The sequence below is a fragment of the Halomonas sp. genome (assembly GCF_052095695.1).
Lineage (GTDB): Bacteria > Pseudomonadota > Gammaproteobacteria > Pseudomonadales > Halomonadaceae > Vreelandella.
This window is the reverse complement of record NZ_JBQDLQ010000019.1, coordinates 1-49,130: the sequence shown is the minus strand read 5'-3', so window position 1 is coordinate 49,130 and position 49,130 is coordinate 1. Positions and strand designations below refer to the sequence as shown.

Annotated in this window: 44 protein-coding genes, 1 tRNA gene and 2 pseudogenes; 22 read left to right on the top strand and 25 right to left on the bottom strand. The window is 54.6% G+C overall.

Annotated features, from left to right (window positions below; genetic code table 11):
- Positions 1-76: 76 nt before the first annotated feature.
- On the bottom strand, positions 77-1,060 hold the full coding sequence (bamC, locus tag ACTH5D_RS05915; protein ID WP_096278219.1) for an outer membrane protein assembly factor BamC: 984 nt from the start codon (positions 1,058-1,060) through the stop codon (positions 77-79).
- 74 nt (positions 1,061-1,134) lie between these two features.
- Entirely contained in the window at positions 1,135-2,019 is an 885-nt protein-coding gene (gene dapA / locus ACTH5D_RS05910; protein ID WP_096278217.1) for a 4-hydroxy-tetrahydrodipicolinate synthase, read from the bottom strand.
- A gap of 292 nt (positions 2,020-2,311) precedes the next feature.
- Here dapA and ACTH5D_RS05905 point away from each other — a divergent pair, with 292 nt between their 5' ends.
- Entirely contained in the window at positions 2,312-2,788 is a 477-nt protein-coding gene (locus ACTH5D_RS05905) for a peroxiredoxin (protein ID WP_096278215.1), read from the top strand.
- A 75-nt stretch (positions 2,789-2,863) separates the two neighbouring features.
- Here the strand turns inward: ACTH5D_RS05905 and ACTH5D_RS05900 are convergent, their stop codons facing one another.
- Both ACTH5D_RS05900 and ACTH5D_RS05895 read right to left on the bottom strand, forming a co-directional pair.
- The gene (locus ACTH5D_RS05900; protein WP_096278213.1) at positions 2,864-3,991 is read right to left on the bottom strand and encodes an AI-2E family transporter; all 1,128 of its coding nucleotides are present in this window, start codon (positions 3,989-3,991) and stop codon (positions 2,864-2,866) included.
- A complete protein-coding gene (locus tag ACTH5D_RS05895) occupies positions 3,988-4,266 on the bottom strand; it encodes a sulfurtransferase TusA family protein (RefSeq protein WP_096278211.1) in 279 nt (92 codons plus the stop codon). Before ACTH5D_RS05895 ends, ACTH5D_RS05900 begins: the two co-directional genes overlap by 4 nt.
- A 187-nt stretch (positions 4,267-4,453) precedes the next feature.
- Here ACTH5D_RS05895 and ACTH5D_RS05890 point away from each other — a divergent pair, with 187 nt between their 5' ends.
- Positions 4,454-5,917, top strand: coding sequence for a M48 family metalloprotease (locus ACTH5D_RS05890; RefSeq protein WP_096278209.1), 1,464 nt, complete (start codon positions 4,454-4,456; stop codon positions 5,915-5,917).
- Between the two features lie 83 nt (positions 5,918-6,000).
- On the opposite strand, the gene nadA is transcribed toward ACTH5D_RS05890, so the two are convergent.
- From nadA to ACTH5D_RS05860, 6 genes are all read right to left on the bottom strand, one after another.
- Entirely contained in the window at positions 6,001-7,029 is a 1,029-nt protein-coding gene (nadA, locus tag ACTH5D_RS05885; RefSeq protein ID WP_096278207.1) for a quinolinate synthase NadA, read from the bottom strand.
- 175 nt (positions 7,030-7,204) lie between these two features.
- Positions 7,205-7,280 (bottom strand) — tRNA-Lys (locus tag ACTH5D_RS05880).
- Between the two features lie 178 nt (positions 7,281-7,458).
- Entirely contained in the window at positions 7,459-8,328 is an 870-nt protein-coding gene (gene rluB, locus ACTH5D_RS05875; protein WP_096282289.1) for a 23S rRNA pseudouridine(2605) synthase RluB, read from the bottom strand.
- Positions 8,315-9,130 (bottom strand): SMC-Scp complex subunit ScpB, encoded by an 816-nt coding sequence (gene scpB, locus ACTH5D_RS05870; RefSeq protein ID WP_096278205.1) that lies wholly within the window; start codon positions 9,128-9,130, stop codon positions 8,315-8,317. The genes rluB and scpB overlap by 14 nt, the downstream gene beginning before the upstream one ends.
- Positions 9,127-10,083, bottom strand: coding sequence for a segregation and condensation protein A (locus tag ACTH5D_RS05865; RefSeq protein WP_096278203.1), 957 nt, complete (start codon positions 10,081-10,083; stop codon positions 9,127-9,129). Before ACTH5D_RS05865 ends, scpB begins: the two co-directional genes overlap by 4 nt.
- 99 nt (positions 10,084-10,182) lie before the next feature.
- On the bottom strand, positions 10,183-11,928 hold the full coding sequence (locus ACTH5D_RS05860) for a DEAD/DEAH box helicase (RefSeq protein WP_226938622.1): 1,746 nt from the start codon (positions 11,926-11,928) through the stop codon (positions 10,183-10,185).
- Positions 11,929-12,080: 152 nt separating this feature from the next.
- Between ACTH5D_RS05860 and ACTH5D_RS05855 the strand changes: the two genes are divergently transcribed.
- Positions 12,081-12,320 carry a hypothetical protein gene (locus ACTH5D_RS05855; RefSeq protein ID WP_096278198.1) on the top strand — a complete coding sequence of 80 codons (240 nt, stop codon included), beginning with the start codon at positions 12,081-12,083 and terminating at the stop codon, positions 12,318-12,320.
- Positions 12,321-12,477: 157 nt separating this feature from the next.
- Here the strand turns inward: ACTH5D_RS05855 and purL are convergent, their stop codons facing one another.
- The gene (gene purL / locus ACTH5D_RS05850; RefSeq protein ID WP_096278196.1) at positions 12,478-16,428 is read right to left on the bottom strand and encodes a phosphoribosylformylglycinamidine synthase; all 3,951 of its coding nucleotides are present in this window, start codon (positions 16,426-16,428) and stop codon (positions 12,478-12,480) included.
- A 251-nt stretch (positions 16,429-16,679) separates the two neighbouring features.
- On the opposite strand from purL, the gene mltF reads away from it, so the two are divergent.
- Entirely contained in the window at positions 16,680-18,143 is a 1,464-nt protein-coding gene (gene mltF / locus ACTH5D_RS05845; RefSeq protein ID WP_096278194.1) for a membrane-bound lytic murein transglycosylase MltF, read from the top strand.
- A gap of 25 nt (positions 18,144-18,168) precedes the next feature.
- Here mltF and tadA read toward each other — a convergent pair whose 3' ends face one another.
- A complete protein-coding gene (gene tadA / locus ACTH5D_RS05840; RefSeq protein WP_096282288.1) occupies positions 18,169-18,636 on the bottom strand; it encodes a tRNA adenosine(34) deaminase TadA in 468 nt (155 codons plus the stop codon).
- 129 nt (positions 18,637-18,765) lie between these two features.
- Here tadA and ACTH5D_RS05835 point away from each other — a divergent pair, with 129 nt between their 5' ends.
- Positions 18,766-19,584, top strand: a complete 819-nt coding sequence (locus ACTH5D_RS05835; protein WP_096278192.1) for an acyl-CoA thioesterase — start codon at positions 18,766-18,768, stop codon at positions 19,582-19,584.
- A gap of 76 nt (positions 19,585-19,660) precedes the next feature.
- On the opposite strand, the gene ACTH5D_RS05830 is transcribed toward ACTH5D_RS05835, so the two are convergent.
- Positions 19,661-20,932, bottom strand: a complete 1,272-nt coding sequence (locus ACTH5D_RS05830) for a malic enzyme-like NAD(P)-binding protein (protein ID WP_096282287.1) — start codon at positions 20,930-20,932, stop codon at positions 19,661-19,663.
- Positions 20,933-21,242: 310 nt separating this feature from the next.
- Positions 21,243-21,458, bottom strand: a complete 216-nt coding sequence (gene rpmE, locus ACTH5D_RS05825; protein WP_096282286.1) for a 50S ribosomal protein L31 — start codon at positions 21,456-21,458, stop codon at positions 21,243-21,245.
- A gap of 256 nt (positions 21,459-21,714) precedes the next feature.
- Here rpmE and ACTH5D_RS05820 point away from each other — a divergent pair, with 256 nt between their 5' ends.
- The 13 genes from ACTH5D_RS05820 (at position 21,715) to tatC (ending at position 34,412) form a co-directional block, all read left to right on the top strand.
- Positions 21,715-23,937 (top strand): primosomal protein N', encoded by a 2,223-nt coding sequence (locus ACTH5D_RS05820; protein WP_096282285.1) that lies wholly within the window; start codon positions 21,715-21,717, stop codon positions 23,935-23,937.
- A 213-nt stretch (positions 23,938-24,150) separates the two neighbouring features.
- Positions 24,151-25,836, top strand: a complete 1,686-nt coding sequence (argS, locus tag ACTH5D_RS05815) for an arginine--tRNA ligase (protein ID WP_096278190.1) — start codon at positions 24,151-24,153, stop codon at positions 25,834-25,836.
- 3 nt (positions 25,837-25,839) lie between these two features.
- On the top strand, positions 25,840-26,574 hold the full coding sequence (locus tag ACTH5D_RS05810) for an SPOR domain-containing protein (RefSeq protein ID WP_096278188.1): 735 nt from the start codon (positions 25,840-25,842) through the stop codon (positions 26,572-26,574).
- A 138-nt stretch (positions 26,575-26,712) separates the two neighbouring features.
- The gene (gene hslV, locus ACTH5D_RS05805) at positions 26,713-27,249 is read left to right on the top strand and encodes an ATP-dependent protease subunit HslV (RefSeq protein ID WP_096278186.1); all 537 of its coding nucleotides are present in this window, start codon (positions 26,713-26,715) and stop codon (positions 27,247-27,249) included.
- Positions 27,250-27,297: 48 nt separating this feature from the next.
- Positions 27,298-28,620 (top strand): ATP-dependent protease ATPase subunit HslU, encoded by a 1,323-nt coding sequence (hslU, locus tag ACTH5D_RS05800; protein WP_096278184.1) that lies wholly within the window; start codon positions 27,298-27,300, stop codon positions 28,618-28,620.
- 79 nt (positions 28,621-28,699) lie between these two features.
- On the top strand, positions 28,700-29,083 hold the full coding sequence (locus ACTH5D_RS05795) for a gamma-butyrobetaine hydroxylase-like domain-containing protein (protein WP_096278182.1): 384 nt from the start codon (positions 28,700-28,702) through the stop codon (positions 29,081-29,083).
- Positions 29,084-29,234: 151 nt separating this feature from the next.
- On the top strand, positions 29,235-29,990 hold the full coding sequence (gene ubiE / locus ACTH5D_RS05790) for a bifunctional demethylmenaquinone methyltransferase/2-methoxy-6-polyprenyl-1,4-benzoquinol methylase UbiE (protein ID WP_096278180.1): 756 nt from the start codon (positions 29,235-29,237) through the stop codon (positions 29,988-29,990).
- Positions 29,991-30,027: 37 nt separating this feature from the next.
- The gene (locus ACTH5D_RS05785; protein ID WP_096278178.1) at positions 30,028-30,684 is read left to right on the top strand and encodes a ubiquinone biosynthesis accessory factor UbiJ; all 657 of its coding nucleotides are present in this window, start codon (positions 30,028-30,030) and stop codon (positions 30,682-30,684) included.
- Positions 30,681-32,303: a ubiquinone biosynthesis regulatory protein kinase UbiB gene (ubiB, locus tag ACTH5D_RS05780; RefSeq protein ID WP_096278176.1), complete on the top strand. Its 1,623-nt coding sequence runs from the start codon at positions 30,681-30,683 to the stop codon at positions 32,301-32,303. The genes ACTH5D_RS05785 and ubiB overlap by 4 nt, the downstream gene beginning before the upstream one ends.
- Positions 32,304-32,335: 32 nt before the next feature.
- Positions 32,336-32,692 (top strand): phosphoribosyl-ATP diphosphatase, encoded by a 357-nt coding sequence (locus ACTH5D_RS05775; RefSeq protein ID WP_096278174.1) that lies wholly within the window; start codon positions 32,336-32,338, stop codon positions 32,690-32,692.
- A 143-nt stretch (positions 32,693-32,835) separates the two neighbouring features.
- Positions 32,836-33,111, top strand: coding sequence for a Sec-independent protein translocase subunit TatA (gene tatA / locus ACTH5D_RS05770; RefSeq protein WP_096278172.1), 276 nt, complete (start codon positions 32,836-32,838; stop codon positions 33,109-33,111).
- Between the two features lie 3 nt (positions 33,112-33,114).
- Positions 33,115-33,624, top strand: a complete 510-nt coding sequence (gene tatB / locus ACTH5D_RS05765; RefSeq protein ID WP_096278170.1) for a Sec-independent protein translocase protein TatB — start codon at positions 33,115-33,117, stop codon at positions 33,622-33,624.
- The gene (tatC, locus tag ACTH5D_RS05760; RefSeq protein WP_096278168.1) at positions 33,621-34,412 is read left to right on the top strand and encodes a twin-arginine translocase subunit TatC; all 792 of its coding nucleotides are present in this window, start codon (positions 33,621-33,623) and stop codon (positions 34,410-34,412) included. Before tatB ends, tatC begins: the two co-directional genes overlap by 4 nt.
- 93 nt (positions 34,413-34,505) lie before the next feature.
- Here the strand turns inward: tatC and elbB are convergent, their stop codons facing one another.
- On the bottom strand, positions 34,506-35,165 hold the full coding sequence (gene elbB / locus ACTH5D_RS05755; protein ID WP_192536094.1) for an isoprenoid biosynthesis glyoxalase ElbB: 660 nt from the start codon (positions 35,163-35,165) through the stop codon (positions 34,506-34,508).
- 193 nt (positions 35,166-35,358) lie between these two features.
- Between elbB and hemB the strand changes: the two genes are divergently transcribed.
- Positions 35,359-36,369 carry a porphobilinogen synthase gene (gene hemB, locus ACTH5D_RS05750; protein WP_096278164.1) on the top strand — a complete coding sequence of 337 codons (1,011 nt, stop codon included), beginning with the start codon at positions 35,359-35,361 and terminating at the stop codon, positions 36,367-36,369.
- Positions 36,370-36,522: 153 nt separating this feature from the next.
- Positions 36,523-38,712 carry a polyphosphate kinase 1 gene (gene ppk1, locus ACTH5D_RS05745; RefSeq protein ID WP_096278162.1) on the top strand — a complete coding sequence of 730 codons (2,190 nt, stop codon included), beginning with the start codon at positions 36,523-36,525 and terminating at the stop codon, positions 38,710-38,712.
- A 6-nt stretch (positions 38,713-38,718) separates the two neighbouring features.
- Here ppk1 and ACTH5D_RS05740 read toward each other — a convergent pair.
- A pseudogene (locus ACTH5D_RS05740) lies at positions 38,719-38,802 on the bottom strand (hypothetical protein); the annotation flags it as partial.
- Between the two features lie 168 nt (positions 38,803-38,970).
- Here ACTH5D_RS05740 and ACTH5D_RS05735 point away from each other — a divergent pair.
- Positions 38,971-39,909: a LysR family transcriptional regulator gene (locus ACTH5D_RS05735; RefSeq protein WP_096278160.1), complete on the top strand. Its 939-nt coding sequence runs from the start codon at positions 38,971-38,973 to the stop codon at positions 39,907-39,909.
- Here ACTH5D_RS05735 and ACTH5D_RS05730 read toward each other — a convergent pair.
- The gene (locus ACTH5D_RS05730) at positions 39,872-41,470 is read right to left on the bottom strand and encodes an ATP-binding protein (RefSeq protein ID WP_096278158.1); all 1,599 of its coding nucleotides are present in this window, start codon (positions 41,468-41,470) and stop codon (positions 39,872-39,874) included. The two genes, ACTH5D_RS05735 and ACTH5D_RS05730, sit on opposite strands and share 38 nt — an antisense overlap.
- A 16-nt stretch (positions 41,471-41,486) precedes the next feature.
- On the bottom strand, positions 41,487-42,245 hold the full coding sequence (locus tag ACTH5D_RS05725; protein ID WP_096278156.1) for a response regulator: 759 nt from the start codon (positions 42,243-42,245) through the stop codon (positions 41,487-41,489).
- 228 nt (positions 42,246-42,473) lie between these two features.
- Here ACTH5D_RS05725 and ACTH5D_RS05720 point away from each other — a divergent pair, with 228 nt between their 5' ends.
- The gene (locus ACTH5D_RS05720; RefSeq protein ID WP_176483372.1) at positions 42,474-42,614 is read left to right on the top strand and encodes a hypothetical protein; all 141 of its coding nucleotides are present in this window, start codon (positions 42,474-42,476) and stop codon (positions 42,612-42,614) included.
- A gap of 133 nt (positions 42,615-42,747) precedes the next feature.
- Here the strand turns inward: ACTH5D_RS05720 and ACTH5D_RS05715 are convergent, their stop codons facing one another.
- From ACTH5D_RS05715 to ACTH5D_RS05685, 7 genes and pseudogenes are all read right to left on the bottom strand, one after another.
- Positions 42,748-43,260: a retropepsin-like aspartic protease family protein gene (locus tag ACTH5D_RS05715; RefSeq protein WP_096278154.1), complete on the bottom strand. Its 513-nt coding sequence runs from the start codon at positions 43,258-43,260 to the stop codon at positions 42,748-42,750.
- Positions 43,261-43,318: 58 nt separating this feature from the next.
- Positions 43,319-44,662: an MFS transporter gene (locus ACTH5D_RS05710; RefSeq protein WP_096278152.1), complete on the bottom strand. Its 1,344-nt coding sequence runs from the start codon at positions 44,660-44,662 to the stop codon at positions 43,319-43,321.
- 132 nt (positions 44,663-44,794) lie between these two features.
- Positions 44,795-44,959: a hypothetical protein gene (locus ACTH5D_RS05705; RefSeq protein ID WP_176483371.1), complete on the bottom strand. Its 165-nt coding sequence runs from the start codon at positions 44,957-44,959 to the stop codon at positions 44,795-44,797.
- A 97-nt stretch (positions 44,960-45,056) separates the two neighbouring features.
- Complete coding sequence (locus ACTH5D_RS05700; protein WP_096278150.1) at positions 45,057-46,679, bottom strand: BCCT family transporter; 1,623 nt, start codon at positions 46,677-46,679, stop codon at positions 45,057-45,059.
- 160 nt (positions 46,680-46,839) lie between these two features.
- Positions 46,840-47,745, bottom strand: coding sequence for a metal ABC transporter permease (locus ACTH5D_RS05695; protein ID WP_096278148.1), 906 nt, complete (start codon positions 47,743-47,745; stop codon positions 46,840-46,842).
- Positions 47,745-48,875, bottom strand: coding sequence for a metal ABC transporter permease (locus ACTH5D_RS05690; protein ID WP_096278146.1), 1,131 nt, complete (start codon positions 48,873-48,875; stop codon positions 47,745-47,747). Before ACTH5D_RS05690 ends, ACTH5D_RS05695 begins: the two co-directional genes overlap by 1 nt.
- A gap of 2 nt (positions 48,876-48,877) precedes the next feature.
- Positions 48,878-49,130, bottom strand: a pseudogene (locus tag ACTH5D_RS05685) (manganese ABC transporter ATP-binding protein); the annotation flags it as partial.

Here is a 49,130-nt window from a genome sequence, read left to right as displayed (position 1 = left end):
ACAGATTTCGCCTTACCGGCGTAGAGTTCTTGGCGCTTTTCCATGGGGGCTCCGAAAGGGGTCAAGGGTAGTCAAATTAACGTAAATAGCCGGAAACACGCTCAAGCAGCTCGCGCTGATCATCGGCACTGAATGCACGTTCGCTGGCGTTGACAGCTCGCAGAACGGTCTGGTCGCCATTAGATTGCAGCGCCAGGCGAATTTCTTGAGGTGTCTTGCGAACATCGCGGCTGAAGACAATTTGTAACGGGTTACGATCACTCTCGGTTTTGGTCATATATTCGACCAGGAATGCGTGCCCATCGGGGTCAGCGGCGAGCAAATCACGCTGGCCTTCCTGGGCAAAATCCAACTCGAGATAATGATTTAACTCAGCCCAAACGCGGTCTATCGACTGTGGAATAACGACTTCCCACTCGTCGCCCTGCTGGCGGATTTGTAACGTTTGCTCATCGGTAAGACGCTGAGCCGTCCACGAAGAAGACACGCTTGCAGATGCGCTGCGCGAACTTAAATGGCTTTCCAATGCATCCAAGCAGCTCGTCATGGTTTGCCCGCCACGCTCACAGCGCACCTCACTGCTACCGGCGCGCAGTGCGCTTTGTAACCGTATGTCCGCTTGGGAGGTAACAATAATACCCTGCGAGGCACTGCTGTCCTGCACGGCCAGTTGGCGGCTACGCACAAACTCTTCGAGCTGCGGCCACACGGTACCTGTATCAGCCGCGACCACTAGCCAGACCTGATCACCCACTTCGCGGCGCTCAACATACTCAGGCTCTAGCCCACTGCCAATCGCCAAGGACTGCGGGGGACGAATATCGGCGGCTTCATCAAGCCGTGTACCTTGGGAAGCGGCTTGAGGCACCGGCAGTGCATCGCGGTAGCGCTGGGTATTACGGGTCTCTGGCAATACCAACGGCGGTGCCGAAGTGGCATCGGTATAGTCCAGGTTGCGGTCATCGTAAAAACCATCCCGCGCGCAGCCTGTTAGTGTAACGGCCGTTGCAAGAGCCAGCGGTATCCATTTAAGCGCACGTTTTTCAAGCACAGAGCTCATCAAGCCACCTTAAGTCAACAAATCAGGTATCCAGCGCAGCATGAGCGCGCTGGATAAAAAGGTATCGCGTCAGATTACTCCTCCACCACACCCGCGAGCTGAAGCGCTTCACTAACCGTGGCGTGATATTTTTCTGACAACCAAGTCATCGGCAACCGAATGCCCGCATCGGCATAGCCCATGCGATTCAATGCCCATTTCACCGGAATAGGATTGGACTCTATCCCTAAATTGGTATGCAGCGGCATCAGCAGCGTATTAATTTGATGCGCTTTATCGGCATCACCAGCGACAGCTGCCGCGCAAAGATCATGCATGGCTTGGGGCGCAACGTTGGCCGTCACAGAAATATCGCCATGCCCACCCATCAGCATAAAGTCACAGGCGGTCGCATCGTCACCGGAGTAGAGCATAAAGCCAGTACCCTTGAGACGAGTGATTAGATCTTCCGCACGCTCGAGGTTCCCCGTGGCGTCCTTTAAACCAATAATATTATCCACTTCGGCCAAGCGTAAGACCGTTTCATTGTAAAGATCGGAGCAGGTGCGGCTCGGCACGTTATATAGGATCACCGGCAGTTTGCTGCCCTCGGCGACCGCTTTAAAATGCTGATAAAGGCCTTCTTGGGTAGGCTTATTGTAGTAAGGACAGACAGATAAGCAGTAGTCGGCCCCGACTTCACCGGCGTAGCGCGCCAGCTCAACGGCCTCAGACGTTGCGTTGGCCCCAGTTCCTGCAATCACAGGAATACGGCCATTCACTTCTTCCACGACGGTGCGAATCACGTCAAAGTGCTCCGCAAACGACATGGTCGTCGGTTCGCCTGTCGTGCCAGCAGCAACAATGGCATCAGTGCCATTCTCGAGATGGAAATTCACCAGACGACGAAGCGCCTCCCAGTCGATGTCGCCATTGACTTTCATTGGCGTCGCCAGGGCGACGATGCTGCCTGTGATCATCCGTTTATTCCTCACCAGCCAAGAATTGTGTTATCACCTGTCGACATATGTACCGAACTATATTTTTTTCGACAACAAATGTTTTTTCGACAACAAGCGCTATGCAGAGCCTCTGTATCAGGCAACCGCATCGCACAGAGATGCAAATGGTACTCAGGCGACTCAAGCCTGTACAGCGCAAAACTGCGTGATTTTTCCGCTCACCTAGTTTGAGCTTTGACAACGCCCCTTGGCTTACGTGTAATCACACTCAATAATCGATCTTAACACCCATACTGAAAAAGGACGCATTATGCCTATTGAAGTCGGCCAACCCGTTGCAGATTTCGCCGCCACCGCTACCGGTGACACTGCCGTGACGCTGTCGGCACTGCGCGGCAAAAACGTCATCGTTTACTTCTACCCGAAAGCCAGTACGCCCGGCTGCACCACAGAGGGCGGAGACTTCCGTGACCGAAAACCGGCGTTCGATGCTGCCAACACGGTTATTCTCGGGGTTTCTCGCGATAGTCTGCGTGCTCAGGAAAACTTCAAAGCTAAGCAGGATTTTAATTTTGACCTTATCTCTGACCAAGATGAAATCGTTTGTACGCTTTTTGACGTTATCAAGCTAAAGAAAATGTACGGCAAAGAGCATCTAGGTATTGAACGCAGCACCTTCTTAATCGACAAAGACGGCAAGCTCGCCAACGAGTGGCGCGGTGTTAAAGTAACGGGTCACGTCGACGAGGTGCTGGCCGCGGCCGAAGCGCTCAACGCGGCCCACTAATTCGTAAAATCTGCTTGCCCCCGCGCGTTGATTACTTGAACCACCGCGCGGGCGTAACAGGCAGTGCTACTTATCCTATTGGGCCGGGGCTTCAGGCCTATCGTCCTGCGGCCTACGATCTTGCAAAACAATAGACTGATCACGCCCTTGTATGCTGCGCGGCCAGGCGTAGACCAGCGCTTTAAGCAGTGTCGCCAGGGGGATCGCAAAGAAAACGCCCCAGAAGCCCCAAATGCCGCCAAAAAACAGCACCGCTACGATGATCGAAACGGGGTGAATATTATTCGTTTCAGAGAATAGAATCGGTGCTAGCACATTGCCATCCAGCGCTTGAATAACGCCATAAGCCAACATCACATACATGAACTCCTCACTAAAGCCGAAGTTAAACCCCGCGACCGCCGCAACGGGTAACGTAGCCACAGCCGCGCCTATATAAGGCACCAGCACTGAAAACCCGACCAGCACAGCGAGCAGCGCCGTATACGGCACTCCAAGGAGTGTGAAGACAAAGAACGTCACCGTACCGACAATAATAATTTCGATAAACTTGCCGCGAATGTAGTTGGCAATTTGATTATCCATCTCACGCCATATACGCGACAGCAGCGTGCGCTTCTGCGGCAGTAGCGAAAGCATAAAGCCTACCAATACTTTGCTGTCTTTCAGCATAAAGAAAACCAAAATCGGCACCAGCACTAGGTAAATAATCAGCGACATAATATTACCCAGCGAAGCCAACGATAGCGTTAAGGCACGCTGGCCCAGTTGGCTAATCTCACGACTTGCCACGCCTATCCAGTTCTGCATAAGATCCGGCGTGATAATATTCGGGTAGCGCGCCTGTAGCTCATCCAGCCAGCCCTGGCCACTCGCGAACATTCGCGGCGTCTCTTGCACCAGTCCCACCAGCTGATTCCAGATCAGCGGCATCAAAATAAACGCCAGCGTCAGCAATACGCTGATAAACGCTAAAAAAATCATTATTACCGCGAGCAGGTGCGGGACGCCTCGGCGAGTAAGCGCACTCACCACACCTTGCAGTAAAAATGCGACGACTAAAGCCGTAAAAAACGGCGCCAGCATGCGTCCAAACCAGATAATCGCAGCAAAGCCTGCGACTAAAACCACCAGTAGAATGAGCGCCTCCTCATCTGAGAAGTAGCGCTCAACCCAGCTTTTTAGAATCGTGCGCAGAGTCATCGGTGCGCGTCTCCCGCTTTACGTATCCAGTAAACATAAACATCGTCACGCTGCTCTCGCCCTTCCAGCGTGTGCGCGCTCTGCTCGGTGAATGATGCCATATCGCGCCACGAGCCGGCGTCGGTTGAACGCACCTCAAGCAGCTTACCTGCTGACAGGCCGGCCAAAGCCTGCTTGGCCTTTAGTAAAGGCAGCGGGCAGTGTAGACCACTAGCGTCTAGCACCATGTCGGGCTCAAAGCCCCCCGTTGATTCAGGCCGTTCTTGCTTAGACATAGCCCCTCCTTTAAAAGAACCTGCATATTCACAGCATTGTTGCATAGACTGTTGTGTAGACTGCTGCATAAACTGTTTATTTAGCGGCTGATCTCATAGGCTATCGATTTAACGGCACTCCCCCGCCTTTATCAATGTCATAGCTCTAATCACACCACTGCGCTTAACCACTACCGATGAGGATGCCATGCCGCCCCTTCGTACCGCTTACCCAGGTTGGATATGTGCGTTCGCTTGCGCCTGCGGCAGCTTACTGTTTAGCCCTCAAAGCGCAGCTATCAACGACTACGGCCTGCCAAGCCTAGGCGCAGCGTCTACATCGGTGAGCAATGAAGAGTATCGCCTGGGACGCGCCTGGCTGCGCCAGTTTCGTGCCCAAGCCCCCCAGTGGCAAGACCCTATTACCAATGATTATTTACAAAGCCTCATTGCCCGCCTAGCCCCGCATAGCCAAATTAACGGGCTGCGCACGATCACTGTCATGGTTGATAACGGCTCTCTTAATGCCTTTGCCGTACCCGGCGGCGTGGTGGGCATTAATTCGGGACTCTTCGCATTCGCGGAGGATGAGGGCGCCTTTGCCTCGGTGCTAGCCCATGAACTGGGCCACCTTTCGCAACGCCACTATGCTCGGGGCAGCGCTCGCGCGTCGCAGACTCAACTGCCTGCCATGGCCGCCATGCTGGCGGGCATGCTCATCGCCGCGAGTGGCGGCGGCGATGTTGGTATGGCCGCCGCCATGGGCTCTCAAGCGGCGCTCATTCAAGATCAGCTAAGCTACTCGCGCTTGTTTGAACAAGAAGCCGACAACATCGGCTTACAGGCGATGGCTAGCGCCGGCTACGACCCAGAAGCCATGGTGCGCATGTTTAGAGCCATGCAGCGCATGTCTCGCCTGCAGGGTGACACGCCGCCCGAATTTTTACTGACTCACCCCGTCTCAGACAGCCGATTAAGCGCCGCCCAAGCCCGTGCAGCTCAGCTGAATATTGCCGACGCTTACACAAGCAATACGCTCTACGACATGATACGCGCCCGTGCGCTGCTGAGCATCTATGCCAACACGCCTCAGCGTGCAGCCACACGCCTTGCCCAGGAAGGCGGCGAACAAGCTGCTCAGGACTACTTAGCCGCGCTGATCGCCGCACGTAACGGCCAGAACGACAACGCTCTAGCGCAGCTGGATAAGCTTGCTAGCGAGCACCCCGATTTTGCCATGCTGCCCGCCTCTGCCGCGACCGTCGCGCTAGAAGCTGGCCGCTACGATGATGCCATTCAGCGTAGTCAGCGATTGCTGCGCTTTATGCCCAGCTACCTCCCGGCTCAGCTGATATTGGCTGAAGCACAGCTGCAACGTGACCCTCAGGCGGCCTATCAATTACTTAACGACATTACGGCTCAGAACCCCGAAGACCCACAGGGTTTTAACCTGCTCGCCGAAGCTGCGGGCCGAAGCGGACACAACAGCTGGGGGCATTTAGCCCGCGCAGAGTATCTCCAGCTGACCGGCAGTGTAGACCGCGGCATTCGACAGCTTTCCATCGCCAAAGATGCCGCTGAGCGTGAGTACGATGAGCGAGCACTGGCGCGCATTGAGCAGCGCCGTGAAGACTTCATTGAATATCGCGAGGCACTTGAGGATTTTAATTAAAGCGTCTCGATGTGAACGAAAAGCGCCCGCGCTGCTACCAGCACGGGCGCTCAAGCTAAGACATTCAAGCTAAGACACTCAAACTAAGCATTGAAGTTCAGCATTCGCTCAAGAGGCTTTAACGCTTTTAGCCGCAGCGGCTCATCCACTTGAATCTCTCCGGCGCCTTCTCGCAACGCATCCGACAAATTCTCTAAAGCATTCATCGCCATCCAAGGGCAGTGCGCACAGCTGCGACAGGTCGCGCCATTACCGGCCGTCGGCGCCTCAAACAGCATTTTATGCGGCACCGCCTGCTGCATCTTGAAAAAAATGCCTCTGTCGGTTGCCACGATCAACCTCTCGTTAGGCAGCTCTCTGGCCGCCTTGATTAGCTGAGACGTGGAGCCTGCTACGTCGGCAAGCCTCACCACCGGCTCTGGGGACTCGGGATGCACCAGCACCGCTGCATCCGGATATATGCGTTTAAGATCCTCAATGCCTTTGGCCTTAAACTCTTCATGAACGATGCAAGCACCGTCCCACATCAGCATATCCGCGCCGGTCTTGTTTTGAATATAGCCGCCCAGGTGTTTATCGGGCGCCCACAGGATCTTCTCGCCCCGAGCCTGCAGATGCTCAATGACCTCTACCGCAATCGAAGAAGTCACCACCCAGTCTGCTCGCGCCTTAACCGCAGCCGACGTATTGGCATAGACCACTACAGTACGATCAGGATGTGTATCACAGAAAGCTCTGAACTCATCAGCCGGGCAACCAATATCCAGTGAACAGGTCGCCTCTAAGGTCGGCATTAAAACGCGCTTTTCAGGCGAAAGTATTTTGGCGGTTTCACCCATAAAGCGGACACCGGCGACAACAAGCGTTGTTGCGGGGTGGCGGGCACCAAAGCGGGCCATCTCTAATGAATCAGCGACACAGCCGCCGGTCTCTTCTGCAAGCTGCTGTATCGCATCATCGGTGTAATAGTGAGCGACCAAAACGGCATTATGGGTTTTCAGTAGTCGCTTAATATCCTCAACCCGAGTCTGATCTTCCTCGGGAATACGGGTCGGACAATAAGCAAGGGGCAAAGGCGCTTCACGCTCGGCCTGCAAAGTCATCATAGTCATTGTGTCTACCGCTGTGACGAATAGAGCTTTGGAAAAAATTAATCCGTTTTTAAAAAGCTATCTTAGGTCATTTTGGGAGAAAAATATTGCAAGCTGCAAACAACAGCCCTTCATCAAGGTTTTCTGCTGACATAGCAAAACGCCCCTGACAGGTAGCTGCCAGGGGCGTTGAATTTGGTGGGTCGTGTAGGATTCGAACCTACGACCAATTGATTAAAAGTCAACTGCTCTACCAACTGAGCTAACGACCCGCCTGAACGGATGCATATACTACGCAAGCAACCTTTCGATAGCAAGCGCTTTTTACCTTTGCGCTACATAAATGAAGCCCTTACACGCATTACATAGCACTTTGGTAGGCGGTCACTTTCTGCCTACACGTGCAGTATTTACGCTTTGGGCACGCATCGTATACGCTCTTTTTCTTGCTCAGCGGCTCTTAGGCTTACGCATTGTTTGTACTGGTTTGCGCTTATGCTTATCGCGATTCCAGCGATTCTTCTCGTCCGGCGTTAACACGGGTACTTTACGGGTTTCCAAACCGGCTAAGGTGGATAAGTCATCTACCTCACCCTGAGTAAGCTCAATCCATTCGCCGGCTTTGGCGCGCTTATCAATAAAAATGTTGCCATAGCGCACACGCTTCAGACGGCTAACCGTCAGCGCCTGGGACTCCCACAAACGACGCACTTCGCGGTTACGCCCCTCAAGAATGACGACGTGGAACCAAGTATTGATCCCCTCACCGCCAAACTCTTGTATATCGGTAAAGCGAGCGGGACCATCTTCCAACATGACACCATCGGCCATCGCCAAGATATGCTCGCGCTTCACCTCACCCATCACGCGGACCGCATATTCGCGCTCTACCTGGGTGGAGGGATGCATCAGCCGGTTGGCTAGTTCGCCATCCGTCGTAAAGAGCAGTAAACCGCTGGTGTTGATATCCAAGCGACCAACCGCTACCCAACGCTCGCCTTTTAAGCGCGGCAAGCGGTCAAATACGGTACGTCGACCCTCAGGGTCTTTGCGAGTGCACAGCTCACCTTCCGGCTTGTTATACATGATCACTCGACGCGGCACTTCCTCTTCCGAGCGCAGCGTTACCGGTCGATCGTCAAAACTGACACTATTTCGCGCTTCAACGCGATCACCCAGCTTAGCCACCTTGCCATTCACTTTAACGCGGCCATCGGAAATCGCCGTTTCCATTTCACGCCGCGAGCCAAGGCCTGCGCGGGCTAAAACTTTTTGCAGCTTTTCGCCAGCTGGGGGCGTCGTCGTATCATTCTGACTCATGGTCATCTGACCTCACATCGTTAGTCTGCGTGCGCGCGCTATCATCGTCGTTAACGCGTTGCGCACGTGCCGCTAGCCGGGCTTCAAGATCGGCAAAGCTCAGCGGCTGGGTTAACGCCGTCTCGGCGTGCGTATCGGCTATTTCAGCCTTGGTGATCTCAGCAGTGGCTATCTCATCCACTTTGGGTGGCGCATCCTGCACCGTTTTAAGCGTTTCGTCTAGCCCTGCAGGAGCGACGTCAGAAGACTTTTCAGGCAGCTCGCTATCATCCCAATTAGCCAGAGTGTGCATCGGTGGCAAGGCATCGAGTGTTTTCAAACCAAAATCATCTAAAAAGCTGCGTGTGGTGGCGTAAACAGCCGGTCGCCCTGGCACGTCTCTGTGGCCAACCACTCGAATCCAACCCCGCTCCATCAAGGTCCGCATGATAGAGCTGCTCACGCTGACCCCGCGGATCTCTTCAATATCGCCTCGGGTGACCGGCTGACGATAAGCAATCAACGCCAGCGTTTCCAGCAAGGCACGTGAATAACGCTGAGGGCGCTCATCCCAAAGTCGCGACACCCACTGCGACAGGCGTGGACGAATACGCAGCTGATAACCCGAAACCGTTTCTAACAACTCCAGTGCACCTTGCGAATGGCGCTGTTGAAGCCGTTCGAGCACTTGACGAAACTCGCGCGGAGATGGGCATTCGCCGCTAACAAAAAGTGTTTGTAAACGTTCTAGCGGTAACGGCTCGCCAGCGGCTAAAAGCGCCGCTTCTACTATCTCGTCTAGCCCGGTGGGCGCGTTATTCATGGTGGCTCCTCGTCAGATTCAAAGGCAGACTCTGAATAGACGCTGTCTTCTATCGCTATATCGCCCTCTTCAAAGGCACTCTCCTCGCCATCAGCCAGGGCGGCAAGCCGAGCACGCACATGAATCGGCGAAAGTGGCGCATTCTGAACAATTTCAATCATGGCTTCTTTGGCTAGCTCCAAAATCGCCATAAAGGTCACCACCACGCCGGGGCGCCCTTCTTCCAGGGCAAATAGCGCTTCAAAAGGGGTATAGCGCTGGCTGGCGGCATCTTGGCTTAGCTGCGCCATAATCTTCAGCATTCGCTCGCGAGTAGACAATACCTCACGGCTAATCTGATGAGCCTGAACTAGCTCGGCACGCTTAAGGATATCGGACAGAGCACTTAGCAACTCGTCCAACTCGACCTCAGGATGAATCACGCGGGCTTCAAGCGGCGGGAGTCCAGCCTGCACGCTGAACCAATCGCGGCCCATACGCGGCAACGTATCTAGCGTTTCTGCTGCCTCTTTGAGGCGCTCATACTCCTGCAGGCGACGGATGAGTTCCGCGCGCGGATCTTCTTCGTCGTCACCTTCAGCCTTGGGCGGGCGCGGCAGAAGCGTACGCGATTTAATCTCAGCCAGCATGGCGGCCATCAATAGATACTCACCGGCCAGCTCAATCTCCATGGCCTTCATCAGCTCAACGTACTCAATGTACTGGTGGGTGATGGTCGCCACATTGATGGTCAGAATATCGAGGTTCTGACGCCGAATGAGATAGAGCAGTAAATCTAGTGGGCCTTCAAAGGTCTCTAAAAAGACCCGTAACGCTTCAGGAGGAATATACAGATCTTCTGGCAGCTGGGTGATCTGCTCATCAAACAGGCGCCCAAGCGAGGGCTCCGCTGGCTCAATAGGCGGTGCATCAAGCTTGTTTAGATCGTCAGGTGCACTTGGCGTCTCGCTCACGCGGGTCGGGTCTCTTGAAAAAGGGGTATTAGTATCAATGCACAGTTTAGCAAAGTTGGCAGCATTCGCGTCGCTCTATTAGAGGTAAAGGCAAGCGTATTAGTCCGCATCGCTCGCTTTGCGATAACGACCGGCATAGTCAAACAGCTTCTCGCGCACCTGGAAATGGCGACCAACTTTGCGCCCGACGACAAAATCAGGATGGCGTAAGCGGTGCTTCTCAGTGACGACCTCATCAGCACTCACAGGCTGCCATTGATTGCCCGGCGCACGCAGGTGGTAGCGCAAAAATGCGGCATAAAAAGCACGTCGTTGCGCAGCCGTTTCCAACGCAAACCATTCGGCCAAATGGGCGCCATCCTCATCGTGATAGGTAACTTTTAAGCGCGGCAAGCCACGGCCGTTAGCCGTCGACTCCAACTGCATGCCGCTCACCCGCAGCACCATGGCATCTTTCAGCTTTAGAGCATCTTTGAGTTTATCATCGGCATCCACCAAGAGTCTTTCACAGCCGTGGCAGCGACGGGCAGCGATGTCATTTTCAGCACCGCACTCATCACAGACCTTAAAACGAAAACGAAATTCGCACTGGTGGCGCCCCCCCTCAGGATTATCAATAAGCCCTTGGCAGCGGCGGCCAAAGTGCTCAATAACCACCTTGCCATCACGCTTACCCCAATATAGATTGGCATGACCACAGGCCGGGCACTCTACTTGAACAGGCTCGCTGTCACTATCTGGTTTCGCCTCCCCCACCTCAGGAGCGAAAACATCCCAGGGGTTGCCAGCGTAATCCAGAATCAGGCAATCTACTTTGTCCGGCGACAAACGCAACCCCCTGCCCACCATCTGCTGATAGAGGCTAACCGATTCGGTCGGCCGCAAAATGGCGATCAGATCGACATGAGGCGCATCGAAACCCGTGGTGAGAACGGCCACGTTAACCAGGTATTTTAGCTCACGCGCTTTGAACGCATTGATTCGCGCAGCCCGGTCTTGAGAATGCGTGGAACCAGTGATCAGCGCAGCCTCTAAGCGAGGCAAATAGCCCATAATTTCTTCAGCGTGCGCCACTGTCGCTGCAAATATCATCACCCCTTGGCGGTCATGGGCGCGTTGAATCACTTCGTTAATAATACCGGGCGTGGCACGGCTGCCGGCAACGACCCTATTGAGGGCTTCTTCAGGAAAAATCCCGCTTGCTGACGGGCTGAGGGCTGAAAAATCGTACCCTTCCACCGCCATATCCAGGCGCTTAGGCGCAGCAAGATAGCCTTGTTTTACCATCAGACGAAGCGGCTGCTCAAAGACGCAGTCGCGAAAAAAACTGTCCTCACTGCCGCGCACCATGCCGTGATGATGACGATAATAGATAAACCCCTGCCCCAACCGATACGGCGTGGCGGTTAGACCAAGGATTTTAAGCTCGGCGTTGTGCTGACGCAGATGTTCAATTACCTGACGGTAGCTTGCATCCTCGTTGAGCGATACGCGATGGCTTTCGTCAATGACCAGCAGCGTAAAATTAGCGTCGCTAAAGCGCTCCAAGTTGCGCACCACCGACTGTACCGATCCAAACACCACCTGCCGATCAGCCTCTTTGCGTTTTAATCCGGCGCTAAAAATAGCCGCTTTTAAGCCATAGGCTTGGTACTTGGCATGGTTCTGCTCGACCAGTTCACGAACATGCGCAAGCACTAGCACCCGCCCTCGCGCCAAGCGAGCAAGCTCAGCAATCACCAGCGATTTGCCGCTGCCGGTAGGCAGCACTAATAAGGCAGGATCGCTTGAGCTGCGAAAGTGCACAACCACACGCCTAACGGCCTCTCTTTGATAAGGACGCAGCTGGGGCGTTGTTGAAGAATCAGGGTTCGACAAATTAATTAGTCCGCTAGTGAACTATTCCTACTTTCGTCCCATCTTATCATTGACGATGTTTAATTCATGCTGGGCTTTGCCCGCCACTAAGCGAGCCCCTGAAAAGAAGAGATTTCTCCATGACCGCCAACCATTTCAGCCCGGAATGCCCAGAATGTAATAGCCGACTTAAACGCCTGCCAGCAACACGACGTGACCAAACCCACGTCTACTGCATGGATTGTGGGCATGATTTTGGCCGCTATGAATACATGGTAGAGCGCTATCGTAGCGAGCTTGAAACGCTTGAGGCCAAGCTTGGCCTGCCACCGGCGACAGCCGATGAAGCGCCGATAGCCGCTAACGAGCAGCGCTCTTAGCACGTTGCTGCAATTAACTATTTCTTGAACGACTATTGCTGAACAGCTTTTTAAAACATCTTTTTCAAACAGCTTGTTAATTAACGTTACGTTTAACGCATAACGGCGGCTCAAGGCCGCCGTTATGTTTGATGCTATCGGGTAGGCTACTTAAACGTTAGCCAAGCCAAACCCGTGCATTGCGGAACAAGCGCAGCCATGCGCCATCGTCTACCCATTCAGTCGGGCGCCAAGAGTTGGTGACCGCACGAGCAACGCGCTCAGGGTGCGGCATCATAATAGTCACCCGACCATCAGGCGTGGTCAGGCCGGTAATCCCCGATGGCGAGCCGTTAGGGTTAGCCGGATAACGCGTCGTCGACTGGCCGTAATTGTCGATATAGCGCAGCGCGATTTGGCTGCTCGACTGCATGCTGCGAAGGTGCGCGCTGTCACGGAACTCCGCACGCCCTTCCCCATGGGCCACGGCGATTGGAAGCTTCGAGCCCTCCATACCGGCCAGCAGAATCGAAGGGCTTTTCTCAACCCGCACCATCGAGACACGCGCTTCAAACTGCTCAGACTCATTGCGCACAAAGGTTGGCCAATTTTCGGCACCCGGAATTAACGCTTTCAGCTGCGACAGCATCTGGCAGCCGTTGCACACGCCAAGCGAGAAGCTATCGTCACGAGCAAAGAACGCCGCAAACTGCTCACGGGCACGCTCGTTAAACAGCACTGATTTTGCCCAGCCGCCCCCAGCGCCGAGAACATCGCCATAAGAGAAGCCGCCACAGGCGACAAGCCCTTTGAACTCATCAAGCGAGACCCGCCCTTCAAGGATATCGCTCATGTGCACATCCACCGCATCGAACCCTGCTTTATCAAAGGCCCAAGCCATCTCGACCTGACCATTAACGCCCTGCTCACGCAGCACGGCCATGGCGGGTTTGGCGGTATTTACAAACGGCGCGCTAATGTCATCATTGATATCAAAGGTAGGCGTAGCAGAAAGCCCCGGATCACGGCTATCGAGCAGGTTATCGAATTCATTTTTGGCGCACTCAGGATTATCCCGCAGCGCCTGCATACGATAGCTCGTTTCCGCCCAGGTGCGCTGGGTAAGCTGGCGAGTGGTTTCCAGCAGCGGCTCTTCAAACAACGTCACGCGTACCTGATCATCGTAACGAGGGCGCGCAATGACGCCGCACGTTTCGATACCGGCAACGGCAAACTGCGCCAGCACTTCTTCCGTATGCTGACGATTGACCTGGATGACTGCCCCCAGCTCTTCAGAGAACAGTGCGTTCAGCGCTTCTACCGGCTCATCGATCATCCAGTCAAGCTTGATTTCAAGGCCGGCATGCGCCGCAAACGCCATTTCTAACAGCGTAACGATCAAGCCACCGTCGCTGCGGTCGTGGTAAGCCAAGAGCTTACCGTCACGGTTGAGCCCCTGAATAACCTCGAAGAAGGCCTTAATATCTTCCGGGTCGTCGACATCGGGGCAGTCGTTGCCCACCTGGCCGTAAACCTGCGCCAAGGCAGAGCCACCCAAACGATTTTGGCCGTTGCCCAGGTCAATCAAAATCAAATCAGACTCGTCTTGATCTAAATTAATCTGCGGCGTTAGCGTCGCCAGCGCGTCCGTTACCGGTGCAAAGCCCGTCACAACCAGCGCAAGCGGCGAGGTTACGCTGCGATCTTCTGCTTCGCCCTGCTCATTCTCATGCTGCCAGGAAGTGCGCATGGACATAGAGTCTTTGCCCACCGGAATGGCAATGCCCAGCGCCGGGCACATTTCCATGCCGACCGCGTAAACGGCATCAAACAGCGCCTGATTTTCACCAGGATGGTCCGCCGCGCTCATCCAGTTAGCAGACAGCTTGATATCGCTGAGCTTAGCAATCGGCGCGGCCGCAAGGTTCGTAATTGCTTCAGCAACGGCTAAGCGGGCGCTGGCAGCGGGATTGATCAGCGCCACCGGCGGGCGCTCACCCATCGCCATCGCTTCACCCACATGGCTATCAAAGCTTGCAGTGGTGACAGCCACATCGGCCACCGGCACCTGCCATGGGCCGACCATTTGATCACGCGCCACTTGGCCGGTAATTGAGCGATCGCCAATGGTAATCAGGAAGTTTTTCGAGGCCACCGTGGGCAGGCGCAGCACGCGGTCTAACGCCTCACGCAGGTCAAGATTATCAAGCATCATGCCCGAGAGTACGGGGTCATGGCGCTCAAATTCGCGCTGCATTTTAGGCGCTTTACCGAACAGCACGCTCATCGGCAAATCAACCGGTTTGCTGTCGAAGTGGCCATCGCGCACTTCAAGATGATGCGCTTCTAATGCCTCACCAACAACCGCATAAGGGCAGCGTTCGCGCTGGCAGAGCGCATCAAAGGTGTCCAGGTCCTCTGGCGCAACCGCGAGCACGTAGCGCTCCTGCGCTTCATTACACCAAATTTCCAGCGGGCTCATACCCGGTTCGGCATTGGGCACCGCACGTAAATCAAAACGACCACCTCGATTGCCGTCTTTTACCAGTTCAGGCAGTGCATTAGAAAGCCCACCGGCGCCAACGTCATGAATAAAGCGAATCGGGTTGTGGTCGCCTAGCGCCCAGCAGCGGTCGATAACTTCCTGTGCACGTCGTTCAATCTCAGGGTTTTCGCGCTGCACAGAAGCAAAGTCCAGGTCGGCGCTGGAAACGCCTGAGGCCATGCTAGACGCAGCGCCCCCGCCCAAGCCAATCAGCATCGCAGGGCCGCCCATGACAATCAGCTTACCGCCAATGGGAATATCGCCTTTCTGCACGTGATGCGCGCGAATGTTGCCGTAGCCACCGGCCAGCATAATCGGCTTATGGAAGCCGCGCCGCTCAATGCCGCCGTCGTTCAGCGACTCTTGCTCGTAAGTACGGAAATAACCGGTCAAGTTTGGCCGACCAAACTCATTGTTAAACGCCGCCCCGCCAATGGGGCCTTCTAGCATGATATTCAGCGCCGACTGCATCCGTTCGGGCTTGCCGTAATCAAACGCCTCCCAGGGCTGCACGAACTCTGGAATCCGCAGGTTGGAAACGGTAAAGCCCGACAGACCGGCTTTAGGTTTCCCGCCGATACCGGTGGCGCCTTCGTCACGGATCTCACCGCCCGAGCCCGTTGCCGCACCGGGAAAAGGCGCAATTGCCGTTGGGTGATTGTGCGTTTCCACTTTCATCAGGATATGAATCGGTTCCTGATGAGTGGCGTACAGCGCACGCTCTTGGTCAGCGCCCGTTAGCGGCGTTGCAAAGAACCGCCCCGCTTGACTGCCTTTAATAACGGCGGCGTTGTCGCTATACGCTGAAAGGACGTTGTCTGGCGATGACGCAAACGTGTTCTTAATCATTTTGAACAGCGAGTGGCTCTGCGGCTCGCCGTCGATGACCCAGTCTGCATTAAAAATTTTGTGACGGCAGTGCTCTGAGTTAGCTTGCGCAAACATCATAAGCTCAACGTCGCTGGGATTACGCCCCAGCTCATTGAAAGCATCCACCAGGTAATCGATTTCATCGTCAGCCAGCGCCAGCCCTAACGCTTGGTTGGCCGTCGCCAGCGCTTCGCGGCCGCCGTCTAAAATATCCACACTACCCAGCGGCGCCGGGTCATGCTGGGCAAAGAGCTGGGTCGCCGCAGCAGCATCGTCCAGCACGGTTTCCGTCATGCGGTCATGCAAAAGTGCCGCAATGGCGGCCATGCTGTCCCGGTCCGGTGAAGCGGTGAAGCTTACGCGATAATCAATGCCGCGCTCGATGCGGTTGATTTGGCGCAGCCCACAGTTGTGAGCAATATCGGTCGCTTTCGAGGACCAGGGCGACTGGGTGCCCAACCGCGGCACCACTAAAAAGCGCTGGGCAGGTTCGGGAACTTCTACGCTTGAGTGAGTGCCATAGTCCAGCAGCTGCGTTAAGCGCTCAAGAGTGGCGTCATCCAGTTCGTCATGACGGTCATTCGAATGAACGTTGATAAAATGAACATAGTGGGCAGACAGCGCTTCCACCTCGGGAACACGTTCACGCAGCACCGTTAACAGCCGAGCATGACGGAAGGCAGAAAGGGCGGGCGCGCCTCGCAGTTCGAGCATATCCTGAAGCCTCTAGAGCAGGGAAATTCGAGCAGGGAAATCACCGGGCCGCCATGGCGACCGTACTAATTTGGTGCCGGAAAGTCGCAGTTGTGGCATCGAGAAACCTAGATAATGGCATCGAAAAACCCAAACTGTGTCACCGGAAAACGCCTATGATACTGGAAACCAGCCGCCACACGAAATCCACAAGGTGACAGCTTGAGCCTGGCTGGGTATCGTGGCCGCCTGTTCCATGCCGACAAGACGCCATGCTGACGTTGATTTGCCGACATTTCGTAACCCGTGCCAGCGCTTATTTTGCGTTAATCGCCATTATATTTTTGGTCATGGTTCCCACCCTGCCCAGAGTTCCCCCTGGCGAGCATTTGACGCAAATCACTGCCAAAGAATTTATTACCGCCCATACCCGTAATACCCCTACGACGTACTACGAAGGCCGCCAAGGGCCGACCGGCTTTGAGTATGAGCTGATGCACCGTTTCGCCGACTACCTAGGGGTAAGCCTTAACCTGAATGCAAGCCACCATCCGGAAAGTGTGCTACCCGCCGTGCGTGAAAACGGCGATTTAGGCGCAGCGGCACTGCCGCTATTTCCCAACACACCGGGCATTCACTACACCCGCCCGATTATTCAAATGCAGCCGTTGGTGGTTTATCGACGCGGCCTTAATGGCATTAGAGAACCCGGCGACTTAGTTGGCTTGGAGCTAGGCACGCTCAGTGAAGCGGGCACTAGCGATGCGCTACGCGATCTGCAGCGCCGCTACCCGACGCTGAGCTGGAAAGAGTCCCATGAGCTAGAGGTCGCGGAACTGCTGGCACGCGTAGAGAACGGCACGCTGGATGCCGCGGTGATTTTTGAGCACCAGTTTCGTTTAAACCGGCTGTTTTTCCCCAATGTTGAACGCGGCTTTACGCTGGGCGACCCGCTTTCTATGGCATGGGCCGTGCCGAGCGGGCGCGGGCTAGGCCTACTTGAAGCCGCTAATAGCTTCCTCCAGGGCCTGCAAGAAGATGGCACGTTAGATAGGCTGATCAGCCGCTACTTTGGTCATGACGACTATTTAGAGTATGTCGGTACGCGCACGTTTCTCGACCATTTAGATTCTCGTCTACCACAGTACACCGCACTCTTTCAGCAGGCTGCTCAGGAGACGGAATTTGACTGGAAGCTGCTGGCCGCCGTTGGCTATCAGGAATCTCACTGGGACCGCGAAGCCGTCTCGCCGACGGGCGTAAAAGGCTTAATGATGCTCACCAACCCTACCGCCAGCGAGATGGGCGTAAGTGATCGCACCGACCCGGCACAAAGTATTGATGGCGGCGCTCGCTACCTGCGCAGCATTAAAGACCGCCTGCCGGAAAGCATCACCGGCGATGACCGCCTATTTATGGCCATGGCCGCCTATAATGTGGGCCTGGGCCATTTGTATGACGCTCGAAAAATTGTCGAAATACGCGGTGGCAATCCTGATCGCTGGGACGATGTACGCGCCGCGCTGCCGCTTTTACAGCAGCGCGAATGGCACAGCCAAACGCGACACGGCTATGCCCGCGGCGGCGAACCGGTTATCTACGTGCGCAACATTCGGCGTTACTACGAAATGATTCAATATGTAGAGCGCAGCAGGCAGCAATTTTTTCAGCTAGAACAAACGGTGGCGAACGATGACCCGCTGCTACTGTTTGAGCTCGTGCCACCGCTTGATTAATCGCCGCACATTCGCTGCCCCCCTTCTATTCACTGACCCCCTTTCTTCGCGCGGCAAAAAAATGCTTCAACAGCTTTTGCGAGGCTGGCGCTAATACGCCGCCTGACACCGCAATTGAGTGGTTGAACCAAGGCTGCGCCAATAGGTTGGCCTTAGACTCCACCATGCCTGCTCGGGGCTCAGCGGCGCCATAAACCAAGCGGTTCAGGCGCGCATGAATCATGGCGCCCGCACACATCATGCAGGGCTCTAAGGTGACAAACAGCGTGCACCCTTCAAGGCGATAGTTACCCAATTGCTTGGCGGCCTCGCGCAGCGCTCGAACTTCAGCATGACCGCTAGGATCGCAGCTAGCGATAGGCGCATTGCAGCCGACGCCGATAATCTCGCCCTGCGTATCCACCACCACCGCCCCTACCGGCACTTCGCCCGCCGCGGCGGCTAGGTGCGCCTGATCAAGTGCTCGGTGCATGTAAAATTCATCGCTGCGCATAAAGCTAAACTCCGCTAAGGTAGCAAAATATTCGGATGAAAGACTTACCCACCGCAGCGGTAGTTCGCCATCATCGACAGCATCATAGTCAGTTAGCACCACATTGGAATAGCATCAAGGATACCGAGAATGACAGACGCGCTGAACAAACTGGTAGAGTTACTAGAGCTTGAGCCCCTTGAAGAAACGCTATTTCGCGGCCAGAGCCAAGACCTAGGCTTTCCGCAACTGTATGGCGGCCAAGTATTGGGACAAGCGCTAGCAGCAGCGGCGCGCACGGTGCCAGACGAGCGCCGCCCGCACTCTCAGCACGGCTATTTCCTGCGCCCCGGCGACCCTCATCGCCCGGTTGTTTACCAGGTTGACACTATTCGCGATGGCGGCAGCTTTACGACGCGGCGAGTCACCGCCATACAGAAAGGGCGGCCGATTTTTTTCTGTAGCGCCTCATTTCAAAGCGAAGAAGCTAGCTTCAGCCATCAGCGCAACATGCCAAATGTGCCGTCGCCCGAAACGCTGATTGCCAACGGCGATGCCAAGCACGACCGCTTTCCTGGTCATCCGATTGAATTTTTGCACCTACCCGGCAATCCCGACAACGCCACGCCGGCAGGACAATGTCTTTGGTTTCGTCTAGCCGGCACGCTGCCAGACGACCCGGCGCTGCATCGCCACCTGCTGTCTTATGCTTCAGACTTTAACCTGCTGACTACGAGCCTAGCGCCTCACGATATCCAATTCAAAGACCCCAAGCTTCGCATCGCCAGCCTTGACCACGCTCTATGGCTACACCAGGACACCCGTTTAGACGACTGGCTGCTTTACGTCATCGACTCGCCATGGGCGGACGGGGCTCGCGCGCTGGCACGGGGGCATATTTATAGCCGCGATGGCCGCCTAATCGCCTCCACGGCTCAAGAAGGCTTAACGCGCTACTCGCAAGACTAAATTGATGCTGTTCAGAAACACTTACGCCCGCTGCGAAGCGGGCGTAAGTGAGCAGGCAAGAGCTAGGGCGCCGGACTTAGCCGCCATAGACATCATTGATTGACGTTAGCGGGTAATGCGCAGGAAACGGCTTACGCGCCACGCCAGAATCAACTGCGGCTTGAGCGACCGCCGATGTCACTCGCGCCAACAAACGGATATCCACAGGCGTTGGGATAATGTATTCGCGACCAAAACTCATCTCAGTGAGCTCATAAGCGCTCAGCACTTCTTCTGGCACAGGCTCGCGAGCCAAGTCCTTCAATGCATGCACTGCAGCCAGCTTCATTTCTTCATTAATTCGGGTGGCACGTACATCCAACGCCCCGCGAAAGATAAACGGAAAGCCGAGTACGTTATTGACCTGATTGGGGAAATCCGAACGGCCGGTGGCCATAATCACATCTGGGCGCGCCGCACGGGCAACGTCAGGATGAATCTCGGGGTCTGGGTTGGTGCAGGCAAACACCACCGGATCAGGCGACATTTTCTTGACCTGCTCGGCAGAGAGCAGGCCTGGGCCGGAAAGACCAATAAATACGTCAGCACCGTCGATCGCATCATCAAGAGTGCGCATCTCAGTATCGCGGGCAAACTCGGCTTTATATTCGTTAATGCCTTCGCGATCAGTGTGGATAACGCCACGGCGGTCCAGCATCACCAGGTTTTCTTTCTTAGCGCCACAGGAGACGAGTAAACGCATGCAAGCAATAGCGGCAGCGCCAGCGCCCATGCACACAATTTTTACATCTTCAATGCGCTTGCCGGCAATATCCAGTGCGTTCAGCATGCCCGCTGCGGTAACAATAGCCGTACCGTGCTGGTCATCGTGAAAAACAGGAATGCTGCAACGCTCAATAAGCGCCTTCTCAATTTCAAAACACTCCGGCGCTTTTATATCTTCAAGGTTAATACCGCCCCACGTATCGGCAATGCGCGCAACGGTATCAATAAACGCCTGCGGGCTTTCCGCATCAACCTCGATGTCGACCGAGTTGATCCCAGCGAAGCACTTGAACAGCACGCCCTTGCCTTCCATCACCGGCTTACTCGCCAGCGGTCCAAGATTACCCAGACCAAGAATAGCGCTGCCGTCGGTAATGACGGCGACCAGATTCCCCTTGCCGGTATAGCGGTAAGCATTTTCCGCATCTCTAGCGATTTCAAGTACTGGCTCAGCCACGCCGGGGCTATACGCCAGCGCCAAATCTCGCGCAGTCGCGGTGGGTTTGGTCAACTCCACTGACAGCTTACCGGGAATCGGTTTAGCGTGATAATCCAAAGCAGCCTGCTTAAGTGAATCCGTCATGGTCAGCGTCCAGTTAACATAAAGTAGATAAGTCATTTGAGAATATAGAAAAAACCTATGCGTCTCAAGCGCGTCGTCAACTCAAATAAAAACGCTCGTTTAACTGAATTTTACCTTCACTTTCGTCGCTTTTCGTCGATATTTAATGACACTTATCAAAAAATGATGCGCATACAGTACGTTGCTCCAATGCTGTAGCGCAGCATTTTTGAAAATACTTTCCATAAAAACAAAACAAAAAACCCACGCCTAAGCGTGGGTTTTTTTTCACAAGCACCTTCGTGCTGGCGATGTGGCTATCCGGTATGGATTAGCCGCGCTTAACAGCAGCGCCGAAACGCTTGTTGAAGCGCTCTACGCGGCCACCAGTGGTCGCCTGCTTCTGCTTACCAGTGTAGAACGGGTGGCAGTTGGAACACACGTCCAGAGAGAAGTCCTGACCAGAGGTAGAACCGACCTGGAAGGTAGCGCCGCAAGAACAGTTGGCGGTGACCATGTTGTAATTCGGGTGAATACCTTGTCTCATCTCGAGCCTCACTAAGCTATATGCCGCCACCTGATCTTTTGCCAGGCACCGCATACGGGTTTGGAAAAATGACTAACCGGTTATTCGCTCTGTCGGTACGATATATCCTTAAAGCAAGCTTCAAGTTAACTCGTTAAGATTGAGAGCGGTCGCATATTCTAGCAAAACTAATGCCGGAGGCCAATTGCCTGATCCTGTTTCTTTACGGGCACCGTCTCACGTGCTTTCTCAAGAGCCTTCTCAAAAGCCCTTGCAAGTGCCCGGACGGATATCCGTTCAAGTGCTCAAAGTGGCGCTGCCCTCGCCGCTGCGCCGCCTATTTGACTACTTGCCTGCTAGCACTGTACCCGTCTGCGGCTGGCAGCCGGGGCTTCGAGTGCGGGTGCCTTTTGGGCGGCGCGATGTCGTCGGTGTCATCGTAGAGCTGGCTGAGCACAGCGATTTACCGTTCAGCCAGCTGCGTGCGGTTAGCGAAACGTTGGACGAAAGCCCACTGCCGGAAGACTGGCTATGGCTATGCCGGTTTGCTGCCCGCTACTATCAGCACAGCCTGGGCGACACGCTGCACCATGCCATGCCCGCTCGGCTACGTCAGGGCCACACCATGGCTGGGCGCACGCAAACACTGTGGCTAGCGAAAGGCGAAGGCACAGAAGACACGCTCAGCCGTGCGCCCAAACAAGCAGAGCTCTACGCCCTGCTGCGTCAACACCCCCACGGCTTGCCCAGCCGAGCGATCAGCGCCCACGGTTTCGGCCGCGATCAGCTGTTAGCGCTAGAAAAGAAAGAGCTGGCCATCAGCCGGGAAGTCATTCTCACCGCCCCCAGCGCGCCTACGGGCAGCCTACTGGCAACGCCCAGCCTACCGCTTAACCGTGAGCAGGCCACTGCGCTGGCGGCGCTACATGAAAAACTCGACGGCTATCATCCTTGCCTGCTGGAAGGCATCACGGGCAGCGGTAAAACGGAAGTTTATCTGCAGCTTATTGAAGCCGTCGCCGGTAAAGGCAAGCAGTCGCTAGTGCTGGTACCGGAAATTGGCTTAACGCCCCAAACGCTTGCCCGCTTTAGGAGCCGCTTTCGCGTCCCCGTGGTGGCATTGCATTCAGGTCTCACTGATCCTGAGCGCCTGGACGTATGGGAAGCCGCTGCCAGCGGCCGCGCGCTGATCATTATTGGCACCCGTTCAGCCATTTTCACCCCGCTGGCTAACCCCGGCGCAATCATTGTTGATGAAGAGCACGACGGCTCCTACAAACAGCACGACGGCTTGCGCTACCACGCCCGTGATCTTGCGGTGGCGCGCGCCCACTATCATAAAATCCCGCTGTTGATGGGCAGCGCGACGCCGTCACTAGAGAGCCTGCATCAAGCGCTTTCCGGCAGCTACCGCCATTTGCGCCTAACCCAGCGCCCGAGCCGCCATCCGCCGGCTAAGCTAGAGCTGATCGACCTACGCCATCAGCGTCGCCAAGGCGGCCTGCTCCCCGATGCCATCAAGGCAATTAAAAGCACATTAAGTGCGGGCAAACAGGTACTGATTTTTATTAATCGGCGCGGCTTCGCGCCCACGCTAGCCTGTCATGCCTGCGGTTGGATGGCCGAGTGCGGTCAGTGTGACGCCCGTATGACGCTACATCGCCAGCCCGCCTTGCTCGCCTGCCACCATTGCGATAGCCGCCGAGCGCTGCCGGACGCCTGCCCGGAATGCAGTAGCGGCGACCTGCGCGCGCTCGGCAGTGGCACTGAGCGCACCGAAGAAACGCTGCAAACGCTGCTCCCCAAAACGACGATTCATCGCATAGACCGAGATAGCACCCGGCGCAAGGATAGCTTTGAGCAGGTACTGAAAGAAATTCAGCGCGGCGAACCCTGCGTGTTAGTCGGCACCCAAATGCTCGCTAAAGGGCATCACCTGCCCCACGTCACGTTAGTGGTGGTGGTTAATGCTGACGGTGGCCTTTACGCCGCTGATTTTCGAGCCCTCGAACATAGCGCTCAGCTGCTTGAACAAGTCGCGGGGCGTGCGGGGCGTGCCGCTCATCCTGGCCGTGTATTGGTGCAAACGCTGCACCCTGACGATCCACATTTAGGCCAGCTTTCAGAGCACGGCTATGGGGCGCTGGCTCGCAATATGCTGGAAGAGCGGCGCATCGCGAAGCTTCCGCCGTTTTGTTTTATGGCACTGCTGCGTATTGAAAGCCCCAATGAACAAGCCGCATTAGCAATGGCACAGCAGGCGGCCCAGGCACTGCGCGAGTGGTTAAAACAAACAAGTGTGGCAACACGCTGCTTAGGCCCCGTGCCTGCCCCCATGGAGCGACGCCAAAATCGCTATCATTTACATGTCATGCTGACAGCCTATAAACGCAGCCAGCTGCATCCTGCCGCCAGCTGGCTGGTGCAGTGGCTGGAAGCTAATAGAGAGGCGCGCAAGGTCCGCTGGTCGATTGATATCGACCCTCAAACACTCGCGTAATGAGTACTCACAGCGTTAACAATGAGGCCTTCACCGTGACACGGCTTTGAAACTGCGGCGCAATTGCTGATAATGGCCGCTTTAGCTGCGCATCTATCGATCTCAATTACCTGTCGATCTCAAGTACCTAGCGATCTCAAGTAACTAGCGATTTCAAAAATCTAATCAGGTGCGCATTAGCACACGCCGCCATGGACGTAACTGGATACCGAAATGAAAGACACCATAGTTTCTTTGCTCGAAGGCGCAGTTACCGCGCTCAAGCACCAAGGCGTGTTGCCGAACGACCTTCAGCCCAGCATCAAAGTGGACCCCACGAAAGATAAGGCGCACGGCGATTACGCCACCAACCTAGCGCTTATGCTCGCCAAACCCGCCGGCAAAAACCCACGTGAACTGGCCAACATACTGGTCTCGGCGCTGCCTGAAAGCGACGCTATTCAAAAAACCGAGATTGCCGGCCCCGGTTTTATCAACTTTTTTGCAGCAGCTGATGCGGCTGCGCAAATTGTTGCTCAGGTGCTCGACTGCGGCGATACCTTTGGTCGCAGCCTGATCGGCAAAGGTGAAAAAGTGCAGGTGGAGTTTGTTTCCGCCAACCCCACCGGGCCTCTGCACGTCGGGCATGGGCGTGGCGCTGCGATTGGAGACTGCCTATGCCGCCTGCTAGAAGCGACCGGCTATGACGTCACTCGCGAGTTCTACTATAACGACGCAGGCGCGCAAATCGCCAACCTTGCACGCTCTGTTCAGGCACGTGCTAAAGGCTTAGGCCCAGACGATCCCAGCTGGCCGGAAGACGGCTATCGCGGTGAATATATTGCCGATGTCGCCAAGGATTATTTGGCCGGCGAAACGGTGAGCGCGGATGATCGCGAAGTGACCGCGAAAGCTGATCCAGAAGATTTAGATGCGATTCAAGCGTTCGCCGTGGCCTGGCTGCGCCGCGAACAGGATTTAGATTTAAAAGCCTTCGGCGTTGAGTTTGACGTTTATTTTCTGGAGTCTTCGCTCTATAACGATGGCAAGGTAGCCGCCACGGTTGAGAAACTGATAGCGGCGGGCCACACTTATGAAGACGACGGCGCGATGTGGCTGCGCACCACGGACTTTGGTGATGACAAAGACCGCGTGATGCGTAAACGTGACGGCGGCTATACCTACTTCCTACCCGATGTGGCCTACCACTTAGACAAGTGGCAGCGCGGCTTTAAAACTGTGATTAATGAGCAGGGTGCCGACCACCACTCCACCGTGACCCGCGTACGCGCTGGCTTACAAGCGCTAGAAGTAGGCATCCCCAAAGGCTGGCCCGACTACGTGCTTCACCAAATGGTGATGGTGACCCGTTCTGGCGTCGAGGTAAAACTCTCCAAGCGCGCTGGCAGCTACGTCACCGTGCGCGATTTGATTGATGAAGTCGGCCGCGACGCCACGCGCTTTTTCCTCGCGGCTCGCCGCGCTGATTCCCAGCTCACGTTTGATATCGACCTGGCCCGCTCGCAGTCTAACGACAACCCGGTGTATTACATTCAGTACGCCCATGCCCGGGTATGCAGCATGTTGCGTAAAGCACACGATGCTGACCAGCCATTCGATCATCCGCTAGCGCTGGCCAATTTAGCGCTATTGGATAGCGACCAGGAGAAAGCCGTTCTGAATCGTTTGGCACGCTTTCCCGAGGTCGTCGAAACCGCGGCTAAGAACCGTGAGCCGCAGCAGGTCGCGCAGTATCTGCTCGATCTGTCTGGCGATTTCCACACCTGTTATAACGCCGTCAAAGTGATGGTAGACGACGACACCTTGCGCAACACGCGCCTGGCGTTGGGTCTTGCGACCCGCCAAGTGCTGCGCAACGGTCTCGATTTAATGGGGGTTAGCGCCCCAGAGGAGATGTAACGCATGGCCACCCCCCGCAAAAAGCCTACCCGCCGAGGCGCTACCTCACAGCGCAAGTCGTCCTCAGGCGCCGGCGGCGGCTTTCGCATCCCCGGTTGGCTATGGGGCCTTGCAGGCATGGCCATCGGCTTCTTTCTTGCTCAGCACCAGCACGGCACTGCGCCGTGGCAGGAGCAGAGTGAGCCTCCTCAGGCAACCGTGCTACCAAAGCCTTCCGGTAGCGAGGAGCGCGACGCTGCACGAGCAACCGAAGGTCCAGCGGAGCCCTCAATGCCCACCTTCGAGTTTTATACGCTGCTGCCTGAAACCGAAGTTATTGCGCCTGGCGTTACGCTGCCGTCAAGCGTTGTCCGCCCCGAAGCCACGGAGCAGACCGCCGAGAGCAGCACCGCATCCGATGCAGCTGCGGGCGATGACCCCATTGCGCAAGTGATTGCCGCCAACACGCGCCCTGAGGATCAAGTGTCGGCTGCCCAGGAGAGCGCTGCCAGCAGTAGCACGCCCAGCCGCTACATGCTTCAAGCAGCCTCGTTTCGCCAGCTAAGCGATGCTGAACAGCTGCGCGGCCGACTGCGCAACCTCAGCCTGCTGGCACAAATTAGCGAAGTGCAGGCCGATGGCAACACGTGGCACCGCGTCCAGGTTGGCCCCTATGAAGATACTCGCGAGCTTAATCGCGCGCAGGATTTGATGGCGACACAAGGTATTGAGCCGCTGCTTATTCAGCTGCAAAACTGATAAACCCACCCCCGATGTCCTGCGGGTGGTTGATTTTTTATCAGCCGCCCGCATTTTGTTGTGAACGCTTACACAACGGTCGCTTGCTGAGCGACCAGCCAGTCATCGGGAGCGTGTCTCCCCCAAGGAGTTATCTCCATGACCACCATTGTTTCCGTTCGTCGTGGTAATCAGGTCGCCCTCGCTGGCGATGGTCAAGTATCGCTGGGCAATACTGTAATGAAGGGTAACGCCAGCAAAGTCCGTCGCCTCTACCGTGGCAAGGTACTTGCCGGGTTCGCGGGCGGCACTGCAGACGCGTTTACGCTGTTTGAGCGCTTTGAAGCGCAGCTAGAAAAATATCAGGGGCATCTGACTAAAGCCGCTGTTGAGCTAGCAAAAGATTGGCGGACCGAGCGCGCGCTGCGCCGCCTGGAAGCATTGCTCGTCGTCGCCGACCACACCACCTCGCTGATCATTACCGGCAACGGCGACGTGGTGGAGCCCGAACACGGCGTTATTGCCATTGGTTCTGGCGGCAACTTCGCCGAGGCCAGCGCCCGAGCGCTGCTAGAAAACACCGAGCTGTCGGCACGTGAAATCACCGAAAAATCGCTGGCTATCGCTGGTGATATCTGTGTGTTCACCAACCACCACGTGACGCTCGAAGAGCTGTCGATCGATGGGCGCTCATAGCCCCACGCGTCCTCTTCACGCCGCTCAAAGAACACAAAGGTTACCGTTATGACTCAGATGACACCCCGCGAAATCGTTCACGCTCTTGATCAGTACATTATTGGCCAGCAGGATGCTAAGCGTGCTGTTGCCATTGCCCTGCGTAATCGCTGGCGCCGCATGCAGCTGGATGACGATTTGCGTCCGGAAGTCACGCCCAAGAACATTCTGATGATCGGCCCCACCGGCGTGGGTAAAACTGAGATTGCACGCCGCCTTGCCAAGCTTGCTAAAGCGCCGTTTATTAAAGTCGAAGCCACTAAGTTTACCGAAGTTGGCTACGTTGGCCGCGACGTCGAGTCGATTATTCGCGACTTGATGGAAAACGCCATCAAAATGGTGCGCGAGCAGGCCAAAGAAGACGTAGGCCACCGTGCCGCCGATGCTGCCGAAGACCGGGTACTCGATGCCCTGCTACCGCCGCCGCGTGGTCAGGAAGACAAGCCCCGTGAAGATAACGGCACTCGCCAGACCTTCCGCAAGAAGCTCCGTGAAGGGCAGTTAGACGAAAAAGAGATTGATATCGAAGTATCGGCTCAAAGCCAAGGCGTCGACATCATGACCCCGCCGGGCATGGAAGAGATGACCAATCAGCTACAAAGCATGTTCTCCAACATGGGCCAGCAAAAGCGCGAAAACCGTCGTGTGACGGTAAAAGAAGCGCTCGTACTGCTGCGCGACGAAGAAGCCGGCAAGCTGGTCAATGAAGAAGAGATCAAGGCGCGTGCGGTGTATTCAGTTGAGCAGCACGGCATCGTGTTTTTAGATGAGATCGACAAAGTTGCCAAAGGCAGCGGCCAGTCTAGCGGTGGTGAAGTGTCTCGCGAAGGCGTGCAGCGTGATCTGTTGCCGCTCATTGAGGGCTCAACCGTTTCAACCAAATACGGCATGGTTAAAACCGATCATATTCTGTTTATCGCCTCGGGGGCTTTCCATCTGGCGCGTCCGTCGGACCTGATTCCGGAGCTTCAAGGTCGTCTGCCAATCCGCGTTGAACTCGATGCACTCACGCCCAACGATTTCAAACGCATTCTGACCGAGCCTTCCGCCTCGCTGACTAAACAATATATAGCGCTGCTGGCGACGGAAGGTCTCGACATTGAGTTTACGCCAGACGGTATCGAGCGCATCGCGCAGATCTCCTGGCAGGTCAACGAAGGCACCGAAAACATCGGCGCTCGCCGTTTGCACACCGTGATGGAGCGGCTGCTGGAAGAGGCCTCCTTCAAAGGTGGCGACATGGAAGGCCCGCTGGTGATTGACGGCGACTACGTCAATGCACAGCTTGGCGAATTGGCAGTTGACGAAGATTTATCGCGCTATATCTTATAAGCGTCCGCATCTTTACATAACCGAAGCGGGGCGTAGGTGGCAATTAGCTGCCTGCGCCCCGCCTGTTTAGAGGTTTGTTATGACTGCTCCTACGCCTACCCGCGTTCACTACCATAAGCAGGCCCGCGAGCTAGAGCTTGGCTATGCCACTGGCGAAACCTTCCGTCTACCGGTGGAACTGCTGCGCGTCTACTCCCCCTCTGCAGAGGTGCGTGGTCATGGCGGTGACAGCGCCGTACTCCAGGCAGGTAAAAAAGACGTCGGCCTGCAAAATATTAGCCAAGCTGGCAACTACGCGCTTAAGCTGCATTTTGACGATGGCCACGACAGCGGTTTGTTTAGCTGGAACTACCTGCATGATCTCGCCATCCATCAACAGAGCTACTGGAACAACTACTTGCAGCGCCTGCAGGACGCCGGTGCCTCACGTGAACCTGCGGGTATTCAATTCAAACAGCTGTGACCGTCACTCAACCCAAGGCACTCATCAGCCTGGGCAGACAAGCCAGGGCGGACAAGGCTACAATGGCGCTAACTTTTTAATCGCACCGGCCACTCAGTCAAAAGACTCAGGGTCGATTCGCCACCGCCTCGAATTCGGGAGCTACTACGCCATGAGCCCCACAGAAAAACGCACGACTCACTTTGGTTTTCAGCAAATCTCGGTTGACGAGAAAGCCTCGCGAGTAGCCGATGTATTCCACTCCGTTGCGGCCCGCTACGACGTGATGAATGACCTTATGTCGATGGGGATTCACAGAGTATGGAAGCGCATGACGATTGAGCGTGCAGGCGTGCGCCCAGGCCACCATGTGCTAGATATTGCCGGCGGCACGGGTGATTTAACGCTGAAGTTTTCCCGTCTGGTGGGGCCACGTGGCAAAGTGGTGCTGGCCGATATCAATGCCTCGATGCTGAAAGTAGGCCGCGATAAGCTGATGGATAATGGCGTGGGCGGCAACGTTGAATATGTTCAGGCCAACGCCGAATGCCTGCCGTTTCCCGATAACAGTTTCGACTGCATTACGATTGCCTTTGGCCTACGCAACGTTACCGATAAAGACGCCGCGCTGCGCTCCATGGCACGCGTACTTAAGCCCGGCGGTCGTCTCTTAGTGCTGGAGTTTTCCAAGCCGAATAATCCCCTGCTTTCCAAAGCTTACGACGAGTACTCTTTCCGCCTACTGCCCAAAATGGGCGAACTGGTAGCCGGCGATGGCGAAAGCTACCGCTATTTGGCAGAGTCCATTCGTATGCATCCAGATCAGGAAACGCTCAAAGCCATGATGGAGTCCGCAGGCCTTGAACGCGTTGAGTACACCAACCTGACCGGCGGCATTGTTGCACTGCACCGCGGTATTAAGTTATGACGCTCTCTCCCGTGGCGCTTTTCATCAAGAGGTCAGCATGCTGGTAACCCCAACCTTGCTGCTGGCCGGTTGTGAACGCACGCTCAATGCTCTTCTTGCCCGTGACCCGGCAGCCCCTGGCCGCTTGGCGAAGCTTGCGGGCAGCCGTCTGCTGGTGCGCTTTGAGCAGCCGCATCTGGCCGTGGTTATCCACTATCATCATGCCGGGGTAGACCTCCTGCGGGGCGATGACACTGAAGAAGCCGACGTTAATGCGGTGGTAGAACTGACTCCCGAAACATTATCTGAGTGGATTAGTGGCGCCTCAATTGAGCGACTAATGTTTGACGGTAAGCTTGCTGTGCGTGGTCATATTCACCTATTAGAAGCCACCCGCGAACTGCTTTTCGATCTGGACATTGATTGGGAAAACGAACTCGCCCGTTGGCTGGGCGATATGCCCGCACACTCCCTAGCGGAAGGCTTGCGGCGCATGGCTCGCTGGGGGCTGCGCGCCAAAGACGAGCTGGTCCAGGACGTTTCTGAGTACGTCTTTGAAGAAGCGCGCCTGCTGCCGGGGAGACAGCAGCGTAACGTTTTGCGTGAACACCTCACCGAGCTAGAAGTGGCGACCGATCGCCTGGAAGCACGCTTTAAACGCTTAGAACGACTACTGACACAGCGCCAGACACTGACGCAGGAGCCGCGCCCATGAGCCTGCGCTTGCTGCGAATTAGCTGGGTGATAAGCCGTCATCGGCTAGATACATTACTCCCGCTAGAGCGTCTCCCTTGGTGGCTGCGGACGCTGCTTTGGTTTTCGCCGCTACGCTTAGTGCCTATCGGTAAACGATCGCGCGGCGAGCGTTTACGCCTCGCGTTAGAAACTCTAGGCCCAATTTTTATTAAATTTGGGCAAATGCTCTCGACCCGCCGCGATTTACTGCCGGCGGATATCGCCGATGAGCTCAAACGCCTTCAGGATCAGGTGCCGCCCTTCCCGGGTGACCAGGCTGCTGCTCGCGTCGAGAAAGAGCTGGAAATGTCGCTGGCGGAAGCGTTTGCTGAATTTGACCATGTGCCGCTGGCCTCAGCATCTATTGCTCAAGTGCATGCCGCCCGGCTGCATACCGGCGAAGACGTGGTGGTTAAAATCATTCGGCCGAGTATAGATCGCGTGATGCGCCAAGACATGGCGCTGATGTATCAAGTCGCCAAACTGCTGTCCAAAGTGCCCGATGCGCGCCGTTTGCGTCCGGTAGAAGTCATTCGTGACTATGAAGCGACGCTGTTTGATGAGCTTGACCTGTATAAAGAAGCCGCCAACACCTCGCAGCTGAAGCGTAATTTTAAAGACTCACCATTGCTGTTTGTACCAACTATTTATTGGTCTTTTACGCGCCGACACGTCATGGTACAAGAACGCATTCGTGGCATTCCGGTCGCCGACCTGGATAGCCTAATCGCCCGCGGCACCAACTTGAAAAAGCTGGCCGAGCGTGGCGTTGAGCTGTTCTTCACGCAAGTATTTCGCGATAACTTCTTTCATGCCGACATGCATCCGGGCAATATTTTTGTTAACTGTGACAATCCCGAAGACCCCCAGTACATCGCTATCGACTGCGGCATTGTCGGCAGCCTAACGCGCGAAGATCAAGACTATTTGGCGCGCAATCTGCTGGCGTTTTTTCATCAGGATTATTACGAAGTCGCCGCCCTGCATATTGAGTCTGGCTGGGTGGGCGAAAACACGCGTGCTAATGAGTTTGCCGCCGCGATTCGGACGGTGTGTGAGCCTATTTTAGAGAAACCGCTAAAAGATATTTCTTTCGGCCAGGTGCTGCTAGGGCTGTTTCAAACCGCGCGGCGCTTTAACATGGAAGTCCAGCCGCAGCTGGTCCTACTGCAGAAAACGTTGCTGAATATTGAAGGACTAGGTCGCCAACTTTATCCTGACTTAGATTTATGGAGCACCGCTAAGCCTTATTTAGAGCAGTGGATGAAAGAGCGCGCGGGCGTCGGCGGCTTGTGGGAGTCGTTAAAGCGCCAGGCGCCGGAGCTTTCGCGCCAGTTACCTGAATTACCCGTACTCGCCCATCAGGCGCTCAGCCGCCTGGAGCATGAGCATCGCCAGCGGCATCAGCAGGTCGATGCCATTAGTGCCATGCGCCAGCACATGGCTCGCCAAGGCAAGCGCCTGTATCGCCTACGGTTAGGTTTAATAGTGCTGGCGCTGGCGCTCGCCTGGCAGCCGTTAAGCGGTTGGATTGAGCTCCAGGAGTGGCCGGTCTTGGCTGCCGCCGGTATCGGCCTATTGCTGTTAGTCTGGCAATAAAGCGGCGTGACTCAACGATTATAAGGATTTTCATGGACACTGACGCATCATCGACTAGCAATGCGTATGTGCTGGATACTCTCAATGGGGTTCTCAAGCAGCGACGTTATGCAGCAGCAGAAGAATCTTATGTTGCGTCCTTGCATCACAAGGGTTTGAACAAGATACTTGAAAAAGTGGGTGAAGAAGCCACTGAAACCGTGCTTGCGGCCAAAGATGCAGAGCACGGCGGTGAGGCTGAGCGCCAAGCGCTGATTTCTGAAACGGCCGACCTGTGGTTTCATAGCCTGGTGATGCTGTCTCATTTGGAGCTTGATCATCAAGCCGTTTTAGACGAGTTGGCACGACGCTTTGGCATTTCAGGCCACGATGAAAAAGCCTCTCGCTAGCAATAATATCGACGTGATGGCTACGCTTGGCGTAGGCTTAGCTTACCGGCACCAGTCGTCAGTAGGCGTGTAGCCACTGAGCATTCAGTCGCCTAAGCATATAGTGACTAAGAAAGTTAACCTGTACCCATGAGGAAACGCATATGTTAGGTGGTATCAGTATTTGGCAGTTGCTGATTGTTCTGGGCATCATCATCCTAATTTTCGGCACCAAAAAGCTGCGCAATGTCGGCACCGACCTCGGCGGGGCGGTCAAAGGCTTCAAGAAAGCCATGCACGATGAAGAAAAAAACAAAGAGGCTGATAGCGAAGACCCCTATCAGCCGAATGCCAAAGTCAGCCACGTAGAGCCTGGCAATACGTACGATGTTCAGGCTGAAGAGAAGCGTGCCGCTGAACGCAACGAAGAGCGCAAGTAACGCATGCTGGATATCGGTTTTCTTGAGCTCATGCTTATTGGCGTTGTCGCGCTGCTGGTGCTTGGCCCAGAGCGCCTGCCCCGTGCTGCCCGTACGACGGGCCTATGGATCGGCAGAATCAAGCGCACGGTATCTGGTATGCAGCGCGAAATCAGCGCCCAGCTGGAAGCAGAAGAGCTGCGTCAAAAGCTTAACGATCAGCAGAAAAAGCTCAACGATAGCTTGCAGAAAGCGAAGCTAGACGTAGAAAGCATTGTCGATAAGCCCACGACAACCCAGGCTAAACCGGCTAGCGCAGCAACGCCACGCGGAACATTACAGCCTGAAACACCGCAGAGCGAGATCCAACAGCGCGCTGTCCAGGCCAGCTCTCACTTAGATGACGCGCTGGAAACGGTGCGCGAAGAGGCACCTGCATCCTCCCCAGCGCCTCCCCCGGCCGCATCCTCAGTCAAAACAGACGCCACTGAAGCTGAGCGGGCTGCATTTAATAAGGATAGTAATCACCAATGAGTATGTTTGGCGATTCAAAGGAGCCTCAGCAAGATCAACCACAAGCCCCTCTTATTGAGCATCTAATCGAACTACGTTCACGCTTAATACGCGCCGTGGCTCTTATTTTGGTGATTTTTTTGGGCCTCTATGCCTTTGCCAACGACATTTATACCTTTGTCGCTGAGCCATTGATGGCGCTGCTGCCCGAAGGCTCGCAGATGATCGCGACTGAAGTGGCTTCACCCTTCTTAGCACCGTTTAAGCTGACCTTAGTCGTGGCCGTGTTTATTGCCATTCCTTTTGTACTGCATCAGGCGTGGGCGTTTATTGCACCGGGGCTTTACGATAATGAGAAAGCCCTCGCTATTCCTATCCTGGTCTCAAGCATTGCGCTCTTCTATGGCGGTGCGGCGTTTGCTTATTACGTGGTGTTCCCGCTGCTGTTTGAGTTTTTCACCCAGACAGGGCCGGAAAACGTCGCAGTGATGACCGATATCAACCAGTATTTGAACTTCGTTCTTAAACTATTTTTTGCCTTCGGCGTAGCGTTTGAAATTCCTATCGCGACTTTTTTGCTAATTCTTTCTGGCGCCACCACAGTAGAAAGCCTGTCCAAGAAGCGTCCTTATATCCTGCTGGGCTGCTTCGTGGTGGGCATGCTGCTTACGCCACCGGATGTTATTTCACAGAGCCTGCTGGCGATTCCGATGTACCTGCTGTACGAGGTTGGTCTGCTGTTTGGTCGCCTAGTACGCAAGCGAAAAGCGGAGAAAGAGGCGGCGGAAGAGCAAGAAGACATGCTATAGCGAAGGCACTAATGACGTAGATATCGAAAAGCCGCCGCCATTAATCATGGCGGCGGCTTTTTATATCAACCGTTAACAACCTCGCAATAGTCCTTAATCCATCATTTCTGCGATACGATCGACGAGCTTAAAGATGCCGGTGGCAGCTTCACTGATGCGCGTTGCCAGCATGTACGCGGGTGTCGTTACCACGCTGTGCTCAAAATCAACCACGATATCTTCTACGCTACAGGTGCGGTGCAGCCCGCCCATGGCGCTAATAGCACCGGATACCGCCGGGTCATTCCCCACCGTGACGGCAATACCATCCCCCAGCAGGCGGGGCACCAGTACCGGAGCAATACACATCAGGCCGATAGGCTTGGCTTCTTGGCGAAAGCCCGCCAGCGCCTCTTTCAGCGCGTCTAGCACCTGCATATTATCGCTGGCACTGGCAAAGTCTGAAAGATTTTTGGCGACGCCAAAACCACCGGGCACAATCACCGCATCGAAGTTATCCGCATCCAACGCCTCTAGGGGGCTTATTTCCCCCCGCGCTAGGCGAGCAGACTCTAGTAGCACGTTACGCTGCTCGCCTTCAACAACCTCTTGCGTGAGATGATTAACAACATGCTGCTGATCGATATCGGGGGCAAAGCAGCGATACTCAATACCCAACTGGTCTAAGCGCAGCAGCGTCAGCGTGGTCTCATAAATTTCAGAACCATCGTAAACGCCGCATCCGGCTAAAATGACTGCCACCTGTTTGGCCATGCCTATCTCCTTATTATCCGAAACCACGTAGAGTTTGCCGAACGCACTACCGCAAAGCTGTTGCCCACTTTAGTCAGTGTGGTTGTTTGCCACAAGGCGTCTTTCGCCGCAGGGTATGGCTGATATACTGCCGGCAGGCCTTCGGGCACTCTTATTTAACACCCTCATTTGCGATCCTTAATGGAGACAACCTTTGAGTGCACTTACTCCCCGCCACTTTCCTGCCACGCGCATGCGCCGCATGCGCCGTGATGATTTTTCACGCCGCTTAATGCAAGAAAAAACGCTGACGCCCTCCGATCTCATACTGCCGGTCTTTGTTCTTGAAGGTAAAAATCAGCGTGAACCCATAGCTTCGATGCCCGGCGTGGAACGGCTTTCAATCGACCTACTCATTGAGCAAGCTCGCGAAGCGTTTGCATTGGGCATTCCCGCTCTGGCACTGTTTCCGGTCGTCGGCCCTGAGCAAAAAAGTGAGCTAGCCGAAGAGGCCTATAGCGCCAGCGGACTGGTGCAGCGTAGCGTGCGCGCGCTAAAAGAAGCGCTGCCTGAGCTTGGTATTATTACGGATGTGGCGCTTGATCCCTATACCATTCATGGTCAAGACGGCATTTTAGATGAGCAAGGCTACGTGCAAAACGACCGCACCGTAGAAACGCTGTTGAAACAGGCGCTTTCCCATGCAGAAGCCGGTGCCGACGTGGTGGCGCCCTCTGACATGATGGATGGACGCATTGGCGCAATTCGCCAAGTACTGGAGCAAGAAAACTTACACAACGTGCGGATAATGGCCTACAGCGCGAAGTATGCATCGCACTACTATGGGCCATTTCGGGATGCGGTCGGGTCAGCCACTAATCTGGGCAAAGCGGACAAGCGCACCTATCAGATGGACCCCGCCAACAGCGATGAAGCGTTGCATGAAGTGGCCATGGACATCAGCGAAGGCGCCGACATGGTCATGGTCAAACCCGGCATGCCCTATTTAGACGTGGTGCGCCGGGTAAAGGATGAACTCAAGGTTCCCACCTTTGCTTATCAAGTCAGCGGCGAGTACGCCATGCATCGCGCAGCCTTCGATAACGGTTGGCTGGAAGCAGAACCCGTCATACTAGAGTCACTGATGTGCTTTAAGCGCGCCGGGGCAGACGGCATTTTGACCTATTTCGCACTTGATGCGGCGCGGCTATTGCAGCAAGGCTAATGAAGTACAGCGTCGCTAAGCCGCTTATTGGCATGATGTTGAACAAGATGACAATCCAGTGACACGTATTTGTCATCTTCTCCCCGCATACTGCGCTGATCTATCAGTATCAGGCTATGATACGTTCGAGCCATCGACGCGGGGAGATCCACCATGGACGAGCACGCTTCCAGTCCACCATTATCGCCTACCGATCAAACCAGCAGCGACGCCGATATGCCGCTACGTATAAATCGTACGCCCATCGGTATCCAGGCGCGTGAAGCGCTGCCTGAAACCGATCTTGACGACACCCAGCTCTACTTCAACCGCGAGCTGTCGCATTTGCAGTTTAATATCCGCGTATTGGAACAGGCGCTAGATGATGCACATCCGCTACTCAACCGGCTGATGTTCCTGCTTATTTTTTCCTCCAATATGGATGAGTTCTTCGAAATTCGCGTCGCAGGTCTCAAACATCAAATTGCCTTGGGCGATACCACCACTGCCGCCGACGGCCGGCTGCCCAAAGCGGTACTAGCGGAAATATCCCAGCTCGCCCATGCGCAAATTTTACGACAATATCAAATCCTCAATGAAACGCTGCTGCCCGCATTGGAGGCGCAGGGGCTGCGTTTTCGCCGACGCGATCAGTGGACCAGTGCGCAACAAGCCTGGGGCAGAGCCTTTTTTGATAACGAAATTATGCCGGTCATCAGTCCAATTGGACTTGACCCTTCGCACCCTTTTCCACGGCTGGTAAATAAAAGCCTCAACTTCATTGTTGAACTGGAAGGCAAGGATGCCTTTGGCCGCGTAGGCGGCATGGCGATTTTGCCTGCTCCGCGCTCGCTACCAAGGCTAATGGCACTGCCCAAGGAGCTATGCGAAGAAGGCTTTTCAGAGTATGTGTTTTTATCATCGATGATTCATGCCCACGCCGATGAGCTATTTCCCGGCATGCGCGTACGCGGCTGCTATCAATTCCGCCTGACCCGCAATGCCGATATGAGCGTCGACCCCGAAGAAGTGTCTGACTTAGCCTCAGCGCTGCGCGGTGAGCTGCTGGCGCGGCGCTATGGCAGTGGCGTACGGCTGGAAGTAGCCGACAACTGCCCCGATGGCTTAAGCAATTTTCTGCTGCGCCAGTTTGAGCTTGAAAATGATGATTTGTACCGCGTTAAAGGTCCGGTCAACTTAACGCGCATGATGTCAGCCTTAGGCGACGTTGACCGCCCTGAGCTGCTTTATCGCCCGTTCATTCCCAGCATTCCCAAAGCACTCAAGGCAGGCAGTCTTTTTGATGCCATCGCGAAGAACGACATTCTGCTGCATCATCCCTTTCAGTCATTTTCACCGATTGAAGACCTGCTGCGCGAAGCGGCTCGCGACCCCCATGTGTTGGCGGTAAAGCAGACCCTTTACCGCACCGGGGCAGACTCGCCTATTGTGAGTGCACTAGTGGAGGCGGCCAGCCAAGGTAAAGAGGTCACCGTGGTGATTGAGCTGCGAGCACGCTTTGATGAAGCCGACAACCTGCAGCTTGCTTCACGCCTTCAAGAAGCCGGCGCCATCGTCGTTTACGGCATTATGGCCTATAAAACCCACGCTAAAATGCTGCATATCGTGCGCCGTGAAAAGGGCGAACTGTGCTACTACGCGCACCTTGGCACCGGCAACTATCACTCCAAAACGGCCAAACTGTATACCGACTATAGCCTGCTGACCGCGAACAAATTGCTGTGCGCTGACGTACATAAAGTGTTCCAGCAGCTTTCGGGAATGGGCCGCGCGCGCAAAATTGATACGCTGCTCCACGCCCCTTTTACGCTGCACGACCGGTTAGTCGAAATGATTGACCGTGAAGCGCACATTGCGCGTAAAGGAAAACGTGGGCACATCATTATTAAATGCAATTCGTTAACCGAGCCTAAATTAATTAAAGCACTCTATCGCGCCTCCCAAGCGGGCGTAGAGTGCGACCTGATTATTCGCGGTATGTGCTGCCTGAAACCCGGCGTGCCCGGCGTGTCAGACAATATCCGCGTGCGATCCATTATTGGCCGCTTGCTGGAACACACTCGCGTATTTCATTTTCACAATGACGGCAAATCAGAAACATGGTGTTCAAGCGCCGACTTTATGTCACGCAACATGTTTCACCGCGTGGAAACCTGCTTTCCGCTGCTAGATAAAAAACTCGCTATCCGCGTGCGCAAAGACCTTGAAACCTATCTGGTCGACAACTGCCAGAGCTGGCTATTGCAAACCGATGGCAGCTACCAGCTCCAAAACCCTGGCGAGAGTAACCCCATCAGCGCTCAAGAAACGCTGCTTTACGCCTATGCGTCAAAAGCTAGATAACGAACGCATTGGCGTAGGGCGTGGCACATCATCAAAGATAACCGGCGGCCTTACGCACCGTGCCCCATAGCTTTGCACCCAGCCGCAGCGGGCTCGCCGCTAGGCCCCCATGCGGGGATAGCCGAGAACATGAGAAGCTGTCATGATGATACCTGCCAACGTGAATAATTTCACATAGTCTGGTCGCCAGACAAAAATGAACTAAACTAACGCTCTTAATGACAAAGATGAAATCTATTCACACAAACAGGTTAAGCCATGATTGAACTGCGCCACCTTCGCACGCTGCTTGCTCTGCGCGAAACTGGCTCGCTGGTCGATGCTGCCGAACGCGTCCACCTGACTCAATCGGCGCTGTCTCACCAACTCAAAGATTTAGAGGGCCGCGTCGACAGCGCGTTATTTATACGAAAAACGCGCCCGGTGGAATTTACGCGCGCGGGACTGCGCCTGCTCGCCTTGGCTGATCAGTTATTGCCTGAGGTACGTAAGGCAGAACGGGACTTAGCGCGCTTAGCGGGTACCGAACAGGGCCGGCTGCATATGGCAATCGAGTGCCACAGCTGTTTCCAATGGCTGATGCCGACGGTGGACTACTTTCGCAACCATTGGCCAGAAGTTGAAATCGACATCCCCAGTGGCCACCATTTCGACCCGCTACCGGCGCTCGCCCGAGAGCAGCTAGACCTCGTCATCACCGCTGATCCTCAGCCGCTTGACGGCATTCACTATGCCCCGCTGTTCCGCTATGAAGGATTACTGGCTATCGCTCGACAGCATGCTTTTGCGGGCCAAGGGTTTATTGAACCTCAGGCGCTCGCGGATGAAACGCTGATCACGTATCCCGTCGAGCAGTCGCGTCTGGATATTTTCAGCCAATTTTTACATCCAGCCAACGTCCGCCCGCGTGAAATCCGTACAGCAGAATTAACCATTATGATGATGCAGCTGGTTGCGAGCGGACGCGGCGTATGCGCACTGCCTAGCTGGGCGCTAACCGAGTACCTGGAGCGTGATTATGTTAGCGCGGTGAAGCTGGGCGAGCACGGAGTATGGAGCACACTTTACGCGGCGATTCGCGAAGAAACGCGGGAAGCACCCTGGATGCAGGATTTCTTACGCACTGCTCGCGAGACATCTTTTGCGGTGCTCTCAGGGATTAAGCCGGCGGATCTCGACGCGGAATCAGCAGCGTAAAACGCGCCCCGCCCAAGTGGGGGCTATTATCGACGGTAACGCTACCGCCGTGGCTAGCCATAACTTTCTGCACAATCGAAAGCCCCAGCCCGTAGCCGCCGGAGCTCCTGGCCCTGCTGTCATCCAACCGGGCAAATGGCTTGAAAATATCGGCACGCGCTTCAGGTGGAATACCCGGACCGTCATCCTCTACATCAATGCGGACGAGCCTGGGCTCATCCCATAGCCGGACGACCACCTGAGCCGTGGCATGACGGCAGGCATTACCCACTAAGTTTTGCAGCGCACGCTGTAAATAGCGAGGCTCCGCCAGAAGCTCGACTTCGCCACCTTGCAGTAGTGTGAATGTTAAGCCTTCGTGCAATGGCGAGAGTGTATCAATCACGCGCTCTGCCATGGCCCGGCACTCGACCAGCCCGGTTTCAAGCTCGGCGCCGTTAATCGTTTCGCCGCCTAATCTTGCATAGGTCAGAATTTCATCGACCAGCTCATCAAGCTCCGTAATATCAGCATCAATACCCTGTAGTTGGCGCCGGATAGCGGGCTGGTCAGTCATATCTTCGACCATTTGGACGGCAAAACGAATGCGCGCCACCGGGGTGCGCAGCTCATGAGAAACCGCGCGAATCATTTCTTGCTGCCCCCGCAGCAGGCTCTGCACCTGATTAGCCATGCCATTAAAGGCCATTCCCAACCGGCCTAGAAAATCACCGCTTTCAACTTTTACTCGGGTTTCTAATCGCCCGCTAGCAATCCGTGTAGCGGCCAGCTCAAGCCTTGCCATGCGCTCTTCAATGCTACGCATAATTAAATAGATGATAAGGCTGAGTACGATCATCAGCCCAACTAATAGGGGAAGGTGTAAATTCAGCGGTAAGGTATCGCCACGGGAAATGGGGCCCGCCTGTAGCCACGCCGATTCACCGGGCAGTTGATAAAGCAGCGTAATCGATAGCTTGTCGGACACTAATTGCGTCACGATACCACCGCTAACCAACAGCGTTTGCTGCTCAGCAGTTAGCCGGTCCGGCACGGTGGCCAGTAGCTGCAGCGGCCAGCTCCCCGAACGCAGCTCTTCTATAAGACTTTCACGCTCATTCAAGGGGGTTACCGCAAGCCAGTCGCCTAGCAATGAAATGCTGCCGTGCCACTGGTGCTCGCTCCAGTCGTCCGCCAGCCAAGCCTGTAACAGCTGGTTACTTTCCGGCAAACGCTGCTGCAACCGCCAAGGATCCTCTGCAACCAGTATTTTGCCCTGTTCTAAGCGGGAGCGTTCAAAGTAGCCAAGATCAGCATCGGCGATGGGCAATAGCGTAAGCTGTAAATCCAGCCGCTCTGAAAAGCGATCCAGCAGGCCACCGCGTTGCTCTACAGGCGTGTCGGCTAGCCGGCGCGTCATCAGTGACATCGGCAGCGCGGCGAGCTGCTCGCGATAGTCCTCGCGGCGCACCTGTTCGATAAACGAGCACCCGGCCAATACCATCGCCAACATCACCAGTAGCGCGAGGCCCAGCAGCACATAGAAGCGCAAAAACGACCCGCTGCTGAACACCCGCCGCATGACACCGCCTCTAAAATTAACTGTCTTTAACGAAGAGATAGCCTTTACTGCGTACCGTTTTGATGCGATGTGGATGGTGAGGATCATCGCCAATTTTGGGCCGGATTCGTGATACACGCACATCAATCGACCGATCTTGGCCGTCGTACTTAATTCCCCGCAAATCGCTGAATATCTCTTCGCGGGTAAGGACACGACCTGCGTTGCGGCCTAGCAGCCAAAGTAGATCAAACTCAGCGCTGGTTAAATCAATACGTTCACCGGAGAGCCACGCTTCACGCGTCGCATTGTCTATTTCCAGATTTTCGAAACGTAGCCGTATTTCGCCATTGGGCGCAGGGCCTTCAGCGCGGCGTAGCAATGCCCGCATGCGGGCAAGCAGCACCCTGGGCTGAACGGGCTTGGGTACGTAATCGTCGGCTCCCATCTCAAGCCCCAAGACTTGATCTAGGTCATCGGTGCGTGCCGTCAACATCATGATAGGGCCATAAAAGTTGGGCCTGACGCGGCGACAAATCGCTAAACCATCTTCGCCAGGCAGCATTAAATCTAAAATAACTAGGTCTGGCTGCAAGGTTAAAATACGATCAACCGCTTTAGCACCGTCGGCTTCCAACGAGACCTGGAAGCCGTTCGCTTGCAGATATTCGCGGGTTAGCTCGGCAAGGCGCTTATCATCTTCAATGATCAGAACATGATCTTGATCGGGGTAATCAGGCACGACAGGCGCTTGGGACTCAAGCGCCTGGAACTGCTGTTCCAGGTGATCAATCATCCTCTTTACTCACTCTACTTAGGCTGTCTGTTTTCACCGGTTAACCCAGCATCAGCACAGATAATATATTGTTGGCTCTAAGGATAACTCAAAACCATGAAAATGCCCTCTAATGTCATAATCATTACGCTTATTGGCGAATGCGTGCGGCCGGGCACTTGATTCCCCTACCCACGAGGGCTAATGTAGAAGCGCTAACTGTCGACAATCTGACAGGAGGATCCTGCCATGAAAAGTAATAATACGAAAAGTGTCATTAAGCGTGTGTATGTGCCTGCCCAGGTACGCGATCTGCCCAACGGGGAAAAATTAAAAACTCCCGGGCATTACAAATCACCACCGGGCGATGCAAGCGACGCCATTGAGTAACGAATACTCATAATACTAAAAAGGCAGGCCATCACAGGCCTGCCTTTTTACTTAGTCACGAGATTAAGCCAACCATCGGGAAAAATAGTAACACTATAGCGCATATTAACGTTACCTAATAAAGCGGAAATTACTACTCTGGAAGACTCAGCCTCATCTCACCTGCATGCATTTCAATCGAGAAAAGGTTCAAAAAACTCATGCCCAACAATACAGTATCGCGCTCCATACCCGAGCTAATCGAGCCTTGAACATTTTGTACGGTGAGCCCTCCCAGCGACACCTCGCCCAACTCCGTTAACGCTCCTTCAACTCTGCCATTGGCGGTATTAAACCAAGCGCTACGCCCTGGCTCCAAACCTAGCTCTGCCGCTAAGTCGGCGGGCACTGCTACGTAAGTGGCACCAGTATCAAGTAAAAAAGTGACGGGCGAGCCGTTAATGCGCCCAGGGGACTCGAAATGCCCTGCGCGATTTCGCTTTAACGTGACAGGCTCACCCGCAGGCAGCGTGTGCACAATGTTGGCATTAGGACGCATCATTGCATCCAGACCACCGTGTATCCACCAGGTGCCAACCGCCATTAACAGTATCCAAAAGAGCAGCATCATTCCAATGCCGCCGCGCTGTGCCGACTGCGAGACCATATGCCTCCTCACTGAAATAAGGGCTCCTTTATAGGCTTGGTCGTTATGGGCATTACCGCTATTTTCCCCAAGCCAGCGCAGCTTCACGGCCACGGCGCTCGTTGACTCTGGCACAAATCAACATCGCGATAACGAACAAGGCAACGCATAATAAAATAGATGCCTGTAGGCCAATCAGCGCTTGCAGCACGCCCAGCATTACGATGCCCAGCACGCCCGCTAATTTATTCGCCAGCCCCCAAAATCCAAAGAATTCCGCTGACTTTTCCAGCGGTGAAAATAAGCCTACCAGCGCCCGACTTGCCGATTGGCTAGAGCCTAGACTCGCTCCCGCTAAGCAACCGACGACCAGGAAGACGTATTGAGCCTGCCACTGCACCTCAAAATGCCCGTTCACCCATTGCGTTACCTCAGGCGTTGCCCAAATAGCAATAATCGCCAGCACCCACAGCGCCAGCGTGATTTGATAGGTGCGCTTGGCGCCTAGCCGATCCTGCAGCCAGCCAAACCCTAATGCCCCTGCGGCGGCGGTGATCTGAACAATAATGAACATGATGTTGCGCACGCTTTCTTCCCAACCAATCACTTGAGCGCCATAGATGAAAGCGAACGCAATGATGATGTACACACCGGCCATTGAGAAAAGCAGTGAAATCAAAAAGGTCGTCAGGTCTTTAAAATGGCGTAACTCGTGAAACGTCACCGTCACGCGGTTCAGGGCAATGTGGCGATAAGACACGCCACGTGGCTGAGGCGTGCCGCGCTCTTTCAGCCAGAGGAAGGTAGGAATTGCGGTAATCAGAAAAAACCCTGCAGCAAAGGGACCCACCCAGCGGATGCGCTCAAAGTTCTCTGCGCTGGCCTCACCCAGTACCACCAACGTAAATCCCGCGGCAAATAGCCCGCCAATGTACCCTAACGACCAGCCAAATCCGGAAATTTTGCCCAGCGCTTCAGGTGGCCCTAATTCGGGCAAAAAGGCGGCAATAAATGATTCGCCCATAGAATAGGCGTAGTTAGACAGCACAATTAATAGCAGCCCCATAATGACGTAGCCTGGCTCAACGAAGTAAAGCATCGCCGTGGTCACCACGGTGGCTAGGTAGCTCACCAGCAGAAAACGCTTTTTCTCCGCCCGATAGTCCATAATCGCGCCGCACAGTGGTGCCGTCACCACTACCATCAAATAGCTGATCGCCAGGCCAAGACTCCATAAAAAATTAGCCAGCCTGAAGTTGTCGCCACGATCCCCGACAATCACGGTGGTAAAAAGCTCGCCAAATACCACCGTAATAATCAGCAGCGTGTAGGCCTGGTTAGCAAAATCAAACATCGCCCAGCCGAATATTTCTCGGCGCGACGCATAGGCACCGGTCACCTTAGCAGTGTTAGCTGACAGCATTGGGTCTCTCTCGCAGGGGGAATCGTAAGCCTAGCAGGTGTTTGATTAACATTCTTCAGCGCTACGCAAACGCCCAGCATCGCTGGGCGTCACGAAAAGCATGGGCAAAGAGAACAAGCTCTATCGCTAACGTTAGAGCAACCAGTGCGCAATAACCGCGGCAAAACCAATGGCCATCGCCGTAACGACCGCAATGGTCACTACCCGATCAAGCCAGCGATCAAAGGCTATTCCTTTAGAGAAGGCAGCCCCTTTAGGCTGCCTTCTAGTCGCCCCGTGGCGTCCTTGCCGAGCCATTAGCATCTTTGCCGCATGTGGGTTTGCTCCTAGAATAGCTAGCGCTTTAAACGCTAGCTCCCGCAATAGAAAGCTTTCTTATCTCTATTGATGCTGACTATTTAATGCGCCGATTGACCACATTGGGCGCGCGACGCAGCCGCTCCTCTTCACCTAATAGCTCCGCTTCAAAGGCATCGGCACCCACTGGCGTATCTCCATGGCGACGGTATAGTTGCATCAACATGGCTTTACGATCTGCTCGCAGCTCTTTCACCAATACAAAGATCATCATATACAAAATAAAGGTAAACGGCAGCGCTGACAGCACAGCAGCAGACTGAAGCCCGGCTAACCCTCCCGACGCAATCAAGGTGAAACAGATAGCGGCAATCAATACACCCCAAACCACGCGCTTGTACAACGGCGGATTAATGGAACCATTATCCGTCATTTGCGCCACAATATACGAGGCCGAATCAGCGGATGTCACCAAGAAAATAAAGATCAGCATCATTGCCACAACGGACAGCACGCCGGAAAATGGCATTAAATCAAACATTTCAAACAGTGCGGCGGTGATATTATTCTGCGTCGCGGCGGCTAGGCCGATATTAGTACCATTAAGTTCCATATGCAGCGCCGCACCGCCAAATACGCCAATCCATAAACAGGCAAGCAGCGGCGGTACTAGCAACACCCCAAACACATACTCTTTGATAGTACGACCACGGGATACACGGGCGACAAAGGTTCCCACAAAGGGCGACCAGGCGATAACCCATGCCCAATAGAAAATTGTCCAAGAGCTCGCCCACTCATTATCGCTATAGGGAGAAATACGCAGGCTCATGCCAATAAAATTCTGCAGATAATCGCCGATACCGACGGTAATCGTTTCCAATATCGCAAGCGTAGGGCCAGTAATGAGCACATACAGCATCAACCCGATGCACAAGATCATATTGAGGTTAGATAGACGCTTAATGCCCTTATCCAAACCCGACCAAGTGGATGCCATATAGGCGCAGAACATAACGAAGAGAATAACAAACTGCCATAAGCCGTTTTCAGGCAAGCCAAATACGGCGTTTAAGCCACCGTTCATCTGCAGCACGCCTAGCCCCAGTGAGGTAGCAACGCCCATTACCGTGGCAACTACCGCAAATACGTCTAGCCATGAGGCATAGGGGCGTATCTTAGGATTTTTGGCGGTGACCGACGAAAGTACTGAAGAAACAAGCCCAGCCTGGCCTTTACGAAACTGAAAGTAGGCGATGATTAGCCCCACGATCGAGAACGCCGCCCACTGGTGGATCCCCCAGTTAAAGTAGCTGTACTGGATGGCGTAACGTGCCGCTGCTTCAGTCTCCGCAGTGACATCACCATAAGGTGGCTCAATGTAGTGAGACATTGGCTCGGCCATACCATAAAAAACCAAACCTACGCCAAACCCCGCGGCCAGCAGCATGCTAATCCATGAGAAAAAGCTATAGCTGGGTCGACTGTCCTGAGGCCCTAAGCGGACCTTGCCATATTTACTCAGCGCCAAGCCGAACAAAAAAATCACAAAACCGAAGACAGAAAACAAATAAAACCAACCAAAAATCTCGGTAACTGTGGATAACGCCCTTTCTGCGAGGCTTGCAAAACCTTCAGGAAACGACGCTCCCACAATTACCAAGCCCAAGATAATCACCACTGATGCGATGAAAACCGACTTGCCTCCATGATTGGCCATATAACCTTCCTGTTAGATAAGCATTGTGCACATAAAGAGTGCTTGTACAGTTAAATGCTAACATTTTAGGATGGCAGGCGCATTTCAAGGCAAGGCAAGCTGAAATCATTCTATAAGAGGCGTGCTCCACTATTTTCTTAGTAACGCGATACGCCCTGTATCAAAGAGCATTCGCGCGACGTGCGTGCATGCGGCGAATTTTTTGACTCACAATGCCGTAGCGTGGGCCGCCAATAAACGCCAACACAAAGAAAGCACCGGTCATTACCGCCATCATGCCTCCAATCGAAACGTTCCAGCGCACCGCGAGATAGTAGCCGGTAACGCTCGAGGCAATCGAGATAAAGGCTCCGATTAGAAACATTAGCCACAGACGGTCGGTTAGAAGATATGCGGCAGAAGGTGGAACGATGGCAAAGGCAATAAAGAGCACGGCACCTACCGCATCAAAAGCCGCGACGGCAGTGGTACTGGTCAGCATCAGTAGAACGTAAAAAAGAATACTCGGGGCAAAGCCCAGTGTTTTAGCCAATGCAGGGTCAAACGTTGCCAGCTTTAGCTCTTTATAAAACAATATAATAAACAGGTAATTAATAGCCGTCACTATACCCATCGACACCAAGGCTTGCGGCACGTTGTAGCCAGCTATCGTGGTGGTATCCAGCCATATGAAGCCAATCTCACCGAGCAAAACCGTGTGGGTATCGATATGAACATCGTTGGCATACAGATTTAACAGCAGCACGCCGATCGAAAATAGCGCAGGAAAGACAAGGCCAATGGCCGCATCTTGTTTAACGCGCTTAGTATTGGCCAAAAGTTCCGTTAAAAACACCGTGAGTAGGCCTGTCAGCGCAGCTCCCACCAGTTGAAACCAGCCACTTTGCTGATGCGTCAGCAGCCACACAATGACGATCCCAAAGACAATGGAGTGACTGATCGCATCGGTTAGCATGCTATTCCCGCGGAGCACTAAAAACGTTCCAACGGCGGATGATGCAATGCCCACCAGTGCGCCAACGGCCATTATCTGTAGCTCAATGCTACTGAAAAACACGTCCAGCATCAGGTGGTCTTCCCATTCAATTCAGCCATCACGCTTTGTGCTTCGCGAACGCCCAATGACGTTAACAGCCACCGATTCCCCGCCGACATTGGCAGGCAGGGCGTTTTTTGACTAACCAAAAACCCCTTTCGACGTAACTGCCAAAGCGCTATCGCGGCGGAAAAATTCAGCCTAAACGGCAAGTTGTGAACCTCTTGATCACGCGTTGACTGGGTTTTATAGAGGGTATAAAGAATTTGGCGCCGACGCAGCTGAGACACTTGGCGAAGATGCTGAAGCAGCCCCCATAACAATCCACGCTGTGGCGCTATCGCCAGCGAAATTAGCACAATAATAGACGCCGATAGGATAATTAGCGGCCCTGTTGCTAGCCCGCGAGACAGCGCGCTAATCGATGCCCCAGAAACACCGCTTACCACGCCGACACCGGCGGCAATAAACACCATGGCTCCCAAATGACGACTCCACTGACGAGCAGCAACGGCTGGCGCCACAATCATGGCGGCCATTAGCACCACGCCTACCATTTGTAGCCCAACCACCACGGCCAACGTCACCATGGTGGTCAGTAGCACTTCTATCAACGACACTGGCAGCCCTACGGTATGCGCAAACTCAGGGTCAAACGTCACCAGCTTGGCTTGTTTCCATAGAGCGCCAAGCAGCGTCAATGAAAACAACGTAATGCCCCCCATCAGCCATAAATCTGAGCGCAGCGTCGCGGCAGCCTGGCCAAAAAGAAAGGACTCTAACCCGCCTTGCGATGCGTTATTGCTGCCTTGAATATAGGTAAGCAGCACCAGGCCGATCGCAAAAAAAATGCTCAAACAGATACCGATACTGGCATCCGTTTTAAGCCTGCTCATACGCGTTAAAACGAGCATCAATAGCGCGGCTAACGCGCCCGTCACCATTGCGCCTACAATAATGCTGCCCATCTCGCGGCTGCCCGCGATAATAAAACCCAGGCAAACCCCCGGCAGCGCCGCGTGAGAAATAGCATCGCCTAGCAGGCTTTGGCGTCGCAGCACTGCAAAACTTCCCAGCGGCCCGCTAATCAGGCCTAACAACGCAGCCCCAATCACCACGTTTTGAAACGTATAGTCGTGCAAAATGCTTAGCCACTGCACTGTCAATTATCCCTTTTTGAGGCAGCAAACATCAGTGAATTGCTGTCATCTAGCAGGGCAATCTGCCCGCCATAGGCTTTGCGTAAGTTATCGGCGGTAAAGACGTCATCAACATTACCCATCGCCACAACGCTAACATTTAACAGCAGCAGCCAGTCAAAATAACGGCGCACTGTCTGCAGGTCGTGATGAACCACAATCAAGGTCTTACCTTCATCACGTAAACGCCGCAAGATATCGATAATGGCACGCTCG

Bases quoted from the DNA above. Each gene is read 5' to 3' on its own strand.
- rpmE (WP_096282286.1), bottom strand. From the start codon at position 21,458: ATGAGACAAGGTATTCACCCGAATTACAACATGGTCACCGCCAACTGT.
- rluB (WP_096282289.1), bottom strand. From the start codon at position 8,328: ATGAGTCAGAATGATACGACGACGCCCCCAGCTGGCGAAAAGCTGCAA.
- tatB (WP_096278170.1), top strand. From the start codon at position 33,115: ATGCTGGATATCGGTTTTCTTGAGCTCATGCTTATTGGCGTTGTCGCG.
- ACTH5D_RS05720 (WP_176483372.1), top strand. From the start codon at position 42,474: ATGAAAAGTAATAATACGAAAAGTGTCATTAAGCGTGTGTATGTGCCT.
- ACTH5D_RS05730 (WP_096278158.1), bottom strand. From the start codon at position 41,470: ATGCGGCGGGTGTTCAGCAGCGGGTCGTTTTTGCGCTTCTATGTGCTG.
- ubiE (WP_096278180.1), top strand. From the start codon at position 29,235: ATGAGCCCCACAGAAAAACGCACGACTCACTTTGGTTTTCAGCAAATC.
- ACTH5D_RS05725 (WP_096278156.1), bottom strand. From the start codon at position 42,245: ATGATTGATCACCTGGAACAGCAGTTCCAGGCGCTTGAGTCCCAAGCG.
- hslU (WP_096278184.1), top strand. From the start codon at position 27,298: ATGACTCAGATGACACCCCGCGAAATCGTTCACGCTCTTGATCAGTAC.
- ACTH5D_RS05900 (WP_096278213.1), bottom strand. From the start codon at position 3,991: ATGACTCTGCGCACGATTCTAAAAAGCTGGGTTGAGCGCTACTTCTCA.
- ACTH5D_RS05695 (WP_096278148.1), bottom strand. From the start codon at position 47,745: ATGCTGGACGTGTTTTTCAGTAGCATTGAGCTACAGATAATGGCCGTT.
- ACTH5D_RS05775 (WP_096278174.1), top strand. From the start codon at position 32,336: ATGGACACTGACGCATCATCGACTAGCAATGCGTATGTGCTGGATACT.
- ubiB (WP_096278176.1), top strand. From the start codon at position 30,681: ATGAGCCTGCGCTTGCTGCGAATTAGCTGGGTGATAAGCCGTCATCGG.
- scpB (WP_096278205.1), bottom strand. From the start codon at position 9,130: ATGAATAACGCGCCCACCGGGCTAGACGAGATAGTAGAAGCGGCGCTT.
- ACTH5D_RS05810 (WP_096278188.1), top strand. From the start codon at position 25,840: ATGGCCACCCCCCGCAAAAAGCCTACCCGCCGAGGCGCTACCTCACAG.
- elbB (WP_192536094.1), bottom strand. From the start codon at position 35,165: ATGGCCAAACAGGTGGCAGTCATTTTAGCCGGATGCGGCGTTTACGAT.
- tatA (WP_096278172.1), top strand. From the start codon at position 32,836: ATGTTAGGTGGTATCAGTATTTGGCAGTTGCTGATTGTTCTGGGCATC.
- ACTH5D_RS05785 (WP_096278178.1), top strand. From the start codon at position 30,028: ATGCTGGTAACCCCAACCTTGCTGCTGGCCGGTTGTGAACGCACGCTC.
- nadA (WP_096278207.1), bottom strand. From the start codon at position 7,029: ATGACTATGATGACTTTGCAGGCCGAGCGTGAAGCGCCTTTGCCCCTT.
- bamC (WP_096278219.1), bottom strand. From the start codon at position 1,060: ATGAGCTCTGTGCTTGAAAAACGTGCGCTTAAATGGATACCGCTGGCT.
- ACTH5D_RS05795 (WP_096278182.1), top strand. From the start codon at position 28,700: ATGACTGCTCCTACGCCTACCCGCGTTCACTACCATAAGCAGGCCCGC.
- ACTH5D_RS05890 (WP_096278209.1), top strand. From the start codon at position 4,454: ATGCCGCCCCTTCGTACCGCTTACCCAGGTTGGATATGTGCGTTCGCT.
- ACTH5D_RS05710 (WP_096278152.1), bottom strand. From the start codon at position 44,662: ATGCTGTCAGCTAACACTGCTAAGGTGACCGGTGCCTATGCGTCGCGC.
- ACTH5D_RS05705 (WP_176483371.1), bottom strand. From the start codon at position 44,959: ATGGCTCGGCAAGGACGCCACGGGGCGACTAGAAGGCAGCCTAAAGGG.
- ACTH5D_RS05895 (WP_096278211.1), bottom strand. From the start codon at position 4,266: ATGTCTAAGCAAGAACGGCCTGAATCAACGGGGGGCTTTGAGCCCGAC.
- hslV (WP_096278186.1), top strand. From the start codon at position 26,713: ATGACCACCATTGTTTCCGTTCGTCGTGGTAATCAGGTCGCCCTCGCT.
- ACTH5D_RS05905 (WP_096278215.1), top strand. From the start codon at position 2,312: ATGCCTATTGAAGTCGGCCAACCCGTTGCAGATTTCGCCGCCACCGCT.
- ppk1 (WP_096278162.1), top strand. From the start codon at position 36,523: ATGGACGAGCACGCTTCCAGTCCACCATTATCGCCTACCGATCAAACC.
- ACTH5D_RS05835 (WP_096278192.1), top strand. From the start codon at position 18,766: ATGACAGACGCGCTGAACAAACTGGTAGAGTTACTAGAGCTTGAGCCC.
- mltF (WP_096278194.1), top strand. From the start codon at position 16,680: ATGCTGACGTTGATTTGCCGACATTTCGTAACCCGTGCCAGCGCTTAT.
- ACTH5D_RS05855 (WP_096278198.1), top strand. From the start codon at position 12,081: ATGACCGCCAACCATTTCAGCCCGGAATGCCCAGAATGTAATAGCCGA.
- tatC (WP_096278168.1), top strand. From the start codon at position 33,621: ATGAGTATGTTTGGCGATTCAAAGGAGCCTCAGCAAGATCAACCACAA.
- dapA (WP_096278217.1), bottom strand. From the start codon at position 2,019: ATGATCACAGGCAGCATCGTCGCCCTGGCGACGCCAATGAAAGTCAAT.
- ACTH5D_RS05715 (WP_096278154.1), bottom strand. From the start codon at position 43,260: ATGGTCTCGCAGTCGGCACAGCGCGGCGGCATTGGAATGATGCTGCTC.
- ACTH5D_RS05735 (WP_096278160.1), top strand. From the start codon at position 38,971: ATGATTGAACTGCGCCACCTTCGCACGCTGCTTGCTCTGCGCGAAACT.
- tadA (WP_096282288.1), bottom strand. From the start codon at position 18,636: ATGCGCAGCGATGAATTTTACATGCACCGAGCACTTGATCAGGCGCAC.
- argS (WP_096278190.1), top strand. From the start codon at position 24,151: ATGAAAGACACCATAGTTTCTTTGCTCGAAGGCGCAGTTACCGCGCTC.
- purL (WP_096278196.1), bottom strand. From the start codon at position 16,428: ATGCTCGAACTGCGAGGCGCGCCCGCCCTTTCTGCCTTCCGTCATGCT.
- ACTH5D_RS05830 (WP_096282287.1), bottom strand. From the start codon at position 20,932: ATGACGGATTCACTTAAGCAGGCTGCTTTGGATTATCACGCTAAACCG.
- ACTH5D_RS05700 (WP_096278150.1), bottom strand. From the start codon at position 46,679: ATGGCCAATCATGGAGGCAAGTCGGTTTTCATCGCATCAGTGGTGATT.